Origin of the sequence: Achromobacter ruhlandii (assembly GCF_902859695.1) — a bacterium.
Lineage (GTDB): Bacteria > Pseudomonadota > Gammaproteobacteria > Burkholderiales > Burkholderiaceae_B > Achromobacter > Achromobacter ruhlandii.
The window spans coordinates 1-57,120 of sequence record NZ_CADIJL010000023.1; the positions used below are offsets into that span (position 1 = coordinate 1).

Below are 57,120 nucleotides of genomic sequence, written 5' to 3' on the forward strand. Positions count from 1 at the left end.
CGGCCGCCAAGAGCGGCGCGTCGCGCTGGCTCGGTCCCATCGCCGGCATCGCCGACGGCCTGGGCATCGCCGCGCTGCTCTCGAGCATGGGCCTGTCGGGCGCCTTCGCCGAATTCCTGTCGTCCGCGCTGCTGATCGCCGTGGTCGTGTTCGCCGTGATGTTCATCATCCGCCGCCTGCGCGGCGCGGCGCCGCGTCCGGCCACGCAGGGCGCCTTCGGCGGCGCCAACAACGCGCCTGGCCAACCGCAGCAGCAGCCCATGTGGCGTGAGGCGCTGAAGCCGGCCGCCCCGGCGGCGGCGCCGGTCGCAGCCGCCGCTGCCGCCCCGGCCGCCGTGCTGCCCAAGGCGGGTGACGACAACAACTGGTTCGTGCCCGGCGACTTCGATACGCCCAACTTCCTGAAGCAGGCCAAGGAACAGTTCGTGCGCATCCAGGCCGTGTGGGACAGCGGCAGCACCGACCGCCTGCGCGACTACCTGACCGATGACCTGATCACCGAGCTCAAGCCGCAGCTGGCAGAGCGTGGCGCCGCGCCCAACAAGACCGAAGTGGTGCTGTTGAACGCCGAGCTGCTGGGCATCGAAACCGTGTCCGACGGTCACCTGGCCAGCGTGCGCTTCTCGGGCATGCTGCGCGAAACCCCGGGCGCCGAAGCCTTCCGCTTCGAGGAAGTCTGGAACCTGTTCAAGCCCGCCAACGGCGGCTGGCTGCTGGCCGGCATCCAGCAGATTCCGGTGGAATACGCCAGCTGATCCGGCTGGCGCCATCTCCCTGATCTCGCGGCGGCCTCGCGGCCGTCCGTCCCAACCGGCCCTTCAGGGCCGGTTTTTCCATGCGCGGGCGCAAACCGCGCCCAGACTGCCCGGAACACACCCCCATCCAACCCGGTACACTCCCGATTTACCCATCAACTTCGTCAGCCCCGTTGCGCGGGGTCGCGGACTGTCATGTTGCCTTTTTCGTTTCTGCCCACTCCTGCACGGCTGGCCGTCGGCGCGCTCAACGCCCTGTTGAAGCGTGAGGACTGGGCGCGCGAACGCCTGGCCCGCCACGCCGGCAAGACCGTGCGCTTCGCGCTGGGCGGCTTCACCCTGGGCCTGACCATCGACAGCGAGGGGCTGGCGGCCCAGGCCGATGCCGCCGTGGTGCCCGACGTGACCCTGACGGTGGCGCCCGAGAAGCTGCCGCTGCCGCGCCTGGGCGCGGGCGGCGCGGCGCCCGATTTCGCCGAAGCCACGCACATTTCCGGCGACGCCGCGCTGGCGCAGGTGGTGGCGGACCTGTCCAGGCAGTTGCGCTGGGACCCGGAAGACAGCCTGGCCAGGATGGTGGGCGACATCCCCGCGCTGCGCATCGCCGGTGGGCTGCGCGCGGCTGCCGGCGGCGCGCGCCAGGCCGGCCAGCGCATGGCCGAGAACGTATCCGAGTATCTGGCCGAGGAAAGCGGCATGCTGCTGGGCCGCCCGGCGCTGGAGCAATGGCGCCTGGACCTGGCCGAGCTGAACGCCCGCGCCGATGCGCTGGCGCGTTCGGCCGCCACCCTGTCCACCCGGCTGGCCTCGGCCGCCGCCAAGCGGGGCGCCTGACCTATGTTTCCGTTGCTGCGCCTGTTCCGCATCATTCTGGTTTCGCTGCGCTATGGCCTGGACGAGCTGGTGCTGTCCAGCCTGAACCATCCGTTGGCCACCTGCCTGCTGCGCGTCATCCGCCTGGGCACCCGGCCGCGCAAGCCGCGCGGCCTGCGGCTGCGCCTGGCGCTGGAATCGCTGGGCCCGATCTTCGTGAAGTTCGGCCAGGTGCTGTCCACCCGCCGCGACCTGATTCCGGCCGACATCGCCAACGAGCTGGCGCTGCTGCAGGATCGCGTGCCGCCGTTCCCGTCGGCCCAGGCCGCTGCCTGCATCGAGGCCGCGCTGGGCGCGCCGCCCGAAAAGCTGTTCGCGCAGTTCCAGGTGGACCCGGTGGCGTCGGCCTCCATCGCCCAGGTGCACTTCGCGGTGCTGCACGACGGCCGCGAGGTGGCGGTCAAGGTGCTGCGCCCGGGCATGCTCAGCATCATCGAGAAGGACCTGTCGCTGCTCAAGATCGTGGCCCGCATCATCGAGCGCCTGGGCGCCGATGGCCGCCGGCTCAAGCCGCGCGAGGTGGTGGCCGAGTTCGACAAATACCTGCACGACGAACTCGACCTGGTGCGCGAGGCTTCCAACTGCAGCCAGCTGCGCCGCAACTTCGGTCCGGAATCGGGCCGCGGCGACATGCTGATGGTGCCCGAGGTGATCTGGGAGTACACCGCGTCCACCGTGTTCACCATGCAGCGCATGTATGGCGTGCCGGTGGGCCAGGTCGAGCGCATGCGCGCCGCCGGCATCGACATCCCGACCCTGGCGCGCACCGGCGTCGAGATCTTCTTCACCCAGGTGTTCACCGACGGCTTCTTCCACGCCGACATGCACCCGGGCAACATCTACGTGTCCGACCGGCCCGAGACGCTGGGCAGCTACATCGCCCTGGACTTCGGCATCGTCGGCTCGCTGTCGGAATTCGACAAGAACTACCTGGCGCAGAACTTCCTGGCCTTCTTCCATCGCGACTACCGCCGCGTGGCGCAATTGCATATCGAGTCCGGCTGGGTGCCGCCCGACACGCGCGAGGAAGAACTGGAGGGCGCGGTGCGCGCCGTCTGCGAACCCTATTTTGACCGGCCGTTGTCCGAGATTTCCCTGGGCCAGGTGCTGTTGCGCCTGTTCCAGACCTCGCGCCGGTTCAATGTGGAGATCCAGCCGCAGCTGGTGCTGCTGCAGAAGACGTTGCTGAACGTCGAAGGCCTGGGGCGGCAGCTCGACCCCAACCTGGATCTCTGGAAGACCGCCAAGCCCTATCTGGAACGCTGGATGCGCCAGCGTGTCGGAATCAAGGGCCTGCGGCAGAGCCTGGAAAAAGAAGCCGCGCAGTGGTCGCAGATGCTGCCGGCGCTTCCCAGGCTGGTCCACGACCACCTGAACCGCCCGAACCTCTCGCCGGCGCTGCTGGCCGAGATGGCGCAGCTGCGGCGGGCCCAGGAACAGAACAACCGGCTCGTCGCGGCGCTGGTTGGCGTGCTGGCCCTGGCCATCGGGGTGGCGTTGTGGGCATTGACCCGATAGGCGGCGCGATGGTGTAAGTGCGATCCCCTGTCATGTTTCATTCATGAAACGGTCATCATAGCTTCGCGGGAGACGGCGAAAAATAGCGCTGGGCAGACCTCTGTGCAGCGTCGCGCCGGCAAGCGCGTGCGCCATTCATCAATTTCTATAGCCCCACTAGCGGGACGAAAACAAGGGCAGAACATGCTTTATCCTGAACTCTTCAAGACCATGGAAGCGGTGCGCTGGAACATGGCGCACGATATTCCCTGGGGCGACTTCGATCGCAGCAAGCTCTCGGACGAGCAGGCGCATACGATCAAGATGAACGCCATCACCGAATGGGCCGCGCTGCCGGCCACCGAGATGTTCCTGCGCGACAATCGCGGCGACAGCGATTTCTGCGCGTTCATGTCGGTGTGGTTCTTCGAAGAACAGAAGCATTCCCTGGTGCTGATCGAATACCTGCGCCGCTTCCGTCCCGACCTGGTGCCTACCGAGGAAGAGCTGCACAACGTGCGCTTCGAATTCGACGTCGCGCCCGAGCTGGAAACGCTGATGCTGCATTTCTGCGGCGAAGTGCGCCTGAACCACTGGTATCGCCGCGCCGCCGAATGGCATACCGAGCCGGTCATCAAGGCCATCTACAAAACCGTGGCGCAGGACGAGGCCCGCCATGCCGGCGCCTACCTGCAGTACATGCGCCGCGCCCTGCACAACCGTGGCGAGGACACCAGCGTGCAGGCGCGCCTGGCGTTCTCCAAGATCGGCGTGCTGATGGCCTCGGCTGGCCGCACCCAGCAGGCGCTGCACCCGACCAACCTGCACGTCAACAAGGACCTGTTCCCCAACGACACGGTGCAGTCGCGCCTGCCCGAGCCGGGCTGGCTGGAGCATTGGCTGGACACCCAGATCCGCTTTGACGGCGTGTGGGAACAGAAGGTCGCCACCCGCATCCTGCACATCCTGTCCAAGCTGATGGACCGCAGCTTCGAGACGGTCAAGGACCTGAACCGCTACCGCAAGGAAATGACGGCGCTGATCGTGCCCAGGGAAAAGGAAATCGTGCTGGCCGGCGCCTGACGGGGCGCCACGGCGGCGCGCGCCGGCCCTGTCCGGGGGCGTCAGATGACCGATGACGGCGGCCACGGCCGCCGTCGTACAATCGCGGCATGCCAGCCGCCCGTTTCGAATCCAAAGTCCTGTCCCGCGACGACTGCGTCGCCGCCGTTGCCGCCGGCCGCCTGCCGCGGCCGCTGGTGTTCACCAATGGCGTCTTCGACATCCTGCATCGGGGCCACGCCACCTACCTGGACCAGGCCGCCCAACTGGGCGCCACGCTGATCGTGGCGGTCAACACCGATGAATCGGTGCGCCGCCTGGGCAAGGGCGCCGAGCGCCCGTTGAACCGCATGGAAGACCGCGCCGCGCTGCTGGCGGCGCTGGGCTTTGTCACCGTGGTCACCTCGTTCCACGAGGACACGCCCGAGGCGCTGATCGGCCAGCTCAAGCCGGACCTGATCGTCAAGGGCGGCGACTACGACATGGAAAAGCTGCCCGAGACCGCCCTGGTCAAGACCTGGGGCGGCCGCGCGGTGGCCATTCCGTTCGAGTTCGAGCGTTCCACCACGGCGCTGGTCAAGAAGATCCAGGGCGCCTGAGGCGCTGCCGCGCGCTTAGCGCGGTTCGCGCAGCAAGCGGTTGATGGCTTCCAGGTCGGACTCGGCCAGGATGCCGCTGGTGGCCTTCAGGCGCAGCCCCGACAGCACCGTGCTGTAGCGCGCCAGCGCCAGGTCGCGCTGGGTGGCGTAGAGCTGCTGCTGGGCGTTGAGCACGTCCAGGTTGATGCGCACGCCCACTTCATAGCCGGTGCGGTTGGCCTCGACCGCGGCGCGGCTGGACTTCTCGCCGGCTTCCAGCGCCTGGATGCGCGCCAGGCCGCTGGTGACGCCGGTGTAGTACTGGCGCGCGGCCTGCACCGCCTGGCGCCGCGCGGCCTCGAAATCGTGGCGGGCCTTTTGCTCCAGCTGCACCTTTTCCGTGACCTGCGAGGACACCCCGCCGCCCGAATACAAGGGAATCGACAGCACCACGCCGATGGTGCTGTCGATCGGCTTGCCGGGGGTGGCATTGCGCATCACCGCGTCGCTGGCGCTGCCGCTGGTGGCGCGCAGGTTCAGGGTGGGGTAGTGGCCGCTCTTGGCGATCTGGATCTCGCGGCCGGCGATGCGCGTCAGCAGCTGGGCGCGCAGCACCTCCAGACTGGAGGATTCGGCCTGGTTGCTCCAGTCGGCCACGCGGGCCGGCTGCGGCGCGGGCAACTGCACACCCGGCGGCAGTTCGGCCAGCGCGCCGGGGGCGGTGCCGATGATCCTGGCCAGTTCATCGCGGCGCACGTCCAGGTCGTTCTGCAGGCGCAGTTCCTGCGCCACCACCAGGTCGTAGCGCGCCTGCGCCTCGTAGGTGTCGGTGATGGTGGCGTTGCCCAGCTCGAAGTTGCGCTTGGCCGACTCCAGCTGGCCGGCCACGGCGGCCTTTTCGGCCTCGGTGGCGGTCAGGGCGTCCTGGGCATACAGCACGTTGAAATAGGCGTCGGCCACGCGCAGCAGCAGGTCCTGGTAGGCCTGCTGCAATTGCACCTCGACATCGGCGACGATGAGCTTGGACTGTTCGTGGTTCTGCCAGCGGCCCCAGTCGAACAGCGGCTGGGTCAGCGCCAGGTCCCAGACGCCCCGGCCGCCGCTGTAGGCCATGCTCAGGCCGCGGGTGCTGCGGGTTTCCTGGTAGGCGCCGCCAACCCCGGCCGAGACCTCGGGCAGCAGCAGGGCGCGCGCCTGCGGTTCCTTTTCCAGCCCGGCGCGGTAATTGGCGCGGGCCGCCGCATAGATGGGGTCATTGCCCAGGGCGGATTGCCACACCTGCAGCAGATTCTGCGCGCACGCGACAGACGGGCCGACACTTGCGGCGGAGGTAAAAACCAGTAAAGCCGTAAGCAGTCGGACGCGCATGATCTGTCAGGGGGAGGGGTGCTGCTCCAGGGAATCCAGGGCGGGAGCCCGTGTGGCCGGGCGGGCCGGCGTGGCGGGGCCGCACGGCCCCGCCTGGGAACTCAGAACTTGAACTGCGACACCGTGGCGCCGCGCAGGGGCTTGATGACCGTTTCGAACAGATTGACGGTCTCGAAGCTGGCGGCGGTGGTGCGGGTGATGCGACAGGCCGTCATGACGGGGGCCTGGCCGACGACGACGACCAGGCGGCCGCCCACGCGCAGCTGGTACTTGAGCGCGTCGGGCACGACCGGCACCGAACCCGTCACCAGGATCGCGTCGTATTCGGTGGAACCCCAGCCGTTGCGGCCGTCGCCGGTTTCGACCTTGACGTTGGTGACGTTGTTCATCTGCAGGTTCTGCTGCGCGAACGTGACCAGGCGGCTGTCGATCTCGACCGAGGTGACCTGCTGCGCCAGGTAGCCCAGCAGCGCGGCCTGATAGCCGGAGCCGGTGCCGATTTCCAGCACGCAGTCGGACTTGCTCAGTTGCAGTTCCTGGGCCAGGCGGGCTTCGACCTTGGGGGCGAGCATGGTCTGGCGGGTATTGACCGCGTTGATTTCCAGCGGCAGTTCCAGGTCGGAAAACGCCAGGGCGCGCAGGGCCGGCGGAACGAACTGTTCGCGGCGCACATCGAACAGTGCTTGCAGCACGTTGGCGTCCAGGACGTCCCACGGGCGGATCTGCTGTTCCACCATGTTGAAGCGGGCTTGTTCTACGTCGGGCAGGGTCGAAGCGTTCATGACGGTCAGGAAAAAAGCGGAGGAATCAGCCGACCATTGTACCGATTCGTAGCGTCCTGTGACGCCGGGGAGCGGCCCGCCTGGTTACACGCCCGGAAACGGGCCGGCGGTCGCGGCGCTTTCGGACGCAATCACGGCCAGCCGGGCGGACGGGAGGAGAGTGCGGGGAGTCGGGTTACATCGGCCCTGGCGGCCGGCCGGGGCGGGGGACCGGGTGCGAAGTCCGATACCGCCCCGCCGGTCTCACCACCAGGCGTGGAAGTGGTGCACCGGGCCATGGCCGGAGCCGACCGACAGGCGCTCGGCGTGGCGGATGGCTTCGGTCAGGTAGGCCTTGGCGCGGCGCGCCGCCTCGGGCACGTCCTCGACCTGGGGCAGCAGGGCGGCCAGGGCGGCCGACAGGGTGCAGCCGGTGCCGTGGGTGTTGGCGGTCTCGATGCGGTGACCCGGCAGCTCGATCATGCGGTCGCCGTCGTGCAGCAGGTCGATGGTGTCGTTGCCGGGCAGGTGGCCGCCCTTGACCATGACCCAGCGCTGGCCGGAATGCGCCAGCTTGTTGCGCAGGCGTTCGGCCACGCGCCGCATTTCCTTGACCGTCTCCACCGGGCGCTCTTCCAGCAGCACGCCGGCCTCGGGCAGGTTCGGGGTCAGCAGCGTGGCCTGCGGCAGCAGCGCTTCGCGCATGGCGCCGACGGCGTCGCGTTCCAGCAGCAGGTCGCCGCTCTTGGCGACCATGACCGGGTCCAGCACCACGTGCGCCGGGGTCCACTTGGCCAGCTTTTCGGCCACCACCTGGATCACCGGCTGCTGGCCCAGCATGCCGATCTTGACCGCGTCGATGCGCACGTCGGCGAACAGGGTGTCGATCTGCTGGCCGACGAAGGCCGGCGGCACCGGCGAGATGCCGCTGACGCCCTGGGTGTTCTGCGCGGTGAGCGCGGCGATGACGGCGCAGCCATAGGCGCCCAGGGCGCTCATGGCCTTGACGTCGGCCAGGATGCCGGCGCCGCCGGACGGGTCGACGCCGGCGATGGTCAGCGCGTTGGGGATCGGGCGGCCGTTGGCGGCCGGCTGGCGGCTGCTCATTTGGCGGCGCCGGGCGCGGCGGTGATCAGGCCCTCGGTGGGCGAGCTGGGCGCGCCGCTGTAGAGCTTTTTCGGCATGCGGCCGGCCAGGAAGGCCTCGCGGCCGGACTCGACGCCCTTTTTCATGGCGCTGGCCATCAGCACCGGGTCGCGCGCGGCGGCGATGGCGGTGTTCATCAGCACGGCGTCGCAGCCCAGTTCCATGGCGATGGCGGCGTCCGAGGCGGTGCCCACGCCGGCGTCCACCACCACCGGCACGCGCGCCTGGTCGATGATCAGGCGCAGGTTCCAGGGGTTCAGGATGCCCATGCCGGAGCCGATCAGCGAGGCCAGCGGCATCACGGCCACGGCGCCCATGTCTTCGAGCATGCGGCACTGGATGGGATCGTCGGTGCAATAGACCATGACCTGGAAGCCCTCATCCACCAGCGTCTTGGTGGCCTTGAGGGTTTCGGGCATGTTGGGGAACAGCGTGTGCGGATCGCCCAGCACTTCCAGCTTGACCAGGGCGTGGCCGTCCAGCAGCTCGCGCGCCAGGCGCAGCGTGCGCACGGCGTCGTCGGCCGAATAGCAGCCGGCGGTGTTGGGCAGCAGCGTGAACTTGGACATCGGCACGTAGTCGAGCAGATTGGGCTCGCCCGGGTTCTGGCCGATGTTGGTGCGGCGGATGGCGACCGTGACGATCTCGGTGCCGCTGGCATCCAGCGCCGCGCGGGTCTGTTCGAAATCCTTGTACTTGCCGGTGCCGACGAGCAGGCGCGACGAGTAGGCGCGGCCGGCGATGGTGAGAGTGTCTTGAGTGGTCATGGCGATGCTTCAAAGGGCGGGCGCGCGCAGCGGGACCCGCGGGGGCTGGCTGATCATCGGGCGGATCAATGGGTTGATCCCGGTTAGGCGAATCATAAAGCACGGCGCGGCGCGCCTGCGCGAAAGGCCACGTTGGCGCGTTCCAGAAATCGCGCTTGCCGCGCAGCGGTGGCCGGTGCGAATGACCGGGACGCGGGCAGGGGTATCGGGGGAGCGCGCCGCGCCGCATGGGGATGGCGATAGCGCGGCCGCGCGTGCGGCGATGTCCAGGGCCTGCGCGAGACGCTCCTGGATGCCCCTACGCCTCAGGGTTGGCGCAACCGGTCCAGGTCGGCGCACAACTGTTCGGCCGCATCGATCAGGCGCGGACCGGGGCGGTACAGCGCGTCGGCGTCGATGCCGTAGACGTGGCCCGCCAACGCCGCCGGCAGGCCCATGGCGCGCCAGGCGGCCAGGTTGCGGGTGGTGTCGGCGGGCGCGGAGACGCCGGCCAGCACCGCATCGGGCCGCGCCGCCAGCACGCTTTCCAGGCCGACCTGCGGCGCCACCACCGGCGCCTGGGCGAAGACGTTGACGCCGCCGCACAGGCGCAGCGCGTCGCTGACGATGCTGGCGTGGTTCAGCGTGTAGATGGGGTCCAGGCCCGCCTGCACGAAGACCCGCACCGGCGCGCGGCCGGCGTAGCGCGCGGCCAGCGCGTCCAGGCGCGCGCGCAGGGCCTGGGCGGCGGGGCCGGCCTGCGCCTCGGTGCCGAACAGCACACCCAGGCGTTCGACCGCGTCGGGAATGGCCGCGAGCGTCTGCGGGTCGCTGTAGTAGACCGCCACGCCGAGCTTGTCCATCACGCGCGCCAGCGGCGCGGCGGCGGAAGGCTGCCAGGCGATCACCAGGTCCGGACGGGTGGCGGCCACGCGCTCGGGATCGGGCTGGGTGCCGTCGCCGATGACCGGCAGGGCGCGGGCCGCGGGCGGATAGTCGCTGCCGCGGATCGTGGCGACCAGGTAGGCGCCGGCGCCGGCCGCGTAGACCAGCTCGGTGGCGTGCGGCGCCAGGGTCACCGCGCGCCGCGCCGGGGCGGCCAGGGTGACGTCGCGGCCGCGGTCGTCGCGCGCGTGGACCGCCGCCGGGGCTTCGACCGAGGTCGCGGCTGCAGTCTTGGGCGAGGTGTCGGCCGCCGCCGGCCCCGGGACGCACAGCAGCCCCAGGACGGCGAACGGAAGGGCGCGGACGAACGTCATGCGAGGGATCGATACGGTGGGCGTGGAGGAACGCCGACTATATCGGATCGCCGCTTAGTAGCGCACCGTGAGGGAGGCGTAGAAGTTGCGGCCGGGCGCGGGGTACAGGTTGTAGTTGGCAACCGGGCCCAGCATCTGGAACGAGGCATCGCCGCCACGGATGCCGTAGGTGGCGTACTTGCGGTCCAGCAGGTTGTTGATGCCGAACGCGCCTTCGATGTTGCGGGTGAACTTGTAGGCCACCTTGGTATTGAAGAGCACGTAGGCGTCCAGCTGCGTGTCGAACTGGTTGGCCTGGTCGTTGTCCATGCGCGACTTGCCCACGTACTGCGCCGTCACGTTCCACAGGAACGCGTCGGTGGGGCGCCAGGTCACGCCGGCGTTGGCCAGCCACTTGGGCGCCAGCGGCACGGTCTTGCCCGCCAGGTCGACGCCGCCGTAGGTGCCCGAGCGGAATTGCGCTTCCATCCAGGTCAGGTTGGCGTCCAGCGTCAGGCTGCTGGTCAGCTTGTGGTGGCCTTCCAGTTCGATGCCCTGGCGACGGGTCGGATCCAGGTTGGTGTTGGCGCCGGTGCCCGGACCCCACATGCCGTCGGCCAGCGGGTTGTACTGGATCTCGTTGGTCAGGTCATAGCGGAACCACGACAGGCGCGCGCTGGTGCTGTCCGAGGCCCAGGTCACGCCCAGTTCCTTGTCGGTGGACGTCTGCGGCGCCAGCGGCGATTGCACCGACAGGGCTTCGTCGGCATTGGGCAGGCGGAAGCTGCGGCCGACCTTGCCGTACAGGCCGAAGCCGGCGGGCAGGTCCTGGCGCACGCCGAGCTGCCAGGCGGTCAGGTGGTGGCCCTTGTCGGACTCCTCGCCCGAGCCGGAAATCACTTCCAGCTTGTCGGAGGCGTACTGGCGGCGCGCGCCCAGGGTGACGTAGGTGCTGTCGGTGGCGCGGATCTGGCCTTCGGCGAACAGGCCGTACTGATGCTGGCGCGACTGCCACTTGGAGGGGGCGAAGTCGTAGTAGGCGTTCTGGTCGGCGGAGGTCTTGGCTTCCTGCGCGTCGGCGCCGAACACCACGCTGTGGCCGCCGTTGATCGGCAGGCGGTAGCGCAGGCTGGCCAGGTTCTCTTCCAGCTTCTGCTGGCGCAGCGTGTCGCCGAAACCGTCGTACGACAGGCCGTTGAGCTTCTTCTCGCGGGTCGAGGCGTCGGCGTACAGCGTGCCCACGCCGAGCTGCTGCTCGACCTGCAGGCCGAAGGTGGTGGTGGTGGTCTTGACGAAGTCGACCTTGTTCTTGGCGCCGCGCGGGTCGCTTTCGAACTGGTTCTCGCCCGTGGTCGGGTTGATCAGGCGCGGGCCCGGCAGGTCCAGCTTCTGTGTGGTGGTGTTGCCATACAGGCGGATCGAGCCGTTGTCGTGGCGGAAAGTGATGCCGCCACCGCCGCCCTCGCGGCTCTCGCCGCTGTGCTCGCGGTAGCCGTCGCTGTGCAGCGACTGCATGTAGGCGTCCACGCCCACCTTCTGGTTGTTCAGCGCCACGGCGGCGTCGTACTGGCGCAGGCCGTAGCTGCCGAAAGTGGCGGTGGCGCGGGCCGTGACCGGCTCCTTGGCGAAGTCCTTGCGGGTGATGATGTTGATCACGCCGCCGGTGGTGCCGCCGCCGTATTGCACCGAGCCGCTGCCGCGCACGATTTCGACGCGTTCGACCTGGTCCAGCGGCACCACGCCCAGGCTGGGGGCGGACAGATCGTTGGTGTTCTGCTTGACGCCGTCGATCATGATCAGCGTGTTGCTGGCGCCGGTGATGCCGAAGCCGCGCAGGTCGACGATGGCGTTGTCGCTGGCGCTGGTGGTGTTGACCAGGTGGATGCCGGCCTGCGTCGACAGCAGGTCCTGCATGGTGCGGGCGCTGCTGGCGGCGATGTCTTCGGCGGTGATGACGGAGATCGACACTGGCAGGGTGCGGCCATCGCTGGGCACGCGCTGGGCGGTGACGGTGACGGTGTCGAGTTCGGGAGTGGCGGCTTGCTGGGCGGCCGAGAGGGCCGGGGCGGAACAGAGCAGGGCGCCAGCGTAGCGCCGGATGGAGCGGGATTTCATCTACAAGACCTCGATGCGACCCGCGACCCCGCAGGTCAATCACGATGGGGAGGAAACCCGGGGCCACGCCGCGATCCCTGGGGAGCGGGCGCCGGACGGGCGTCCTGGCGATCGAACAGGCCGGTATCGGGCTGCCATGGGCGCATCGCGCGCATGGGGACCGTTGCGGGGGCAGCACAGGCTGGATATCCGGGCCAGCCGGCCTTGTGGGCGGCGGGGCGGGCGTCTTCCTGTTTCCCGTTTACCTTTCGCGCGCGGACCGGCAAGTGTTGCGTTCTTGCCTGTCCCAGTGCGCCGAAAGCACCGGTTCGGGGCCGAAACTGTATCACCGGAGGGCGAAACAGGGCCTGTTTTGTTACGATCAGGGGTTGATTTTTCGGCCTTTATCGCTTTTTAGCGACATTTGCGCGGCCGCTTTCGTTGCCCAACCCTCCTTTCGGACCTGAACGTGTCGTATCCCCGCCTGCCTTACCCGCCCGAGAGCTTCACCCGCGGCGGCGATTTCGCCCGCCTGCTGGGCCAGCGCATCCTGATCCTGGACGGCGCCATGGGCACGATGATCCAGCGCTACAAGCTGGGCGAGGCCGATTTCCGCGGCGAGCGCTTCGCCGGCCATGGCAAGGACCTGAAGGGCGACAACGAACTGCTGTCGCTGGTGCGGCCGGACGTGATCTCGGAGATCCACCGCCAGTACCTGGAAGCCGGCGCCGACGTCATCGAGACCAACACCTTCGGCGCCACCTCGATCGCGCAGGGCGACTACGACCTGCCGGAACTGGCCTACGAGCTGAACCTGGTGTCCGCGCAACTGGCGCGCCAGGCCTGTGACCAGTACAGCACGCCGGACAAGCCGCGCTTCGTGGCCGGCGCGCTCGGCCCGCAGCCCAAGACGGCGTCGATCTCGCCCGACGTGAACGACCCGGGCGCGCGCAACGTCACCTTCGACGAGTTGCGCGTGGCCTACGTTGAACAGCTCAACGGCCTGCTCGATGGCGGCATCGACATCGTCCTGATCGAAACCATCTTCGACACGCTCAACGCCAAGGCCGCGATCTTCGCCACCGAGGAAGTGTTCGAGCAGCGCGGCATCCGCCTGCCGGTGATGATCTCGGGCACCGTCACCGACGCCTCCGGCCGCATCCTGTCGGGCCAGACCGTCGAGGCCTTCTGGAACTCGGTGCGCCATGCGCGGCCGGTCACCATCGGCCTGAACTGCGCGCTGGGCGCGGCGCTGATGCGCCCGTACGTGGCCGAGCTGTCCAAGATCTGCGACACCTACGTCTGTGTCTACCCCAACGCCGGCCTGCCCAACCCGATGGCCGAGACCGGCTTTGACGAGACGCCGGCCGACACTTCCGCGCTGCTGGAGGAATTCGCCCGCGCCGGGCTGGTGAACATGTCCGGCGGCTGCTGCGGCACCACGCCCGACCACATCCGCGCGATTGCCGACAAGGTCGCGGCGCTGACGCCGCGGGTGGTGCCGGAGATCCCGGTCAAGACCCGCCTGTCGGGCCTGGAGCCGCTGAACATCGACGAGGACACGCTGTTCGTGAACGTGGGCGAACGCACCAACGTCACCGGCAGCAAGATGTTCGCGCGCCTGATCCGCGAAGAGAAATACGACGAGGCGCTGGCGGTGGCCCGCCAGCAGGTCGAGAACGGCGCGCAGATCATCGACATCAACATGGACGAGGCCATGCTGGATTCGGTGGCGTGCATGCACCGCTTCCTGAACCTGATTGCCTCCGAACCCGACATCGCGCGCGTGCCGGTGATGATCGACAGCTCCAAGTGGGACGTGATCGAGACCGGCCTGAAGTGCGTGCAGGGCAAGCCGGTGGTCAACTCGATCTCCATGAAGGAAGGCCTGGAGCCGTTCCGCCACCACGCCCGCCTGTGCCGCCGCTACGGCGCGGCGGTGGTGGTGATGGCGTTCGACGAATTGGGCCAGGCCGACACGCTGGAGCGCCGCAAGGAAATCTGCGGCCGCGCCTACAAGATCCTGGTCGAGGAAGAGGGTTTCCCGCCGGAAGACATCATTTTCGATCCCAACGTGTTCGCGGTCGCCACCGGCATCGACGAGCACAACCACTACGCCGTCGACTTCATCGAGGGCACGCGCTGGATCCGCGAAAACCTGCCCCACGCCCGCATCTCGGGCGGGGTCTCGAACGTGAGCTTCTCGTTCCGCGGCAACGAGCCGATGCGCGAGGCCATCCACACCGTGTTCCTGTATTACGCGGTCAAGGAAGGCATGACGATGGGCATCGTCAACGCCGGCCAGTTGGGCGTCTACGCCGATCTGGATCCCCAGCTGCGCGACCTGGTCGAGGACGTGGTGCTGGACCGCGCCGAGCCGGTCGGCAAGACCGACCCGGCCGACGAACGCACGCCGACCGAGCGCCTGGTGCAGTTCGCCGACACGGTGAAGGGCTCGGGCGCGAAGAAGGAAGAAGACCTGGCCTGGCGCAATGCCGAGGTCGAGGCGCGCCTGTCGCACGCGCTGGTGCACGGCATTACCGCGTTCATCGTCGAGGACACCGAAGAGGTGCGCCAGAAAATCGCCGCGCGCGGCGGCCGGCCGATCGAGGTGATCGAAGGCCCGCTGATGGACGGCATGAACGTGGTGGGCGACCTGTTCGGCGCCGGCAAGATGTTCCTGCCGCAGGTGGTGAAGTCGGCGCGCGTGATGAAGCAGGCCGTGGCCCACCTGATCCCCTTCATCGAAGAGGAAAAGCGCCAGATCGCGGCGGCCGGCGGCGACGTGCGCGCCAAGGGCAAGATCGTCATCGCCACCGTCAAGGGCGACGTGCACGACATCGGCAAGAACATCGTCTCGGTGGTCCTGCAGTGCAACAACTTCGAAGTGGTGAACATGGGCGTGATGGTGCCCTGCGCCCAGATTCTGGAGAAGGCCAAGGAAGAGAATGCCGACATCGTCGGCCTGTCCGGCCTGATCACGCCCAGCCTGGAAGAGATGGCCTACGTCGCCTCGGAAATGCAGCGCGACGAGTATTTCCGCAGCCGCAAGGTGCCGCTGATGATCGGCGGCGCCACCACCAGCCGCGTGCACACGGCCGTGAAGATCGCGCCCAACTACGAAGGCCCGGTGATCTACGTGCCGGACGCCAGCCGTTCGGTGGGCGTGGCCACCAGCCTGATGTCCGACCAGGCGGACGCCTACCTGGCGGAGCTGGCCGAGGAATACGAGGACGTGCGCCGCCGCCACGCCAACCGCAAGGCCACGCCGATCCTGCCGCTGGCCGAGGCGCGCGCCTCGCGCCCGCGGATCGACTGGGACAGCTACACGCCGCCGCGCCCCAAGTTCATCGGCCGCCGCACCTTCAAGAGCTATGACCTGGCCGAGATTGCCAAGTACGTGGACTGGGGCCCGTTCTTCCAGACCTGGAGCCTGTTCGGGCCGTTCCCGGCGATCCTGGACGACAAGGTGGTGGGCGAGCAGGCGCGCAAGGTCTACGCCGACGGCCAGGCCATGATGAAACGCATCGTCGAGGGCCGCTGGCTGACCGCCAACGGCGTGGTCGGCTTCTATCCGGCCAACAGCGTCAACGACGAGGACATCGAGGTCTACAAGGACGAGAGCCGCAGCGAGGTGCTGTTCACCTATCGCAACCTGCGCCAGCAGGGCGCCAAGCGCGAGGGCGTCAGCAACAAGTCGCTGTCGGACTTCATCGCGCCCAAATCCAGCGGCAAGCTCGACTACATCGGCATGTTCGCGGTGACGGCCGGCATCGGCATCGAGAAGAAGGAAGCCGAGTTCGAGAAGGCGCTGGACGACTATTCCGGCATCATGCTCAAGTCGCTGGCCGACCGCCTGGCCGAAGCCTTCGCCGAATGCCTGCACGCCCGCGTGCGCCAGGACCTGTGGGGCTACGCGCCGGACGAGGCGCTGTCCAACGACGACATGATCGCCGAGAAGTACGTCGGCATCCGCCCGGCGCCGGGCTATCCGGCCTGCCCGGAGCACGTGGTCAAGACCGACATGTTCCGCGTGCTGGACGGCGCCGACATCGGCATGATGCTGACTGACAGCTACGCCATGTTCCCGGCCTCGAGCGTGTCGGGCTTCTACTTCAGCCATCCGCAGTCGCAGTACTTCAACGTCGGCATCATCGGCGAAGACCAGTTGCAGGACTACGCCGCGCGCAGCGGCCGCAGCATCGAGGATCTGAAGCGCACGCTGGCGCCGAACCTGGGCTGAGGCCGGTTTCGCCGCCGCGCCGGCCCCGTCCGGCATCTCAGTGCCACCCCAGCGCCGCCCCGGCTCGTCCGGCGCGGCGCTTTGTTTTATTCGGACGGTTTACCAAATGGATAGTGGTAAACCATGATGTGCCAAATTGGTAAACCACATAATATTTGGTCCAACCACTTTCAACCGACATGACACTACAACTGATCCCCAAGCCCGAGGAACCCGCCAGCAAGCCGGTGGCCGACCGCGCCTACCTGCGGCTGGCCGCGCAGATCCAGGCGCTGGTCGCGCAGGGCGAGTTCGCGGTGGGCAAGCGCCTGCCGGCCGAGCGCGCGCTGGCCGAGCGCTTCGACGTCAGCCGCACCTCGCTGCGCGAGGCCATCATCGCGCTGGAACTGCAGGGCGTGGTGGAAGTGCGCGGCGGCTCGGGCATCTACGTCTGTGAGCCCAAGCCGGGCGTGGCGCGCCTGCCGGCCGCGCAGGAGCCGGGCGCCGGTCCGTTCGAACTGCTGCGCGCGCGCTGCCTGGTGGAATCCGAGATCGCGGCGCTGGCGGCCACGACGCGCAACGATGCCGACCTGGACCGCATCTTCGAAGCGCTGACCACCATGCGCGAACAGATGATGCACAAGGAAGAGAACCAGGAGGCCGACCGCCGTTTCCACCTGTACATCGCGCAGTCCACCGGCAACAGCGTGCTGCTGGGCACGGTGACGGCGATGTGGGACCAGGCGCAAGGCCCCATCTGGGAAAAGATCGAACAGCATTTCCACACGCAGGAATTGCGCCAGGCCTCGCAGGAAGACCATCAGCGCATCTTCAGCGCGCTGGTGGCGCGCGATGCGGATGGCGCGCGGCAGGCAATGCGCAATCACCTCGAACGCGTGATCGGCGAGTTCGCGCAGGGGTGGCGTTGACGTAATACCGGCAGGCGGCCCCCGGCTGAGCGCGGAAGATACCGCGCCCCGGAACCGGGCGACACACATCAGGAGACAACAGGATGCAGCAAAGGAACAAGGGGAGCCGCGCCTGGCACAGGGCGGCGGCGATGTTGTCGGCGTGCGCGCTGACGGCCTATGCGCTGGCGGCGCCGGCGATGGCGCAGGAAGCGCCCGCGGCGGGCCAGAGCGCGCGCATCGATGCGATCCGCAAGGCGGGCGAGCTGCGCGTCGGCGTGCTGCAGAATGCGCCCTGGCTGCTGCAGGACGTGTCCGGCAAGGGCGGCGAGGGCTGGAGCGGCCCGGCCTGGCTGCTGGCCAAGGAATACGCCCGCCTGTTGGGCGTGAAGCTGACGCCGGTGCAGGTCTCGCACGAGACCAAGGTGCCGGTGCTGGCGGCCAACCAGGTCGACATGACCATCAGCCCGCTGGCCGAGACGCCGGAGCGCCTGAAAGTGGTCGACTTCGTGCTGTATTCGTCCACCAGCGTCTGCCTGTTCGGCCTGGCGTCCAATCCCAAAATGGCCGCGGCCAGGTCGGTCGATGACCTGAACCGGCCCGGCGTCACCATCGCCTACTTCACCGGCGGCGCCGAGGAAGCCTGGGTCAAGCAGCGCTTTCCCAACGCCACGCTGCGCGCCGTGGCCAACTCGGGCGCCACCGCGCCGATCGAGGAAATCATGGCCAAGCGCGCCGACGCGGCGCCGATCAACCGCGTGCCCTGGGTCGGCCTGAGCCGCAAGGTGCGCGGCCTGACCGCGCTGCCCGCCGAGGCCAACTGCCAGCAGAGCACCGAAAAGGCCTCGCCGGTGGGCCTGGCGATCGACAAGAACCAGCCCGAATACCTGGCCTGGCTGCGGCAGGTGGCCGCCGGCATGAAGACGCGCCTGGACGCCGACGAAATGCGCATCATCGAACAGACCCCGTAGGCCGCTCCGGCCTTTCCCCACCCCACTGGATTCACCGACCCCGCGCAAGGCGCGCGGCCCGGGCGACTGCCCGCGGCCTCGCGCGCCCGCATCCGGCGTCCGCCGCCGGGCTTGCCTCCAAGGAGACCGCAATGCAACCGTCCTTCCTCACCCGTTTCGCCGCCACCGCCCTGCTGCTGGCCGGCGCCGCCACCGCCCAGGCGCAGACGCCGCCCGCGCCCGGCGAGAGCCCGCGCATCGACGCCATCCGCAAGGCCGGCGTGCTGCGCGTGGGCGTGGTCAACAACCCGCCGTGGCTGGTGCAGAACACCACCGGCTCGGGCGAGCCCTGGATGGGCTCGTCGTGGCTGCTGGGCAAGGAATTCGCGCGCCTGCTGGACGTGAAGATCGTGCCGGTGCAGGTCAGCCACGAAACCAAGGTGCCGGCGCTGATCGCCAACCAGATGGACATCATGATCGGGCCGCTGAACCAGAACGCCGAGCGCGCCAAGATCATCGACTTCGTCACCTTCTCGAACACCAGCGTCTGCATGTTCGGCCTGGCGTCCAATCCCAAGTTCACCAGCGCCACCAAGGTCGAGGACTTCAACCAGCCCGGCATCACCATGGCCTACTTCTCGGGCGCCGGCGAAGAGCCGCTGGTGCTGGAGAACTTCCCCAAGGCCAAGCTGCGCGGCGTCACCAACTCGGGTTCGGTGGCGCCGATCGAGGAAGTGCTGGCGGGCCGCTCCGACGTGGCGCCGCTGAACCGCATGCTCTGGCCCAACATCAGCAGGAAGGTCAAGGGCCTGGCCGTGTTCCCCAAGGAAAACGACTGCCAGGACAGCAAGATCTTCGCGATCGACGCGGGCATGGGCGTGGCCAAGAACCAGCCGGTGTACCTGGAGTGGCTGCGCAAGGTGGAAGCGCGCATGCATCCCGAACTGGTGGCCGAAGAGCGCCGCATGACACAGAACCTGAAGTAAGGCGGACACACCATGCTCAATTGCGCGATTCATGGGGCCGAGGACTTGCGGCTGGTGGAACAGGCGCCCGAACCGCTGGGCCCGACGCAGGTGCGCGTCGGCGTCAAGGCGGTCGGCATCTGCGGTTCGGACCTGCATTACTACCGCCACGGGCGGGTCGGCGACTTCGTCATCCGCGAACCGCTGACGCCGGGCCACGAGGCCTCGGGCCAGGTGCTGGAGGTCGGTTCGGCGGTCACCGCCGTCAAACCCGGCGACCGCGTGGCGCTGGATCCGGCCCGCACCTGCGGCGTGTGCCGCTATTGCCGCCAGGGCGATGCCAACCACTGCGAGGCGGTGTTCTTCTTCGGCAGCGCCAGCCGCTATCCGCATATGCAGGGCGCGATGCGCGAGCAGGTGGTGGTGCAGGAAAAGCAATGCGTGCCGGTGCCGGACAGCCTTTCGTTCGAGCTGGCCGCCTTCGGCGAGCCGCTGGCGGTGGCGCTGCACGCGGTGCGCAGCGCCGGCACGCTGCTGGGCAAGACGGTGATGGTGGTGGGCGCCGGGCCGATCGGCGCGCTGGTGCTGATGGCGGCGCGCCTGGCCGGCGCCAGCCAAGTCATCGTGGTCGACATCGTCGACCAGACCCTGGCGACCTGCGCCAAGGTCGGCGCCACGCGCACCATCAACGCCGCCACCGAGCCGGCCGCGCTGGACGAGCTGGCGGCGGGCAAGGGCACGGTCGATGTGTGCTTCGAGGCTTCCGGCAACTACGCCGGGCTGGCCAACTGCATCCGCGCCACGCGGCCGCGCGGCACCATCGTCACGGTGGGCACGCTCAATGGCAGCAGCGAGCCGTGCCCGTTCAACCAGATCATGGTCAAGAGCCTGAACGTCATCGGCAGCTTCCGCTTCGTCGATGAATACGCCTGGGCGGTCGACTACCTGGGCCGCGGCCTGGTGGACGTGGCGCCGCTGCTGACGGCGGCGGTGCCGGCGCGCCAGGCGCACGAGGCCTTCGCGCTGGCGGCGGACCGGCGCCAGGCCATGAAAGTGATGGTGACGTTCTGAGCCCGGCCGCGCTCGCGACCGCACGGAGATTCCATGGACTTCGATTTTTCCCCCATCGTCGATAACTGGCGCTTCTTCGCCAGCGGCCTGGGCATCACGGTGGCGCTGAGCGCCGTCACGGCGGTGTCCAGCATCCTGCTGGGCCTGGTGATCGCGCTGCTGCGCCTGTACGGGCCGCGCTGGCTGCGGGTGCTGCTGGTGTTCTACATCGACAGCATGCGCGCCATTCCGGTGCTGGTGGTGCTGGTGTGGATCTACTTCGCCTTCCCGCTGCTGGCCGGGGTGACCTTCGCGCCGTTCTGGGCGGCGCTGGTGGCGTTGACGCTGCACATCGCGGCCTATTCGGCCGAGGTGATCCGCGCCGGCATCGAGTCGGTGCGCCCGGGACAGATGCGCGCCGGCCTGGCGCTCGGCATGTCGCGGGCCCAGGCGCTGCGCAAGATCATCCTGCCGCAGGCCACCATCCGCATGCTGCCGGCCTTCGGCTCGGTGCTGACGGTGGCGATCAAGGACACCGCCATCGCCACGGTGATCGCGGTGCCCGAGCTGATGCACAAGGCCGAGACCATCGCCGGGCAGAGCTACCGGCCGATCGAGGTGTTCACCGCGGTGATCGTGGCGTACTTCGTGATCCTGTTCCCGGTGACGCGCGGCGTGGACCGGCTGTACCAACGTTACGCACACCTGGGGCGCTCATGAATCTGGACTGGGGAATTATCTGGGATTCGCGCCAGGTGCTGCTGCAGGGCGCGGCCATGACCGTGATGCTGACGGTGGTGACGATGGCGCTGGCGGTGCCCGGCGGCATGGTGCTGGCGCTGATGCGGCTGTCGTCGAACCGCGTGGCCAATGGCATCGCGGTGTCGATCGTCGAGTTCTTCCGCAACCTGCCGCTGATCCTGGTGATCTATTGGGCGTTCTACGTGATGCCGATGGCGCTGGACGTGCAGTTCTCGGCGGTGACCACGGCGCTGGTGGCGCTGGTGCTGAACGTGTCGGCCTACAACTCCGAGACTTTCCGCGCCGGCATCAATTCGATCCGCAAGGGCCAGATGGAGGCGGCGCTGGCGATGGGCATGTCGCGCCGCCAGGCCATGTTCAAGGTGCTGGTGCCGCAGGCGGCGCGGCGCATCCTGCCGGTGCTGGCCAGCACCTGGATTTCGCTGTTCAAGGACACCTCGCTGGTGTCGGTGATCGCCGTCAGCGAGCTGGCCTATGCCTCGATGCAGGTGCGCGCGCAGAGCTTCCGCGTGCTGGAAATGCTGACCGCGATGGCGGTGATCTATTGGCTGATGGGCTATCCGCAGGCCAAGCTGGTCGACTGGATCCACCGCAAATACGGAGTCAAGGAGTGAACGAGATGATCCTGGAACAAGTGGCCGGCACGACCGGCGCGGCGGCGGCCGCCGCAACAACGCCTGCCGCAACAACGGCCGCCGCGCGCAAGGGCGCCGACCAGCCGCCGGTGCTGGTGTACGAGCACGTGCGCAAGGTCTTCGGCGATTTCGTGGCGTTGAACGACGTCTCGCTGCAGGTCAACAAGGGCGAGGTGATGTGCCTGATCGGCCCGTCCGGCTCGGGCAAGTCCACGCTCCTGCGCTGCACCAATGCATTGGAGAAGATCGACGGCGGCCGCGTGCTGCTGGATGGCGTGGCGGTGCCGGAGGCCGAATCGGAAGTGCGCAAGGTGCGCCAGCGCATGGGCATGGTGTTCCAGAGCTTCGAGCTGTTCCCGCACAAGTCGGCGCTGGACAACGTCGCCATGGGGCCGATCACCGTGCTCGGCATGGCGCCGGAGCTGGCGCGGGCCCGCGCCATGGCGCTGCTGGAGAAGGTCGGCCTGGCCAGCAAGGCCGGCAACTTTCCCGCCAACCTGTCCGGCGGCCAGCAGCAGCGCGTGGCCATCGCCCGCGCCCTGGCGATGGAGCCGGAAGTGATGTTGTTCGACGAGCCGACCTCGGCGCTCGACCCCGAGACCGTGGGCGAGGTGCTGAACGTCATGAAGAAGCTGGCGCAGGAAGGCATGACCATGATCGTGGTCACGCATGAAATGAGTTTCGCGCGGCGCGTGGCCAACTGGGTGGTGGTGTTCGAGAACGGCGCCATTCTGGAACAGGGCCCGCCCGCGCAGATTTTCGACAACCCGCAGGTCGCCCGTACCCGCGACTTCCTCAGCCACCTGGGCTGGGAAGGCTGAATACCCTCCCGTTTCACGGAATCCATGATGAAAATTACGAACGCACGCGTCATTGTTTGTTCGCCGGGCCGCAATTTCGTGACCCTGAAGATCGAGACCGACCAGGGCCTGACCGGCATCGGCGATGCCACCCTGAACGGACGCGAGCTGGCCGTGGCGGCCTACCTGACCGAACACGTGGTGCCTTGCCTGATCGGCCGCGACGCGCACCAGATCGAGGATATCTGGCAATACCTGTACAAGGGCGCCTACTGGCGCCGGGGCCCGGTCACCATGACCGCCATCGCCGCGGTCGACACCGCGCTGTGGGACCTGAAGGCCAAGGCCGCCGGCCTGCCGCTGTACCAGCTGCTGGGCGGCAAGAGCCGCACCGGGGTGATGGTCTACGGCCACGCCAACGGCAGCGACATCGAGCACACCGTCGACGAGGTGCTGCGCTATGCCGACATGGGCTACCGCGCGATCCGTGCGCAGAGCGGCGTGCCGGGGCTGGATAAGGTCTACGGCGTGGGCCGCGGCAACCTGTTCTACGAACCCGCCGACGCCGACCTGCCCAGCGAGCACGACTGGTCCACGGAGAAGTATCTGCGGCACACGCCCAAGCTGTTCGATCGCATCCGCGAAAAGCTCGGCTTCGAGCACCACCTGCTGCACGACGTGCACCACCGCCTGACGCCGATCGAGGCCGGGCGGCTGGGCAAGTCGCTGGAACCGTACAACCTGTTCTGGATGGAAGACGCCACGCCGGCCGAGAACCAGGAGGCCTTCCGCCTGATCCGCCAGCACACCACCACGCCGCTGGCGGTGGGCGAGATCTTCAATTCGATCTGGGACTGCAAGGACCTGGTGCAGCACCAGCTGATCGACTACATCCGGACCACCGTGGTGCACGCCGGCGGCATCACGCACCTGCGCCGCATCGCCGACCTGGCCTCGCTGTACCAGGTGCGCACCGGCTGCCATGGCGCCACCGACCTGTCGCCGGTGTGCATGGGCGCGGCGCTGCACTTCGACCTGTGGGTGCCGAACTTCGGCATCCAGGAATACATGCGCCACACCGAGGAGACGGACGCGGTGTTCCCCCACGCCTACACCTTCTCGCAGGGCATGCTGTATCCGGGCGACGTGCCGGGTCACGGCGTGGACATCGACGAGAAGCTGGCCGCCAAGTATCCGTACAAGCGCGCTTACCTGCCAGTGAACCGCTTGCAGCAGGACGGCACGTTATGGAACTGGTAGCCCCCGCGGCTGTCAGGCTGCATCCGGCGCGCCTGCCCGCGCTGGCGCCGGGCGTGGCGCGGCCGGCCTACGATAGGGGCGCGTTGCGCGCCGGCATCGTGCACCTGGGGCTGGGCGCGTTCGCGCGCGGCCACCTGGCGGCAGTGAATGAGGCGGCCATCCATGCCAGCGGCGACCCGCGCTGGGGCATCTGCGGCGTGTCGCTGCGCCAGGCCGACACCCGCGACGCGCTGGCGCCGCAGGACGGGCTGTACACGCTGGCGCTGCGCAGCGCCGACGCCGAGGGCCGGCCGCGACAGCAGCTGGCCGTGATCGGCTGCCTGCTGGAGACGCTGGTGGCGCCGGAGGATCCGCAGGCGGTGCTGGCGCGCATCGCCAGTCCGTACACGCGCATCGTCAGCCTGACCGTGACCGAGAAAGGCTATTGCCACGATCCGGCCAGCGGCGCGTTGAACCTGGCGCATCCCGACATCGTGCACGACCTGGGCCAGCCGCTGGCGCCGCGCAGCACCATCGGATTCCTGGTCTGGGGGCTGCAGCGCCGCCGCGCGGCGGGCCTGGGGCCGGTGACGCTGCTGTCGCTGGACAACCTGCCCGGCAACGGCCATCTGTTGCGCGGCCTGGTGCTGGCGTTCGCCGCGCAGGTTGACGCCCGCCTGGCCGAATGGATCGGCCAGGCCTGCACGTTTCCGTGCTCCATGGTGGACCGCATCGTGCCGCGCACCACCGATGAGGATCGCGCCGCCGTGGCGCAGGCGCTGGGCATGACGGATGCCTGGCCGGTGCAGGCCGAGCCGTTCCTGGAATGGGTGGTGGAAGATCGCTTTGCCGCCGGCCGGCCGGACTGGGCCGTGGGCGGCGCGCGCTTTGTCGCCGAGGCGGCGCCGTTCGAGACCCTCAAGCTGCGCATGGTGAACGGCGCGCATTCGGCGCTGGCCTACCTGTCGGTGATGGCGGGGTGGGGCACGGTGGACCAGGCCGTGGCGCAGCCGGCGCTGCGGCGCTATCTGGCGGACCTGATGCGCATGGAAATCGCGCCGACCCTGCCGGTGCTGCCGGGCCTGGACCTGGCGGCTTACCAGGAGCGGCTGTTGCAACGCTACGCCAATCCGGCGCTAAGGCACCAGACGCGGCAGATCGCCATGGACGGGTCGCAGAAGATGCCGCAGCGCCTGCTGGGCACGGTGCGGGCGCGGCTGGCGGCGGACCGGCCGATCGCCGGGCTGGCGCTGGCGCTGGCCGGCTGGCTGCATTTCCTGCGCGGGGTGGATCAGGCAGGACGGCGTTATCCCATCGATGACCCGTTGGCCGAGACGCTGGCGCAGCGGCTGGCGCAGGCCGAGCAGGCGGCGCGCGATGCTTCGCCCGGGCCGGCCGCCGCGCTGGCCTGGGCGCGCGAGATGACGGCCCTGACCGCCGTGTTCGGCGACCTGGGCCGCGACGAGCGTTTCGTGCGCGAGGTGGCGCAGGCGGCGCAGTCGTTGCGCACGCTGGGCGTGGCGGGCGCGCTGGAGGCGACCCTGGCCGCGATGCGCGCGGACGCCGGCTAGGGCGGCGTCCGCGTCAGGCAGCCGGCGGCGCCAGCCGGCCCAGCAATGGTTCGATTGCCATGCCAATGGCGAGGATCTGGCGGTCCTCGCCCGGCAGGCCATCCACCTCCAGTCCGATCGGCAGGCCGCCGTCCGACAGGCCGGCGGGCAGGCTCAGGCCGGGCAGGCCCGCGTTGCTGCCGGGATCGACGTTGCGCGCCAGCCGCAGGAACGACTCCAGGCTGCTGGCCTCGGGCGCGGCGAGCGGCGCCAACACCGGCACCGTGGGGAACAGCAGCCCGTGCAGCCCGTGCCGCGCGAACGCACGGCGGTAGACGTCGATGAGCGCGTTGCGATGTTCCGCGATGGCGCTGTCGTACAGCGGTTGCAGCGGCAGCAGCTCGCCCGATGGCGTGGGCAGCACGCCCGGCACGACCAGGTCGTCGAAGATGGCTTTCACGTCGGGGCTGGAAATCCGAGCCACCAGTTCCTCGAATGACACGCCCGCGTCGTGGCGTTGCAGATAGGCGATCAGATCGTGCTTCTGCTCGTACAGGCACAGCGGCATGCCGGTCGCGGCGTTGCTGGCTTCCAGGCCGGGCAGGTCCAGCGGGACCAGGGTCACGCCGGCCGCGCGCAGACGCTCCAGGGCGGCCTGCGCCGTGGCCTCTACCCGCGGGTCCAGGTCCTGCCAGAAATAGCCGGGCAGGCCCAGGCGCAGGTCGGCGGCGCGCAGCGCCGGCAGTGGCGTGTCATCGCCGGTCAGGACGGCATCCAGCAGCGCGATGTCGGCCATGCCGTTGGCGATGGGTCCGGGCGTATCGCGGGTATGCGAAATCGGCGTAATGCCCGAACCGTCATAGCGACCCACGGAAGGTCGGAAGCCGACGGCGCCATTGAGGGCGGCGGGCAGGCGCACGGAAGCGCCCGTGTCGGTGCCTAGCGCGGCCGGCACCAGGCGCGCGCCCACCGCCGCGCCGCTGCCCGAGGACGAACCGCCGGCGATGCGTTCGGCGTCATAAGCGTTGCGCGTGCCCGCGCCGCGCGGGCCGGGGTAGGCGGTGTTGTAGCCGGACACGCCGAAGGCCAGTTCATGCATGTGCGCCTTGCCGACGATGACGGCGCCCGCCTCGCGCAACCGGCGCACCACCGGCGCGTCTTCCTTGGGGATGAAGCCATGCAGGGCCGGGGTGCCGGCGGTGTTGGGCAGCCCCGCCACATGGATGTTGTCCTTGATCGCCAACGGCACGCCCTCCAGCGGCCGGGGCGCGCGGCCGGCGGCGCGCCCGGCGTCGGCGGCCCTTGCCTGGGCCAGCGCGCCCTCGGCGTCGACGGTGATGAAGGCATTGAGGTCCTGGCGGGACGCGATGCGGTCCAGACAGGCCCGGGTGAGGGCCTCGCTGGTGATCTGGCCGTCGCGGAACAGCGCCGCGGCCTCGGTCACGGTGGGGCAGCTCGAGGACGTCTGGTGGGCGGTCATGGCGGGGTTGTCTCCTTGGTTTTGGGGCGGTTGCGTCGGGTCGATACCGTTCTGTGCAGGGTTGACCGTAGCGCGGCCGGGCGCCGTTCGTCGATATGGCGGTCCGGCCCGTGGTCGCCCGCGGGCGGGGCGCGGTACCGCGGGGGCGGCCAGGCGCTAAGATAGGTGGAGCTTATACACGTACAAGTCCCTCTCTTATCCTGGTATGAACACTTCCCCCCAGGCCGGCGCCGCCGGCCACGAAGGCTCCCGCTTGCGCCGCCAGGCGCTGGGCGAATTCGTGCGCAGCGCCCGATCGCGCATCACGCCGCAGATGGCCGGCCTGCCCGAAGGCATGCGCCGGCGCACGCCGGGGCTGCGGCGCGAAGAGGTGGCGCAGCTGTGCGGCATCAGCGTCACCTGGTACACCTGGATCGAGCAGGGGCGCGAGGTATCGGTGTCGCCCTCGGTCTGGTCGCGCATCGCGGGCGTGCTGCAACTGGCGCGGGCCGAGCGGGCCTATCTGTTCGATCTGGCCGACTGCGCCGATCCGCAGCATGCGCGCGACGATGCGATGGGGGCGCCGGGTTCGCTGCGCGAGTGCGTGGACGCCATCACCGCGCCGGCCTACGTGCTGGACCGGGCCTGGAACGTGCTGGCCTGTAATGAACCGCTGCGGGAACTGTTCGACGACTGGCCGACCCGGGATCCGGAGCCCAACCTGCTGCGCTACATCTTCCTGGACCCGGCGGCGCGCGACCTGGTGGTGGACTGGGAGCAGCGCGCGCGGCGCGTGGTGGCCGAGTTTCGGGCGGATGCGGGGGCGCATCTGGATGAGCCGGCGGTATTGGCGCTGATCGATGCCCTGAACCGGCAGAGCGCGGTGTTCGCGCATTGGTGGAACCGGCACGCGGTGGTCGAGCGCGAGGGCGGCCTGCGTGAATTCGCGCATCCGCGGCGGGGGCGGATGGCGTTCCAGCAGATTACCTTCCGCCTGGCGACTCACCTGGACCTGAAGCTGGTGATGTTGCTGGGGGATGAGTGACGGGTGGGTTCTTGAGGCGCGAGTGACGGGGCAGGCGGGGGATGGCGGGGCTACGATTGCGGTCCGGAGCGTTCGCTCCGGACTGCCCCGTGCTCAACCTCGTTGCCGCCTACGGCGGCTGCCTTCGGTTTCCGCCGGGCGCATCTACACGCCCCGCCATCCCCCGCCTGCCCCGCCACTCGCTCGCGTCGTGACTTAACGGCGGCTGTTGGGGCGGGTCTTGTGCTTGGCATTTTTGCCTGCAATCGTGGGCGGGGCAGGAACCTTGCGGGGTCGCCAAAAGCGGCCGCGCGGGCGGCCTTCTTTGGCGTTTGGGTGTCTGGCGTCGGGGTGGTGACGCTGCGCGCGGGGGGCGGTCGGAGGGCGCTACTTGCTGTTGGCCAGCAGGTCGCCGGGGAGGCCGGCGTCGATCAGGCCCAGCAGGAGTTTCTTGACGGGGGCGGGCAGGGCGGTGTCGGGGAGTTCGGCCTGGGTGACCCAGCGTTCGGGTTGCGTGGGTTGGCGCAGCGAGGCGCTGCGCACGGGCACATACCAGGGGCGGATGTGCAGGCGGTAGTGGGTGAAGGTGTGGGCGAAGGCGGCGAGTTCGAAGCGCTGTTCGGGGTCCAGGCCGAGGGCGCGGGAGGCGGCCAGGGGGTCGCCGGCGGCGTCGAATTCGGGCAGGCTCCAGAGGCCGCCCCAGATACCGGGTTCGGGCCGTTGCTGCAGCAGGAACGCGCCCTGGTGCTGCAGCACCAGCATCGCGGTCTCGCGTTCCGGGATCGCCTTGCGCGCCTTGGGCGTGGGCAGTTCGGCCTGGCGGCCGTCGCGCTTGGCGACGCAGGTGTCGGCGACCGGGCAGCGTTCACAGGCGGGCTTGCCGCGCGTACAGAGGGTGGCGCCCAGGTCCATCAGGCCCTGCGTGTAGGCGGCCATGTCCAGGCCGGGCGCGGCCTCGACCTGGGCGTCGGCCAGGGCCCACAGGCGCTGTTCGACCTCGCGCCTGGCGGGGTCGCCGGCGATGCCGAAGTGACGGGTGAAGACGCGCTTGACGTTGCCATCCAGGATGGGCGAGCGCTCGCCGTAGGCGAAGGCGGCGATGGCGGCGGCGGTCGAGCGGCCGATGCCGGGCAGCGTGGCGATGGCTTCGGCGCTGGGCGGGAAGCGGCCGTTCCAGTCGCGCGCGATTTCCTGGGCGCAGCGGTGCAGGTTGCGGGCGCGGGCGTAGTAGCCCAGGCCGGCCCAGTAGGGCATCACCTCTTCCTGGGCGGCGGCGGCCAGCGCGGCCACGTCGGGGAAGCGCTGCAGGAAGCGTTCGTAGTAGGGGATCACCGTGGCCACCTGCGTCTGCTGCAGCATGATCTCGGAGAGCCAGATGCGGTAGGGATCCCGGGTGTTTTGCCAGGGGAGATCGTGGCGGCCGTGCTGGCGTTGCCAGGCGACGATGCGAGGGGCGAAGTCCATGCCCGCAATTATCGCATCGCCCTATTGCCGGGGGTGGGGCGAGCGGTTACAACCGTGGGACAGAGGCGCATCGAGCGCCCGGAATTCACCTCCCGCCGCTTGCCTGCATGCGCTTCAAGAGGGCGTGGTGCGTTGGCTGCCGCGGGCGTTCCACGACCCTCGGAGTAGACATGAATGCCCCCCTCACGCCCGCGCTGCGCGCGGCGCTCGAATCCGTCCAGCTGGACGACAAATACACCCTGGAAAGCGGCCGCGCCTGGATGAGCGGCATCCATGCCCTGGTGCGCCTGCCGATGATGCAGCGGCTGCGCGACCTGCGCGCGGGGCTGAACACGGCCGGGTTCGTGTCGGGCTACCGGGGCTCGCCGCTGGGCGGGGTCGACCAGAACATGTGGAAGGCGGCCAAGTACCTGAAGGCGCACCACGTCGAGTTCCAGCCGGGCATCAACGAGGACCTGGCGGCCACCGCGGTGTGGGGCACGCAGCAGGTCAACCTGTTCCCGGGCGCCAAGTACGACGGCGTGTTCGGCATGTGGTACGGCAAGGGGCCGGGCGTGGACCGCTGCGGCGACGTGTTCAAGCACGCCAACGCCGCCGGCACGTCGCCGCTCGGCGGCGTGCTGGTGGTGGCCGGCGACGACCATCCGGCCAAGTCGTCGACGCTGCCGCACCAGAGCGACCACATCCTCAAGGCCTGCATGATCCCGGCGCTGTTCCCCTCCAGCGTGCAGGAAGTGCTGGACTACGGCCTGCACGGCTGGGCCATGAGCCGCTATGCCGGCGTCTGGGTCGGCATGAAGTGCATCACCGACATCGTCGAGGTGTCGGCCTCGGTGGACGTGGATCCGTACCGTGTGCAGATCGTGCTGCCCGGGGATTTCCAGCTGCCGCCGGACGGCCTGAACATCCGCATCCCGGACACGCCGCTGCAACAGGAGGCGCGGCTGCTGGACTACAAGCTGTACGCGGCGCTGGCCTACGCCCGCGCCAACAACCTGAACCGCGAACTGTGGCAGGTGCCGGCGCGCGACGCGCGCTTTGGCATCATGACCTCGGGCAAGGCCTACCTGGACACGCGCCAGGCGCTGTCCGACCTGGGGTTGAGCGAGGCGGTATGCCAGCGCATCGGCCTGCGGCTGTTCAAGGTGGGCATGGTGTGGCCGCTGGAGTCCACCGGCATGGCGCGCTTCGCCGATGGCCTGGACGAGATCCTGGTGGTCGAGGAAAAGCGCCAGGTGCTGGAATACCAGTTGAAGGAAGAACTGTTCAGCTGGATCGGCAGCGGCAAGAAGATCCCGCGCGTGGTCGGCAAGTTCGACGACAAGGATGGCGGCGAGTGGGCGGTGCCGCAGGGCAACTGGCTGCTGCCGGCGCACTACGAGTTTTCGCCGGCGATGGTGGCCAAGGCCATCGCCGCGCGCCTGTTGCGCTTCGAATTGCCGGCCGACGTGCGCGCCGGCATCGAGGCGCGGCTGGCCTTTATCGCCGATCGTGAACAGGCGCTGGCGCGCCCGCGCGTGGTGGAAGACCGCAAGCCGTGGTTCTGTTCGGGCTGTCCGCACAATACCTCGACACGGGTGCCGGAAGGCTCGCGCGGCATGGCCGGCATCGGCTGCCATTACATGGTCACCTGGATGGGCCGCAACACGCAGGTGTACACGCAGATGGGCGGCGAGGGCGTGCCGTGGCTGGGGCAGGCGCCGTTCACCGAAGAGAAGCACGTGTTCGCCAACCTTGGGGACGGCACCTACTTCCATTCCGGCCTGCTGGCGATCCGCGCGGCGGTGGCGGCCAAGGCGCCGATCACCTACAAGATCCTGTTCAACGACGCGGTGGCCATGACCGGCGGGCAGCCGGTGGACGGCCCCATCAGTGTGCCGATGATCAGCCGCCAGGTGGCCGCCGAGGGCATCGACAAGATCGTGGTGGTGACCGACGAGCCGGAGAAATACCAGGGCATGGCCGGCATGGCGCCGGGCGTGCCGGTGAAACACCGCGACGAGCTGGACGCGGTGATGCGCGAGTTGCGCGAGCACTCCGGCGTGTCGGTGCTGATCTATGACCAGACCTGTGCCACCGAGAAGCGCCGCCGCCGCAAGCGCGGCGCCTATCCCGATCCGGCGCGGCGCGTGGTCATCAACGAGCGCGTGTGCGAAGGCTGCGGCGACTGTTCGCAGAAATCGCACTGCCTGTCGGTGGAACCGCTGGAGACCGAGTTCGGCCGCAAGCGCGCCATCAACCAGTCCAGCTGCAACAAGGACTTCTCCTGTCTGAAGGGCTTCTGCCCCAGCTTCGTCACGGTGGAAGGCGGCAAGCTGCGCAAGCCGCGCGCGCTGGCGCCGGAAGGCGCGGTCGACGACGACGTGCCGCAACCGGCGCTGCCCGCGCTGGCGCAGGCCTATGGCGTGTTCATCGCCGGCGTCGGCGGCACCGGCGTGGTCACCATCGGGCAACTGCTGGGCATGGCCGCGCACCTGGAAGGCAAGGGATGTTCGGTGCTGGACATGGCCGGCCTGGCGCAGAAGGGCGGCGCGGTGTATTCGCACGTGGTGCTGGCGCAGACGCCGGACCACTTGATGAACACGCGCGTGGCGATGGGCGAGGCCGACCTGATGCTGGCCGGCGACCTGGTGGTGGCCACCAGCGCGGACGCCATGGCGCGGCTGCGTCCAGGCCGCTCGCGCGCGCTGCTCAACAGCGACACCGCGCCCACCGCGGCATTCGTGACCAATCCCGACTGGACGCTGCCGGGCGCCAACCTGACGGCCGACCTGCAGGCCGCCTGCGGCAAGGACAACCTGCACATGGTGGACGCGTCGGCGCTGGCCGTGGGCCTGCTGGGCGACGCCATCTATTCCAACCCGCTGATGATGGGCTACGCCTACCAGAAGGGCTGGCTGCCGCTGTCGCGCGAGTCCTTGCTGCGCGCCATCGAACTGAACGGCCAGCAGGTGCCCAACAACCTGGCGGCGTTCGCCTGGGGCCGCCGCGCGGCGCATGACCTGGCCGGCGTGACGCGCCTGCTGGCAAGCGGCGGCGCGCCCGCGCATCCGGAGGGCATCATCGAGATCCGCCGGCCGCGCGTGGCCCAACCCGTGGCGGAACTGAAGAAGCCGGCCGGCGAGCTGGCGCGCCTGGTCGAAACGCGCCGCGCGTTCCTGACGCAGTACCAGGACGCGGCTTACGCCAAGCAGTACACCGACCTGGTGGACAAGGTGGCGCACGCCGAGCGCGAGGCCACCGCCACCCAGCGCCTGGCGCTGGCAGTGGCGCGCTACTACTTCAAGCTGCTGGCCTACAAGGACGAGTACGAGGTGGCGCGGCTGTACACGGACGGGGAGTTCCTCAAGCGCATTGGCGAGCAGTTCGAGGGCGATTGGAAGCTGCGCTTCCATCTGGCGCCGCCGCTGTTCGCGCGGCGCGGCGCGGACGGCCATCTGGTCAAGAAAGCCTACGGTCCCGGCATGCTGCGGGTGTTCCGCCTGCTGGCGCGCATGAAGCGCCTGCGCGGCACGCGCTTCGATCCGTTCGGCTACACCCGCGAGCGCCGCGCCGAGCGCGAGCTGGCGCGCGAGTATCGCGAGACGCTGAGCGCGATCCTGTCCAAGCTCAATCGCGGCAACCTGGATCGCGCGGTCGCCCTGGCCAGCGTGCCGGAGGAGATCCGCGGCTACGGCCACGTGAAGGAGGCGGCGATGGAGAAGGCCGCCGCGCGGCGCGAGGCGCTGCTCAAGGACTTCAGCGCCAGCGTGGTGTCGATCGGGGGCGCGCGGGCGGCGTGATCCGCCTGCGCGGCGATGGCCGGCGACGGGCATATGCCTGCCGCCGGCCCATGCGCCCTCGCGGCAGCCGCGCGCGACTGCGGCTGGCCAGCCCTACGCCGGATAGTGCGCGTCGTCCAGCAGCATGTCCTCGAAGAACGCGCCGTAGCGGCCCTGCGGGTCGCGCAAGTGGATCTCCAGGATCCAGCGCATCTCCGATGGGCTGATCGCCAGCTCGGCGAGCGAGCCGGTATGAATTGCCGCGTGCGGGAAGTCGGATACGCGGTGGCCGGGCAGGTCGAAGTTCAGCTCCCAACCCATGGCGCGCGCCTGGCGGTCGGCGTACGCGTAGAGCGCCTGTCCGCTCAGCCGCTCGCGCAGCCAGACGCCGCGCACGTCATGGAACAGCGCCTCGGCGTCGCGGGCGCAACGCGCCTGGCCGGGGTCGTCGCCCACCACGTAGCTCTTGCCGCCATCGCCTTCCCAGGCGTCCAGGCGCGGCGCGATGTCGAGAAAGAAGATGTCGTGTTCGCCCAGCACCGCGCCGGGCGTGGACGCCTGCCGCATGGCTTTCAGGGTGTTGGCGCCGAAGCGCACCCGCGTGGGATGCCAGCTCAGCGCCATGCCGGCATCGATCAGCGTCTGCTTGGCCAGGGCGACCGCGTCTTCCTCGATCATGCCGGGGCGGATGCGCGCGGCGATGTCCTCGATGGCCTGGCGTGTCTTGTTGCGGGCCAGCAGCATGCCGTCCAGGGAAAAGGCGGGACCGACGCGTTCGCTGGGGTCGGAAGAGGGCGTTTGCATGAGGGGGTTCCTTGCTTGGCAAGCCCGGAGGGCGATGCAAGCAGTCTGGGCGCGCGCCGGGTCATCGACCAGCGCCGCGCGGCACGGATTCCGGCCAGTCTGGCGCGTCCGGAGGCCATGGCCGTGGACGGCGGCGGGTTGCGGCCGCCGTGGCACGGTTTGCGGCCAGGCTTGACGGCAGGGATCCCTTGCGCCGCAGACCTTGGGCTAAGGTAGCGTCTGGCGGCATCGTTGCCGCCTTGGTGTCCGCGCCGTGTCGCGCGGGGCCCGAGCCTCCCGCCCTCCGATCCCATGAAATCCGTCGCCATTCTCGTGTTTCCCGGCGTGCAGTCGCTGGACGTCAGCGGTCCGCTGGACGTCTTTGCCGAGGCCAACCGCTTTTTGCTGCCTGCCCGGCAGTACCGAATGGAGTTGATCGGCCTGACGCGCGGCGTGGTCCCCTGTTCCAACGGCATGCTGCTGGCGCCGCAACGCTATTACGCCGATGTCGCCGACGCGCCCGACCTGCTGTTGGCCGCCGGCGGGCCCGGCCTGCCGGCGGCGCAGGAGTCGGACGAGGCACGGGCCTGGCTGCGCGCGGCCTGCGCGCGGGCCGAACGCTACGGCTCGATCTGCAACGGTGTCTTCCTGCTGGCGCGCGCCGGCCTGCCGGCGGGCGCCACCGTCACCACCCACTGGAACGACGCGCCGGCGCTGGCGGCGCGCTATCCGGACCTGCGCGTCGAGACCGATCGGCTGTACGCGCGGGATGGCCGGCTGCATACGTCTGCGGGGGTGACCGCCGGCATCGACCTGGCCCTGTACCTGGTGGCGCAGGACCATGGGCCGAAGGTGGCGCTGAACGTGGCCAAACGGCTGGTGGTGTTCATGCATCGCGCTGGTGGACAATCGCAGTTCAGTCCGTTCCTCACGCCCTTCGTCGAGGAGACCTCGGCGGTGGCGCAGGTACAGCAGTACGTGCTGGGGCATCTGGCCGAGGATCTTGGCGTGGACGCGCTGGCGGCGGTGGCCAACATGAGCCGCCGCAACTTCTCGCGGGTGTTCCTGCGCGATGCGGGCGTCACCCCGGCGGATTTCGTGGAAAGCGCCCGGGTGGATGCGGCCCGCGCGCGGCTGGAGCGCGCCTCGGCGCCGCTCAAGACCGTGGCCTTCGATTGCGGCTTCCGGGATGCGCGGCACCTGCGCGAGGTATTCCAGCGGCGGCTGGGCGTGTCGCCCAGCCAGTATCGCGCCAGTTTCGGCTGCTGACGCGCCGGGCGGATTCAACCGCCCGCGGTTTCCGGCTTGCGGCGGCGGGTGACGCCGGTGTCGAAGCGTTCCACGCCGGGGCGCGTGGCGGGGCGGTCGAAACGCTCGACGCCGGGGCGATCGAAACGCTCCACGCCCGGCCGGGCGGCGGGGCGGTCGAAGCGTTCCACGCCGGGCCGTGTGAAACGTTCGACGCGCGGCGGGCTCTGGGTCTTGGCCTGCACGCTTTCGGCGGCGGCCTGTTCGCGCTTGGCGATGATTTCTTCGGCGCGCTGGTGGTGCGGCGCCATCTTGCGCACCATCACGCGGCCGTCGCGCGGGAAATAGTTGATGCGGCGGGCGTGTACGTCGCCCAGGTCCTGGGCCTTGACCGGGATGCCTTCGGTGCGCAGGTAGTTCAGCACGAACTGGCCGTTGCGTTCGCCGATGTTCATCTGCTGCATGGCCGACAGCACCGCGCCGCCGCCGAACACCTTGGCCTCGAGGCGGTCGCGCACCGCGCCGGCCTTGAGCAGTTCGTTGATCAACACTTCCATGGCGAAGGCGCCATAGCGCATGGTGGCCGAGGCGGGCGACTGCATGTCGCCCTCGGGCAGCATGAAATGGTTCATGCCGCCGACCCCGTTGACCGGGTCGTGGATGCAGGCGGCCACGCACGAACCGAGCACGGTCGAGATCATGATGTCTTCGTCGGTGACGTAGTACTCGTTGGGGAGTACTTTCACCGCCTGGGACTGGAACGCGCTATCGAAATAGTGGCGCGTCGCGCGGGCTTCAAGACGGGCGACCATGGGGCGGAATCAAGGGCAAGGACAACGGTTGGAACACGAAGGCGGCGCTCGGTAGGACGGGAAACGTTTCAAAATATGTAAAAACATGTCGCTTTATTCTTACACATTTGTCCTGAAATGGGGTGAAAACCTGTGTAACCGCAACTTTGTTATGTCCCTGAAAAATATGGTGGTTTGCACGCGGCGCGAGCCTTTCCGCGCCTGTCCTGACGCGTCCCAGGGGCCCCGAAGCGGAGCGCCTCATGCGGGTGCCACGATCCCGGCGCCGGGCCGGATGGGGCCACGACGGGGCAGGTGCAGCCATCGTACCCAGGGCGGGACGCGGCCGTTCCCCGGATCACGGGGACGAACGGGGGCTATACGTGGCTTTAGGCGGATCGGTCTTCAGGGAAATCGGACGAAGACCGATGCCTTTCAGAAGCGCGTGCTGCGCGTAACGGACCAGCGCGCCGACAGCGCGCCCAGGGCGGCCGAGGCGACGATGGCAGCCAGCAGCACGGGGGCGCCGGGCAAATGCAAGGCGAATTCAGCCCCATAACTGCGGGCCAGGCCGAGCAGGGCGTTGTTCAGCGGCGACAGTGCCACCGCCGCCACGCCGATGGCCAGCAGCGAGGCCAGGGCGCCGGACAGCGCGCCCAGGTACAGGAAGGGCCGCCGCACGAACGACTCGGTGGCGCCCACCAGCCGCGCCACGGCGATCTCTTCGCGCTGTGACAACGCCTGCATGCGCACCGTGTTGAACACCGTGGCCAGCACCACCACCGCCACGCAGGCGGCCAGGAAGCCCAGGCCGATGCGGGCGAAGCGCAGGATGGCCTCGAGGCGCTGGACCCAGGCGCTGTCCAGCTGCACCAGATCCACCTGGTCCCATTGCTTCCAGGCGCGCGCCAGCTTGTCGGCGCGGCCGGCCAGATCTTCGCCGTCGGCCAGCGTCACCACCACCGCGTCGGGCAGGGGATTGCCGGGCAGCACGGCCAGCGCCTGCTGCCAGGCGGGATTGGCGCGCAGGTCGGCCAGGGCGTCGTCGCGGCCGACCACGCGCACCGCGCGCACGTCGCTGGCGTACTCGCCCTGGATGCGCTTGGCGATGTCGGCGGCGGCGCCGGCCGGCGCGTCGACCCGCAGGAAGACGGTGACCTCGGGGGTGACGGACATCTGCCGCGCCACCGGCTGCACCGACACCAGGATGGCGCTGCCCAGCAGCGGCAGGGCCAGCGCCAGCGCCATCACCAGCAGGTTGGCGAGCGAGGAGAACGGCTGCTTGAGCAGCCGGCGCAGGGTGACCATGAGGGCATAGCGATGCTGCCGCAGCCAGGCGTTCATGCCGGTTCTCCGGCGATGCCGTGGCCGGCATCGGCCGGCGGCGTGGCCGGGCCGTGCGAATCGGCGAACTTGCCCGGGTCGATGCGCAGGGTGCGGGTGGCGTAGCGCGCCATGAGTTCCTGGTCGTGCGAGGCGATCAGCGTGGTGACGCCGACGCGGTTGAAGTCGCGGAACACATTCATGATGCGTTGGGCGTTGTCGTGGTCGAGGTTGGCGGTGGGTTCGTCGGCGATCAGGATGGCGGGCCGGTTGACGATGGCGCGCGCGATCGCCAGGCGCTGCTGCTCGCCGCCCGACAGTTCGATGGGGTTGAGGTCTTCCTTGCCCGACAGGCCGACCTTGTCCAGCGCGGCGCGGGCGCGCGCGGCGGCCGAGTCGCGCGGGTGGCCGGTGACCGCCAGCGGCAGCATCACGTTTTCAAAGGCGCTGCGATCGAACAGCAGGTGGGTGTCCTGCAGGATCACGCCGACAGCGCGGCGCAGGTAAGGCCGGGCGCGGGCGGGCAGCTTGTCGAGCCGCTGGCCGTTGACCTGGATCGAGCCGCGGCTGGCGGGCTCGAGCCCGCCGATCAGCTTGAGCAGGGTGGACTTGCCGGCGCCGGACGGGCCGGACACGAAAACGAACTCTCCCGCGCTGACGCGGAAGTTGATGTCGGCCAGGATATTGCGGCCGCGGCCATACGATTTGAAGACGTGCTGGAATTCGATCATGGCGGCTGTCGGATGAAGCCGCAATAGTAACTCGGGGACAGTAAGCTGGCCTAAAACGGCGTGGCGCGCACGCGGGAAAAAGTGTCCCGATGTGACGGCATCGGGCCGGAAAAGGTGACCAGTTGGACACGTTCTTCGCGGACTTAAGATCGTCCCCGTTTTTGGTGCCAAACCCCGTTTGATTTCATCCAGTGTCCCTATATTTCAAGGGAATTCCCGGATGCGGAGGCCGCTTTGCGGACGCTACCATCCGCCCCATGCGTAAAGCCCAACCCGGCCTTGCGTTCGGCTTCGCAACACCCCTACGGAGATCAAGATGAAAGTACTGAAACTCGCTGCCATTGGCACCGCCCTGTTCGCTGCGTCCGCGGCTGCCAATGCGGGTGCGACCTTCGATAACGTCAAGAAAAAAGGGTTTGTCCAATGCGGCGTTTCGACCGGCATTCCGGGATTCTCGATCGCGGACAGCAAGGGTGAATACAAGGGCCTGGACGTTGATCTGTGCCGCGCCGTCGCCGCCACCATGTTCGGCGACGCCAGCAAGTTCAAGGTCACGCCGCTGAACACGCAGCAGCGTTTCACCGCCCTGCAATCGGGCGAAGTGGACGTGCTGACCCGCAACACCACCGTCACGCTGACGCGCGACACCACCCTGGGCCTGATCGGCGTGGGCGTGAACTACTACGACAGCCAGGGCGTCATGGTCTCGAAGGACCTGAACGTCAAGAGCGCCAAGGAACTGAACGGCGCCACCATCTGCGTGCAGCCGGGCACCACCACCGAGCTGAATCTGGCCGACTGGTTCCGTGGCCAGAAGATCGAATTCAAGCCCGTCGTGATCGACAAGTACGACGAAATCATCCGCGCCTTCTCGGCCGGCCGTTGCGATGCCTTCACGACCGACAAGTCGCAGCTGGCCTCGACCCGCACCACGCTGGAGAATCCGGACAAGTACATCATCCTGCCGGAAGACTTCTCCAAGGAGCCGCTGGGCCCCATGGTGCGCCAGGGCGACGAGCAATGGTTCAACGTGATCCGCTGGTCGCTGAACGCGATGCTGGAAGCCGAGGAATACGGCATCACGTCCAAGAACGTCGATGAAATGACCAAGAGCACCAATCCCAACATCCAGCGCATCCTGGGCGTGACCCCGGGCATGGGCAAGAACCTGGGCGTGGACGACAAGTGGGCGTATAACATCATCAAGCAGGTCGGCAACTACGGCGAAAGCTTCGAAGCCACGCTCGGCAAGAGCAGCGCGATGAAGCTGGAGCGCGGCCTGAACGCCAGCTACAAGCAAGGCGGCTTGATGTACGGCTGGCCGGTGCGCTAACACACGGCTGCCCGGCATGGCGTCCGCGTGGCGCCATGCCTAGCCCGCCTTCGAGCGGGCGGCAGGAGTGGGCGGCGCGGTCTTTCGGGCCAGCCGCCCGGTGTCCGACTTCTGTAGATTCATTCATGACGACTCCCAACAAAAACGCCCCGATTTCGGCACCCCCCCGGCGTCTGAACTGGAACGATCCCGGCGTGCGCGCCGTGGTCTATCAAGTGATCGCACTGGCCGCCGTCGCCCTGGCGGTGTGGTTCCTGGTTTCAAACACGCTTCACAACCTGTCCGTGCGCAACATCGCCACGGGCTTCGGTTTCCTGCAACGCGAGGCCGGCTTCGCCATCGGCGAAACGCCCATCGCCTATACCCCCGCCGACACGTATGGCCGCGCCATCTGGGTGGGCCTGCTCAACACGCTGCGCGTGGCCGTGCTCGGCATCGTGCTGGCGACCATCCTCGGCACGCTGATCGGCGTCGGCCGGCTGTCCAAGAACTGGCTCGTGGCCAAGATCACCTCGGTCTACGTCGAAGTGATGCGCAACGTGCCGCTGCTGCTGCAGCTGTTCTTCTGGTATGCGCTGATCACCGAGAACATGCCGGGTCCGCGCCAGGCGCATAACCCGCTGCCGGGCGTGTTCATCTCCAACCGGGGCCTGAAGGTGCCGGCACTGGAGGGCAACTCGCTCGACTGGATGCTGGCCGGCCTGGGCCTGGCCATCGTCGCCATCCTGTTCCTGGGCCACTGGGGCAAGAAGCGCCAGGAAGCCACCGGCCACGTGTTCCCGCTGGGCCGCGCCGCCATCGGCCTGCTGATCGGCTTGCCGATCGTCGGCTGGCTGGTCAGCGGCGCTTCGCTGACGCTGGACATGCCGGAACTGAAGGGCTTCAACTTCAGCGGCGGCCTGACGCTGTCGCCGGAGTTCGCCGCGCTGCTGGCGGGCCTGGTGATCTACACCTCGGCCTTCATCGCCGAAGTGGTGCGCTCGGGCATCCAGGCGGTCAACAACGGCCAATGGGAAGCGGCCGGGGCCTTGGGCCTGCGCCGCAAGCAGGTGCTGCGCCTGGTGGTGCTGCCGCAAGCGCTGCGCGTGATCATCCCGCCGATGACCAGCCAGTTCCTCAACCTCACCAAGAACAGCTCGCTGGCCGTGGCCATCGGCTATCCGGACATCGTGTCGGTGGTCAACACCACGCTGAACCAGACCGGGCAGGCCATCGAGGGCATTCTCATCATCATGGGCGCGTACCTCACGGTCAGCCTGTCGATCTCGATCTTCATGAACTGGTACAACAAGCGCATCGCGCTGGTGGAGCGTTGATATGAGCAGCACTACGCATATCCCCAGTGAAGGGCTGCCGCCGCCCAAGACCCATGTCGGCGCGTGGGCGTGGCTGCGCTCGCGCCTGTTTTCCTCGCCGCTGAACATCCTGATCACGGTGCTGCTGGCGTGGTTCCTGTTGATGTCGGTGCCGGCGCTGGTCGAGTGGGCCTTCATCAAGGCCAACTTCACCGCCGCCAATGCGCAGGAATGCCGCGCCTCGGTGGGCGGGGCCTGCTGGGCCTTCATCATCGAGAAGCACCGGCTGATCCTGTTCGGCACCTATCCGTACGACGAGCAATGGCGGCCGCTGATCGCGACCATCATCCTGGTCGCGGTGATCGTGTGCAGCGGCATCCGTCGTTTCTGGAACTGGAAGCTCGCCATCATCTGGACCGTCGGCCTGACCGCCGTGGCGATCCTGATGTGGGGCGGCGTGCTGGGCCTGACCTACGTCGAGAACGCGCGCTGGGGCGGCCTGCCGCTGACGCTGATCCTGTCGACGTTCGGCATCGCCTTCGCCTTCCCGATCGGCGTGCTGCTGGCCCTGGGCCGGCGCTCGAAGATGCCGGCCATCAAGGCGCTGTGCGTCGTGTACATCGAGCTGATCCGCGGCGTGCCGCTGATCAGCCTGCTGTTCATGTCGTCGGTGATGCTGCCGCTGTTCCTGCCCGAAGGCTTCTCCATCGACAAGCTGCTGCGCGCGCAGATCGCGATCATCATGTTCGCGGCCGCGTACATCGCCGAAACGGTGCGCGGCGGGTTGCAGGCGATCCCCAAGGGCCAGTACGAAGGCGCCGACTCGCTCGGCCTGAACTACTGGCAGCAGATGCGCAAGATCATCCTGCCGCAGGCGCTCAAGATCGTGATCCCGCCGCTGGTCAGCATTTTCATCGCGCTGTTCAAGGACACGTCGCTGGTGGTGATCATCGGCATCTTCGACCTGACGCTGGCGGCCAAGGCGGCCCTGTCCGACGCGGCATGGCGCGGATTCGGGGTGGAGGCGTATCTGTTCATCTCGCTGATCTACTTCGTCTTCTGCTTCTCCATGTCCAAATACAGCCAGGCGCTGGAAAAACGCCTGGCCACCGGTCACGCACGATAGAACCTTGCCGCGGGCCCGCCACGGGCGGGCCCGCAACGCGATATTTACGGGAGTACAGGCATGTCTGATGCCATCATTCGACTGCAGGACGTGAACAAGTGGTACGGCCAGTTCCACGTGCTGCGCAACATCAACCTGGACGTGGCGCCGGGTGAGCGCATCGTGGTGTGCGGGCCGTCCGGCTCGGGCAAGTCCACCATGATCCGCTGCATCAACCGGCTCGAAGAGCACCAGAAAGGCCACATCATCGTGGACGGCACGGAGCTCACCAACGACCTCAAGCACATCGAGACCATCCGCAAGGACGTCGGCATGGTGTTCCAGCACTTCAACCTGTTCCCGCACCTGACGGTGCTGGAGAACCTGACGCTGGGCCCGATGTGGGTCTTGAAGAAGCCGCGCGCCGAAGCCGAGGCCACGGCCATGAAATACCTGGAACGCGTGCGCATCCCGGACCAGGCCAAGAAATTCCCCGGCCAGCTCTCGGGCGGCCAGCAGCAGCGCGTGGCCATCGCCCGTTCGCTGTGCATGAGCCCCAAGATCATGCTGTTCGATGAGCCGACCTCGGCGCTGGACCCGGAAATGGTCAAGGAAGTGCTGGACGTGATGGTCAACCTGGCCCAGGAAAGCGGCATGACGATGCTGTGCGTGACCCACGAAATGGGCTTCGCGCGCAAGGTCGCCAACCGCGTCATCTTCATGGACCGCGGCGAGATCATCGAGCAGAACAGCCCGGACGAGTTCTTCGACCACCCGCAGAACGAGCGCACCAAGCTGTTCCTGAGCCAGATCCTGCATTGAGGCCGGGCGCCGCCGCGCGCCGCGACCCCAACCGGAGCCGCCTTCCCTGGAAGGCGGCTTTTTTTTAGGCGTCGGCCGTTGGCGAGGCGGCGCGAAAGGGAAAGCGCCGAGCACGCCGGGGTGGCCGGCGCACGTTGTTTCCAGTCGGCCGGGGCGCGCCGTTCACGGGAAAAGCGCTCGGTTCTCCCGGTAGCCCTTTGTTACGCCGTTCACCCCGCTGCGGTATGCTACCGACCGCCATCGATGCAATGAGAGGAGCAAACCAGATGAAACAGACCCCCCGCGGCGCGATGCGCCGCGTCCTGCTGGGCGGCGCCGCGGCCCTGGCCGCCACGCTGACCCTGGGCGCGCCCGCGCTGGCGCAGAACACCGATTTTCCCACCAAGCCGCTGCGCTTCGTGGTGCCTTACCCGCCCGGCGGCCCGCTCGACACCATGGCCCGCATGCTGGCCGAGAAGGTGCGCGGCTCGCTCGGCCAACCCGTCGTGGTGGAAAACCGCTCGGGCGCCGGCGGCAACATCGGCGCCGACCTGGTGGCCAAGGCCCCGGCCGACGGCTACACCCTGGTGATGGGCGCCGTCGCGACCCACGCCATCAACCCCTGGCTGTTCGCCAACCTGCCCTATGACCCGGTGAAGGACTTCGCCCCGGTCACCATCGTGGCGTCGGTGCCGAACGTGCTGGTGATGAACGTCGAGTTCGCCGCCAAGAACAAGATCGAGAAGCTGTCTGACCTGATCGAGTACGCCAAGAAGAATCCGGGCAAGCTGAACTACGGTTCCGGCGGCAACGGCAGCGCCGGCCACCTGTCGGGCGAGCTGCTCAAGGCGCGCGCCGGCATCAACGTCGAGCACATTCCCTACCAGGGCGCGGCCCCGGCGCAGCTGGCGCTGCTGTCGGGCCAATCGGACTTCATGTTCGACAACCTGGCGGCCTCGGCTCCGCTGATCAAGGACGGCAAGGTCAAGGCGCTGGCCGTGACCACGGCCAAGCGCTCGTCGCTGCTGGCCGACGTGCCGACGGTGGAAGAGTCGGGCATCAAGGGCTTCGACCTGGGCACCTGGTTCGGCGTGTTCACGACCGGCGGCACGCCGGCGCCGGTGGTGGCCAAGCTGAACAAGGCCTACGCGGAAGCGATGCAGCAGCCCGACGTCAAGCAGCGCCTGCTGACGATGGGTTCGGAAGCGCCGCCCATGACGCCCGAAGCCTTCGCCGAGTTCGTCAAGAACGAGAAGGCCAAGTACCAGGAGATCGTGAAGATCTCCGGCGCCAGCCTGAACTGAGGCCGGCGCGCCTGGCGCGTTCCGTCGGGAACGCGCCTGTCCGCATGACGCCCGCCGCGAGCGGGCGATGCATCCGCCGGGGGCCGCGATCGCGGCCCTCGCGCTTTGTTCCTGTCTTGTGGTTATCCGCGCGGGGCGGCCAGCAGGCCGTCCACCAGCCGCGCCAACAGCTTGCGGTCGGTTTCCAGGTCGGTGCAGCCGTACTGGTCGGCCTCGCGGTTCACCCAGGCGTCATGCGCGCGCCACTGGTCGCCCACGGCGTCCAGCCGCAGGGCGTAGATCCAGATGCCGGTCCAGCTGCGATGAAAACGCAGCACGCCATCATCCAGGTAGATGAACCACTTGTCTTCCATCTCCGCGGGGATGCGCCCCTGGCGCAGCCGCGCGTATTGCTCGGCCGTGTAGACGGCGTCGAACGGCAGCCTGGCGCGCTTCTTCGGCGCGGGCAGGTGTTTCCAGGATGCGGCTTGGGCGTCGGGCATGGCAACCGGTTTGATCTATGCTGGCGGGATGCGCGCACGCTCGGAAGTCCGCGGGCGCGACCCCTCGCATACTAAGGCCAGAATCATGCATTTGTCCCCCGCCATTCCCATCCTGCGCATCTTTTCGGTCGAGAAGGCGCGCGAGTTCTACCTGGATTTCCTCGGCTTCGAGTGGGACTGGGAACATCGCTTCGAACCGGGCCTGCCGCTGTACGCGCAGGTGCATCGCGGCGAGCTGGTGCTGCACCTGAGCGAGCACTACGGCGATGCCACGCCGGGCGCGGCCATCTTCGTGCGTACCACCGGCGTTGACGATTACCAGGCCGAGCTGATCGGCAAGCAATACGGCTACGCCCGCCCGGGCGTCGAGGATGCGCCCTGGGGCCGGCTGCTGAAGGTCACCGACCCGTTCGGCAACCGCCTGACGTTCTGCGAATCGCAAGACTGAGTCCGCGAGCCGCGCTACCCGGGCGCGCGGCTCACATGCCCAGGTAGCGCCGCGCCCGCTCCAGCGTTCCTGGCGGATCCGCGGCGTCAGGTCCTCGGCGGCTACATCTTGCAGTCGGCCGCGTGCACATCGGTGTGGTCGCGGGCGATGACCTTCAGGTTCCTGTAGACCAGCTTGCCGTCCGCGCCGGCCTCGATGTGCAGCAGATACCAGTCCTGCACCGGATGCTGGTTGGGGCCGAACTTGAACTTGCCGCGCACGCTGGGGAAGTCGGCGCGCCGCAGCGCGTCGCGGAACGCGTCGGCCTTGCCGGTGATGTCGCCGTCCACGGCCTTCAGGCCCGAGGCGATCAGGTTGGCGGTGTCGTAGGCCTGCGCCGCATAGGCGGTGGGCGCGCGGTTGTAGGCCTTGGTGAAGGCCTCGACGAAGTGCCTGTTCTGCGGGTTGTCCAGGTCCGCGCTCCACAGCGAACTCAGGTAGAAGCCCTTGCCGGCGGTGCCGGTGGCGGCCAGCATGCGTTCGTCCATCGAGTAGATGGGCGTGATCATCTTGATCTTGTCGGCCAGGCCGGAGTTGGCGTATTGCTTGGTCAGGTTGATGCCGGCGCCGCCCGGGTGGAACTGGAAGATGGCGTCCGGGTTGAGCGAGCGGATGCGCGCCAGCTCGACCGAGAAGTCGGCCTGTTCGAGCTTGGTGTAGATCTCCTCGGCGATCTCGCCCTTGTAGGTGCGCTTGAAGCCGGCGACGGCGTCGCGCCCGGCCTGGTAGTTCGGCGCCATGACGACGACGCGCTTGGCGCCCAGCTCGTTGGCGGCGATGCCGGCGGTGTCGGCGTACGAGTCGTTCTGGAAGGCGACGGCGAAGTAGTTGGGGTTGCAGGCCTTGCCGGCGTAGTTGGAGGGACCGGCGTTCAGGCTGACGTAAAAGCCGCCGGCGTTGAGCACCGTCGGCCCGACCGCCGCCATGACGTTGGAGAAGTTCACGCCGGTGAACAGGCGCACGCCGCCCTGCACCATCTTGTCGGCGATCTGCTTGGCGTTGGCCGGCTTGAGCGCGTCGTCCTCCACGCGCACGTTGACCGGCACGCCGCCGAGCTTGCCGCCGCCTTCCTTGACCGCCAGCATGAAGGCGTCGCGCTCGTCCTCGCCGATGTAGCCGGCCGGCGTGGACAGCGTGCCGATGAAGCCGATGTCCACGGGTTTCTGCTGGGCCTGGATGCCGCCGGCGGCCAGTGCCAGCAGCAGCGCGGCGCCGCCGCGGGTGATGCGTGTCGTCATGGTTGTCTCCTCCTGTGCCTGCTTTTTTTTATGGCTGGATGGGTCCCGCGAGACAGTTCTCCACCTTCCAGCCGTAGAGCCACTGCAACGCGTCGTAGAACTGCGACTGGCCGCGGCCGGTCCACAGCATGTTGCGCACGGTGCGTTCGACACCGCGCGCGTGATAGAGCCTGCCCATCTCGCGGGTCGACCAGACCACGCGCGCGCTGCGCGGAATGCGCACCGATTCGTACAGCCGGAAGGCGGCCTCCAGATCGTGGTCGCAACGCTTGACGGCCTCGCCCAAGGTCACCGCGTCTTCCAGCGCCATGCAGGCGCCCTGGGCCATGTATTGGGTCATGGGGTGGGCGGCGTCGCCCAGGATCGTCATTCGGCCCTGGCCCCACTGTTCGACCGGCTCGCGGTCGGCGGTGGCCCAGCGCTTCCACGACGTGGGGCGGTCCAGCATCTGGTGCGGGCGCGGGTGAATGCCCTGGAAATACGACAGCACTTCCTCCTTGCTGCCTTCGCGTACGCCCCATTGTTCCTGCTCGCGACTGTGGAAGGTCACCACCAGGTTGTACTGCTGGCCGCCGCGCAGCGGGTAGTGCACCAGGTGGCAGTGCGGGCCGGCCCACAGCACCGGCGCGTTGATGCGCAGTTCCTCGGGCATGTTGTCGCGCTCGACCACGGCGCGGTAGACCACGTGGCCGGTCACGCGCGGCGGATCGCCGATCAGGTGTTCGCGGATCACGGACTTGACGCCGTCGGCGCCCACCACCGCGTCGGCCTGGTAGCGGTTGCCTTCGGTATCCGTGACTTCCACGCGCTTGCCGTCCTGCGCGACGCTGGCGATCTGCGTCGAGGTGCGAAAGCGGATCAGCGGGTTCTGCTGCACCGCTTCCAGGATGGAAAGGTGGATGTCGGCGCGGTGGATCACGGCGTAGGGGCCGCCGAAGCGTTCGCGGAAGGCCTCGCCGGTGTCGATGCGCACCACTTCGCGCGCGTCGACCGCGTCCATCATGATGATGTGGTCGGTGAACACCGCGCGCTGGCGCGCCGTGGCGCCCACGCCCAGCGCGTCGAGCGCGGCGAAGGCGTTGGGGCCGAGCTGGATGCCGGCGCCGATCTCGCCGATGTGCGCGGCCTGTTCCAGCAACTGCACGGCGATGCCCTGGCGTGTCAGCGCCAGCGCCGCGGCCAGGCCGCCGATGCCGCCGCCCACGACGATGACGGATTGGGGCGGGTTCTTTGCGGGGGTTGCATTCATTGCCAGGTTCCTTGCGTGTTCATTCTTGGCGGCCGAGGAAGGCGCCTTGCCGTTGCAGCTGCGCCTGCAGCGCCGTCACCGGCACGTCGGCGGGCGCGTGGCCGCCGCGCAGCGCCATGGCGGCCGCGGTGCCGGCGGCCTCGCCCATGACAAAGCAGCTGCCGCTGACGCGGGCGGCCGACTGGCCTTCGTGCGTCATCGAGGCGCAGCGGCCGGCCACCAGCACGTTGCCGGCCACGCCGGGGCCGCGGCGCGGCACCATCATGCGGAACGGCAGCTGGTTGTAGCCGCGCGATTCGGGAATCGGCGGCCACAGCCATTGCACGTCGCCGGCGGTGTGCATTTCCAGCGGCCAGCCGTTCACGCCGATGCTGTCCTCGAAGTCGGCGCAGCCCAGCACGTCCTCCTTGGTCAGCATGGCCTCGCCGACGATGCGGCGGGTTTCGCGGATGCCGAGCTGCGGCGCGATGTCGAGCACATAGGCGTTCTCGAAGCCCGGCACCTTGGCGCGCAGGAACTTCAGGTATTCGGTGATCTGGCGGCGGCCTTCCAGCTCGCCGGCCGAGAGCGAGGCGGCGTCGGTGCCGTCGGCCGCGCTGCCATCGGCGTTGGCCAGCTGGGTCACGTTGACGCGCCACTCGTAGTCATGCTTTTGCGGCCGCACGATGGCGCCGCGTCGCGGGAAGGTGAATTCCCCGCTGGCGGCGGCCTGGTCCATCAACTGCGGGATGGTCTTCCACGCCTCCTGGGCGCGGGCGCCGTCGACGTTGCCGACCTTGAACATCAGCGTGGGGTAGAGCAGGTGGCCGTGCGCGTCGCCCTTTTCGAACGGCAGGCCGCCCCATTGCGCGATGTCGGCGTCGCCGGAGCAGTCGATGAAGACTTTGCCGCGCACCGCGCAGCGGCCGGACTTGGTCTCCAGGAACAGCGCGTCGACATTGCCGGCGGCGTCGCGCGCCAGGCCGGTGGCCAATGCGTGGAACAGGATCTGTGCGCCGCTGTTCTGCACGATGCCGTCGGCCGCGCACTTGAAGGCCGAGATGTCATAGGCCTGGGCGTGGATCTTGCCCAGGATCAGGTGCGGGTCGTTCAGGCCGTCCAGCGCGCGCATGCGGTCCAGCAGCTCGTCCGTCATGCCGTGCACCACCTGGCGGATGGCGCCGCGCACGTTGGCGTGCAGGCCGCAAAAGTTGGAGACGCCCGCCGCCGTGCCCATGCCGCCGAGAAAGCCATAGCGTTCCACCAGCAGCACGCTGGCGCCGTTGCGGGCGGCGCTGGCGGCCGCCAGGATGCCGGCGGGGCCGCCGCCCAGCACGACGACGTCGTATTCGCCGTAGAGCGGCACCTGGCGGGCGGGTTCGGTGAGGGTCATGCTTGTCTCCTTGCTGTCCTGCTTGACTGTCTGGTGTTGCGAAATGCGAAATGCCGGGCGGCGAGGCCGCCCGTTCACAGGCCTGCTTATTGGCCCTTGATGCCGAGCTTGGTGATGAGCGGTTCCCAGCGCTTGAGCTCATCGTCCATGTAGGCGCGGAACTCGGCCGGTGTGCTGCCCACCGGATCCATGAACTGCGCCTGCAGGCGCTTGACCACCTCGGGGTCGCGGATCGCCTGGATCAGCGCGTCCGACAGCTTCTTCTGGATGTCGGCGGGCACCTTGGACGAAATCACGAAACCGATCCAGGCCGAGCCCTCGATGCCGGGCACGCCGACTTCGGCCAGCGTGGGGATCTCGGGCAGCAGGGTGGAACGCTTGGACGAGGTCACGGCCAGCGCCTTCAGGCGGCCGTCCTTGACCATGCTCATGACCGCGATCGGCGGCAGCGCGGCGAACTGCGTGTCGCCCGACAGCAGCGAAGTCAGCGCGGCCGGCGACGACGGATACGGCACGTGCGTGGCGCGCGCGCCGATCCGCTGCAGCAACAGTTCCACCGCCAGGTGCGAGACGGTGCCGGCGCCCGGCGAGGGGAAGTTGTACTTGTCCGGGTTCTTCTTGAGCGCTTCCAGCAATTGGCCGACGTTGTCGATGCCGGAGTTGGCCGGCACCACCAGCACGTTGGGTTGGTGCACCGCCAGCGTCAGCGGCGCCAGGTCGGTGGCGGGCGCGTAGGGCAGCTTGTCGAACAGCAGCGTGTTGTTCACCAGCGGGCCGGTGATCGAGACGCCGAAGGTGTAGCCGTCGGGCTTGGCGTTGGCGATGGCGAAGGTGCCGATGTTGCCGCTGGCGCCCGGTTTGTTCTCCACCACCACGGTCTGGCCGAGGATGGCGCCGGCTTTCTCGCCGACGATGCGCGCCACCTGGTCGGGGCTGGAGCCCGGACCGAACGGCACCAGCGCCTTGAGCGGCTGCGACGGCCAGGCGTCGGCGGCCTGCGCCGCGCCCAGCGGCGCCAGGGCCACCAGTCCCAGCGCCAGCGCGCGCGCCGTCAAAGCGCGCGCCCGCGCCAGGGTTGAGGGCTTATGCATGCTTGTCTCCCGCGATCTTCATATTGTTGAAATAGGTCTGCTCATTGGCGATGAAGGCCGCCACCATGGCGCGGTAGGCTGCGTCCACCACCTGGTCCAGGTTCTCGAAGCCCTGGTTGTGGCGCTCGGCCAGGCGCCGCACTTTTTCGAACACCTCGGCCTGGCGCGCCGGCGCGCTGACCTGGAAGGCGTCGCGCTTGAAGCGCGCGGCGTCCTTGACGTACATGGCGCGCTCGGCCATCAGGCGCACGATTTCGTCGTCCAGGCGGTCGATGTTGGCGCGCACCTCGGCCAGGTTGGCGCACAGCGGGCGGTAGTCCGGGTCGGTGTACTCACGCAGCGGCGCGCCCTGGGTGTCGGGCTCCTGGCCCGGGGAAACTTGCGAGGTCACTTGATGTAGTCCGGTTGGTTGGCGGGCGCGGCCTGCTGGAAGGCGGGTTGCGCGAGGCAATGTTCGTAGACGCCCACAAGGCGCGGGTAGGCCGACAGGTCGCAGCCCATGCGCTGGGCGTTGGCGACCTGCGGCACGACGCAGCAGTCCGCCAGCGTCGGCGCGTCGCCGAAGCAATAGGCGCCGCCGCCATGGCGCGCCAGCAGCGTCTCGACCGCGGTCAGGCCTTCGCGGATCCAGTGGTGATACCAGGCATTCTTCTGCGCGTCGGTGGCGCCCAGCTCTTCCTGCAGGTAGCGCAGGATGCGCATGTTGTTGACCGGATGGATGTCGCAGGCGATGGCGTTGGAAAGCTCCAGCACGCGGGCGCGTTCGCGCGGCGCGGCCGGGATCAGGCGCGGCTCGGGGTGGGTGGCGTCCAGGTAGTCGATGATGGCGAGCGATTGCGACAGCTGGAAATCGCCGTCGGTCAGCAGCGGCACGCCGGCCGACGGATTCCGCGCGACGTAATCGGCGGCGCGCTGTTCCTGCTTGCGCAGGTTCACCGGCACGACGTCGAACGGCAGGCCCTTGAGCGCCAGCGCGATGCGCACGCGGTACGAGGTGGAGCTGTTGAAGAAGCTGTGCAGTTGCATGGGCGGGCTTCCTCAGGCGATCCGCACGCTCAGCGTGCCCAGGCCGTCGACGCCGCCGACCATCGTGTCGCCGCGCACCACCGGGCCCACGCCTTCCGGCGTGCCGGTATAGATCAGGTCGCCCGCTTCGAGGCGGAAGTACCGGGACAGATAGGCGATGGTTTCGGCAACGGACCAGATCAGCTTGCCGATGTCGCTGCGTTGCTTGTCGGCGCCGTTGACCTGCAGCCAGATGCCGGCCCGGTCGATGTCGCGGGCCTGTGCGGCGGGCACCAGTGGACCGATCGGCGCGCTCTGGTCGAAGGCCTTGCCCAGTTCCCAGGGGCGGCCGGCCTCGCGCATCTTCATCTGCAGGTCGCGGCGCGTCATGTCCAGGCCGACGGCGTAGCCCCACACGTGTTCCAGCGCGGATTCGACCGCGATGTTGGCGCCGCCCTTGCCGATGGCCGCGACCAGCTCGATCTCGTAGTGCAGGTTGGCGGTCTCGGGCGGGTAGGGCAGCGACAGCGTGCTGCCCTCGGCCACGGGCACCACGGCGTCGGCCGGCTTGCAGAAGAAGAAGGGCGGTTCGCGGTCGGGATCGAAGCCCATTTCGCGGGCGTGGGCGGCGTAGTTGCGGCCGACGCAATAGACGCGGCGCACCGGGAAGCTGTCCTGGCTGCCGGCGACGGGCACGGCAACGGGGGCGGCGGGATCAAACACAAAAGACATGGGTCACCTTTCTGGAATGCGGCGCCGGGGCCCGCGCGGGCCCTGGCCGGAATGGAAATGATGGGAGGGAGCCGCCTTCAGGCGGTGCGTTCTTCGCGCCACAGGCCCAGCGCGTCCTGCACCGGGCGGTCGGAATAGCTGAACAGGGTGGCGTCTTCCAGCGCCGCCAGCTGCACCGGCTGCCACGACGGCGCCACGAACACGTCGCGCGGGCCGAAATGGAATTCGGCGTCGCCGATGCGAGCAATGCCGCGGCCTTCCACCACGCTGTAGACGGTGGAGTCGGTGCTGCGATAGGGCTTGCCCTGGAAGCCGGCCGGCAGCAGCTGCATGAAGGTGGCCATGGTGGGCATGGGGTAGCCGCCCGTGGCCGGGTTCAGGTAGCGCAGCTTGACGCCGTCCCAGGGGTCGAGTTCGCCGTGGCGGTAGAGCGCGTCCAGCGCCTCGCGGCTGCGCTCGTAGGGATAGTTGAAGATCGGCGAGGTGCCGCTGGTGGCGCGATGCCGCACCGGCGCCATGTTGTGGCCGTAGCGCGCCATGCTGTCGCCTTCCGGGCGCGTGACCGGCTGGGTGGCGGACGGATAGTTCTCGGCGAAGCCGGCGTCCAGGAAGCGCAGCAGCGGGATGTCCAGGCCATCCAGCCAGACCACCGGTTCGCCGCCGTCGACGGTCTCGGCGTTGCCGTGGTCGTGCCAGGTCCAGGACGGCGTGATGATGAAGTCGCCCGGATGCATGGTGGTGCGCTCGCCGTTGACGGCGGTGTAGGCGCCGCGGCCCTCGACGATGAAGCGCAGGGCGGACTGGGTGTGGCGGTGGCTGGGCGCGATCTCGCCCGGCAGGATCAGTTGCAGGCCGGCGTACAGGCTCTGCGTGATGCTGGCCTGGCCGGGCAGGCCCGGGTTCTCCAGGATCAGCACGCGCCGCACGGCTTCCTCGGCGCTGATGAGCGAGCCGGAGGCCAGCACGTCGTCGCGCACCTCGTCGTATTTCCAGATGGCGGGCACGCAGCGCGGCGCGGGTTGGCGCGGCACCAGGTTGTGCAGCGACTCCCACAGGGGGGCCATGTGCTTCTGGGCGATGCGGGCGTAATAGGCGGCGCGATCCGCGCCGGGAGGGTGACCGTCGGGCATGTTTGTCTCCTGGGGCCGGCGTCGGGGCCGGCTTCTGTGGGCCCGTCGCGGCGGGCGCGGCGGGGCCTGATATGGAGACGATTATGCGGAACGAGCTATGTGTTTTGAAATGAAATTATCTTATTATCCATACCAATAACAATATGGATAAGAGACAAAAGAGGGCTCCATGGACTGGACTCACCGGTTGCGCCTGCGCAATCTGAAAATGCTGCTCAGCCTGGCCCAGACCCGCAACATCAGCCACTCGGCCGCCATGCTCAACACGACCCAGCCGGGCTTGTCGAAATGGCTGAAGGATCTGGAAGACGACATCGGCCTGCCGCTGTTCGAGCGCCATGCGCGCGGCCTGCGGCCGACGCCGCACGGCGACGTGCTGATCGCGCACGCGCAGCGGGTCGAGGCGCAGCTGGACCGCGCCAGCGCCGACATGGCCGCCTTGCGCGAAGGGGGCGGCGGGCGGGTGGTGATCGGCGCGTCCGGCGCCTCGGCGTCGGATACCGTGCCGCTGGCGGTGATGAAGCTGCTCGAACGCATGCCGCAGGCCCGCGTGAAACTGGTGGAAGGCACCACCGACCGCCTGCTGGCGCAACTGGCGCAGGGCGACCTGGACATCGTGGTGGGCCGCTCGGCGCCCGAGCATCACGATCCGGCCATCCGCTTCGAGGCCCTGTACCTGGAGCCGATCCACCTGGTGGCGCGGCCGCGCCATCCGCTGTTCGCGCGGGAGCAGCCGGGCTGGCCGGAGTTGCTGTCATACCGCTGGATCCTGTGGCCCAAGGGCACGCCGATCCGCAACGCGGTCGACGCCGCGCTGGCCGCGGCCGGCCAGGCGCCGCCGGCCGACCATATCGAATCCAATTCGGTCACCATCAACCTCACGCTGATCAACAACAGCGACATGATCGGCGTGGCTTCGCACCGCGCCGCGCTGCGCTTCACGCAGATGAAGGCGATGCGCATCATTCCGATGCGGCTGTCGGGCTTCGGCTCGGTGGCCATGTACTGGCGCGAGGATGCGTTCCGGCCGACCGCCGTGCAGGAGGCGATGGCCGCGCTGCGCAACACGGTCGCCGAACACGCCCCGGGCGTGACGAGGCTGTGATGGCGCCGTCCGGCCCCGGCCTGAATGCGCTGATCGCGCAATGCCGCCGCCTGGAGGCGGCGCTGCGCGACGAGTCGGGCGCGCCGGACGCGTCCGCGGCCATGCACCGTTTCGTCGCCGAGATGGATGCGCGCGCCGCGCCGCCGGGGCTGTGGTCGCCGCTGGCGCTGGCGGTGCTGACCATGGTCGGCGGCATCGGTGTCGGCATCGGCCTGCTGAGCCTGTTGCTGCGCCCGGCCGGCCCGGCGCTGGCGGCCTTCGCGCTGGTGCTGGCCTGCGCCGTCACGGCCCTGGCGCTGGCGATCGGCGTGGTGGCCTTCATGGGCGGCTACAGCCTGGGGCTGGTGCTGCTCAAGCGCACCGCGCTGGCGTTGGCCACTGCCGGCGTGCTGGGCCTGATCGCCTGGTCGCAGGGCGACATGCGCGCGGTCGGCCCGGTGGTCGCGCTGCTGGGCGGCGCCGGCGCGTGGCTGCTGATGAACAGCAATGCGTTCTATGTGTTTGCCGGCTATCGCGTGGCGTTGCGAGTGATGCAGGCGCAGGCGCGGCGGCCGTAAGCGGCCGGCTGCGTGCGCGTGATGGGCGGCGGGGGAGCGCCGATGCCTCGCGGCGATCCGCGCGCACGCAGCCGGCGCGTGTCAGCGGCGCGCCGGGCGGCCTCCGTTCACTTCGCGGTGTTGGACCAGCCCTTGGACAGTTCCACCGCCTGGCGCCAGCGCCGCATGCGGGCCTCGCGCACCGAGTCCGGCCAGGACGGTTCGAAGGTGCGTTCGGCCTGCCACTTGGAGGCGAATTCGTCCTGATCCGACCAGAAGCCGACCGCCAGGCCGGCAAGGCCGGCCGCGCCCAGCGCGGTCGATTCGGGCACCCGCGGGCGCACCACTGGCACGCCCAGCAGGTCGGCCTGCATCTGCATCAGCAGGTCGTTGCGGGCGGCGCCGCCGTCCACCCGCAGCTCGGTCAGCGCGATACCGCTGTCGCCGTTCATGCAGGTCAGCAGTTCGGCGCTCTGCAGGGCGATGGATTCGAGCGTGGCGCGGGCGATGTGGGCGCGGGTGGTGCCGCGCGTCAGGCCCACCAGGGTGCCGCGGGCGTAGGGGTCCCAGTGCGGCGCGCCCAGGCCGGCGAAGGCCGGCACCATGAAGACGTCATCGGTGTCGGCCACGCTGGCGGCCAGCGATTCGATTTCCTCGGAACGCTGGATGATGCCCAGGCCGTCGCGCAGCCATTGCACCGCGGCGCCGGCGACGAACACGCCGCCTTCCAGCATGTAGGCCGGACGCCAGCCTGGCTGGCCTTGCGCCGGCAGGCCCCAGCCGACGGTCGACAGCAGGTGGTTGTGCGACTGCACCGGCTTGTCGCCCACGTTCATCAGCATGAAGCAGCCGGTGCCGTAGGTGTTCTTGGCCATGCCCGGCTTGAAGCAGGCCTGGCCGAAGGTGGCGGCCTGCTGGTCGCCGGCCACGCCGGCGATGGGAATCGAGCCGCCCAGCCATTCGGGCAGGGACTCGCCCACCACCGCGCTGCTGGGCGCGATGGAGGGCAGCACGCTGCGCGGAATGTTGAGCAACGCCAGGATCTCGTCGTTCCAGTCCTGCGTGTGCAGGTCGAACAGCATGGTGCGCGAGGCGTTGCTGGGGTCGGTGCTGTGCACCGCGCCGCCGGTCAGCTGCCAGATCAGCCAGGTGTCGACGGTGCCGAAGGCCAGTTCGCCGCGCTCGGCCTTCTGGCGCGCGCCGGGCACGTGATCCAGCAGCCAGGCCAGCTTGGTGCCCGAGAAATAGGCGTCCAGCACCAGCCCGGTGCGCGATTGCAGGAAGTCGGCGTGGCCGTCCTGGCGCAACTGGTCGCACATCGGCGCGGTGCGGCGGTCCTGCCAGACGATGGCGCGGGCCAGGGGGCGGCCGCTGGCGCGGTCCCAGATCAGGGTGGTTTCGCGCTGGTTGGTGATGCCGATGGCGGCCACGTCGGCGGCGCTGGCGGCGGCGTTGCGCAGGGCCTCGCGCGCCACGTCCAGCTGGCTGTGCCAGATCTCGCCGGGGTCATGTTCGACCCAGCCCGGCCGCGGATAGTGCTGGCGGAATTCACGTTGGCCGATGCCGCGCACCACGCCATCGCGATCGAACACGATGGCGCGGGAGCTGGTGGTGCCCTGGTCCAGGGCTAGGACAAATTCATTCGTCGTCACTGTTCTTGGCGCCGTTCAGGTGTGCCCCGGCCAGCGGGTCGAGGCGTCTAAAGGAAAAGACCGAAGCCGCGCACAGCAGGCCGATGACGATGAAGCCGACGATCACGTCGCCCACCACCAGGCTTTCCGCCCCGCGCAGGGTCATGCTGATGTTCAGGGTCACCGCGGCCACGCCCACGCCCAGGCTGATGCCGAGCTGCTGCGCCATGGCGGCGAAACTGCTGGCGCGGCTCATCTTGGCCGGGGGAATGTCGGCATAGGTTAGCGTATTTACGCCGGTGAACTGCAGCGAGCGGAAGAAGCCGCCGACCAGCAGGATGGCGATCATCAGCCAGACCGGGGTGGTGGGGGTGAACGTGGCGCAGACCACGATGAAGGCGCCGGTCAGCACCGCGTTCACGGTCAGCACCCGGCGAAAGCCGAAATGCCTGACGATGGGCGTGGCGACGAATTTCATCAGCAGCGCGCCGGCGGCGCTGGCGAAGGTGATCAGGCCGGCCGAGAACGGCGACAGGCCGAAGCCCACCTGCAGCAGCATGGCCAGCAGGAAGGGCGTGGCGCCGACCGCGAAGCGGCACAGGTTGCCGCCCAGCGTCGAGATGGCGAAGGTCGGGATGCGCATCAGCGCCAGATCGATGATGGGGTGTTCGGTGCGGCGCGCATGCCAGCCGTAGAGCAGGCCGCAGACGATGCCCACCGCGATCAGGCCCAGCAGCATCGGCAGCGGCATGACGTCGCGGCCGATGGCCTCGAAGCCGCTGACCAGCGTGGCCAGGCACACCGCGCTGAGCAGGAAGCCCAGCCAGTCCAGGCGCGGCGCCGATTCTTCCTTGATCTCGGCCACGTAGCGCAGCACCAGCGCGATGCCGAGCACGCCAATGGGGATATTGATCAGGAAGATCCAGTGCCACGACATGTACGTGACCATGAAACCGCCCAGTGGCGGCCCGATCACCGGCCCCAGCAGCGCCGGGATCGACAGGAACGACATGGCTTTCAACAGATCCTGCTTGGGCACCGTGCGCAGCAGGATGATGCGGCCCACCGGCACCATCATGGCCCCGGCCATGCCCTGCACCACCCGGGCGATGACCAGCTGCGGCAGGTCCTGCGACAGGGCGCAGGCCACGGAACTGAGGGTGAACAGGCCGATGGCGGCGATGAACACGCGGCGCGCGCCGTAGCGGTCGGCGGCCCAGCCGCTGACCGGCACGAACACGGCCACCGACAGCAGGTAGGAGGTGATGGCCACGTTCAACCGCACCGGGGTCGATCCCAGTGCCCGCGCCATGGCCGGCAGGGCGGTGGCGACCACCGTGGCGTCCAGCATCTGCATGAACAGCGCACAGCCGACGATGAAGGGAATCATGCGCGCCGCGCGCACCGCGTCCGGGGTCGAGGGAGGAGCGGGATTGGCTGC

Annotated in this window: 49 protein-coding genes (1 of these 49 only partly in view); 26 read left to right on the forward strand and 23 right to left on the reverse strand. The window is 68.7% G+C overall.

Features of this window, described 5'->3' with window-relative positions; translation table 11 throughout:
- From HV742_RS22685 to HV742_RS22705, 5 genes are all read left to right on the forward strand, one after another.
- On the forward strand, window positions 1-755 hold a 755-nt coding region (locus HV742_RS22685; protein ID WP_254601223.1), incomplete at its 5' end, for a Tim44 domain-containing protein.
- 195 nt (window positions 756-950) lie between these two features.
- Window positions 951-1,589 (forward strand): ubiquinone biosynthesis accessory factor UbiJ, encoded by a 639-nt coding sequence (locus HV742_RS22690; protein WP_175146421.1) that lies wholly within the window; start codon window positions 951-953, stop codon window positions 1,587-1,589.
- A 3-nt stretch (window positions 1,590-1,592) separates the two neighbouring features.
- Window positions 1,593-3,146 carry a ubiquinone biosynthesis regulatory protein kinase UbiB gene (ubiB, locus tag HV742_RS22695; RefSeq protein WP_054418997.1) on the forward strand — a complete coding sequence of 518 codons (1,554 nt, stop codon included), beginning with the start codon at window positions 1,593-1,595 and terminating at the stop codon, window positions 3,144-3,146.
- 183 nt (window positions 3,147-3,329) lie between these two features.
- Window positions 3,330-4,208, forward strand: a complete 879-nt coding sequence (locus HV742_RS22700; RefSeq protein WP_175146422.1) for a ferritin family protein — start codon at window positions 3,330-3,332, stop codon at window positions 4,206-4,208.
- A gap of 89 nt (window positions 4,209-4,297) precedes the next feature.
- Window positions 4,298-4,786, forward strand: coding sequence for an adenylyltransferase/cytidyltransferase family protein (locus HV742_RS22705; RefSeq protein ID WP_054418999.1), 489 nt, complete (start codon window positions 4,298-4,300; stop codon window positions 4,784-4,786).
- 15 nt (window positions 4,787-4,801) lie between these two features.
- Here the strand turns inward: HV742_RS22705 and HV742_RS22710 are convergent, their stop codons facing one another.
- The 6 genes from HV742_RS22710 to HV742_RS22735 all read right to left on the reverse strand — a co-directional run bounded on the left by HV742_RS22710 (window position 4,802) and on the right by HV742_RS22735 (window position 12,139).
- The gene (locus tag HV742_RS22710; RefSeq protein ID WP_049070950.1) at window positions 4,802-6,133 is read right to left on the reverse strand and encodes a TolC family outer membrane protein; all 1,332 of its coding nucleotides are present in this window, start codon (window positions 6,131-6,133) and stop codon (window positions 4,802-4,804) included.
- 101 nt (window positions 6,134-6,234) lie between these two features.
- Window positions 6,235-6,915 carry a protein-L-isoaspartate O-methyltransferase family protein gene (locus HV742_RS22715; RefSeq protein WP_006386870.1) on the reverse strand — a complete coding sequence of 227 codons (681 nt, stop codon included), beginning with the start codon at window positions 6,913-6,915 and terminating at the stop codon, window positions 6,235-6,237.
- 243 nt (window positions 6,916-7,158) lie between these two features.
- On the reverse strand, window positions 7,159-8,001 hold the full coding sequence (gene thiD / locus HV742_RS22720; RefSeq protein WP_020925371.1) for a bifunctional hydroxymethylpyrimidine kinase/phosphomethylpyrimidine kinase: 843 nt from the start codon (window positions 7,999-8,001) through the stop codon (window positions 7,159-7,161).
- Window positions 7,998-8,807, reverse strand: a complete 810-nt coding sequence (locus tag HV742_RS22725) for a thiazole synthase (protein WP_006386872.1) — start codon at window positions 8,805-8,807, stop codon at window positions 7,998-8,000. The genes thiD and HV742_RS22725 overlap by 4 nt, the downstream gene beginning before the upstream one ends.
- Before the next feature lie 305 nt (window positions 8,808-9,112).
- A complete protein-coding gene (locus HV742_RS22730; protein WP_175146423.1) occupies window positions 9,113-10,045 on the reverse strand; it encodes a cobalamin-binding protein in 933 nt (310 codons plus the stop codon).
- A 54-nt stretch (window positions 10,046-10,099) separates the two neighbouring features.
- Window positions 10,100-12,139, reverse strand: coding sequence for a TonB-dependent receptor (locus tag HV742_RS22735; protein ID WP_063580547.1), 2,040 nt, complete (start codon window positions 12,137-12,139; stop codon window positions 10,100-10,102).
- Between the two features lie 448 nt (window positions 12,140-12,587).
- Between HV742_RS22735 and metH the strand changes: the two genes are divergently transcribed.
- From metH to HV742_RS22785, 10 genes are all read left to right on the forward strand, one after another.
- On the forward strand, window positions 12,588-16,361 hold the full coding sequence (gene metH / locus HV742_RS22740; RefSeq protein ID WP_175146424.1) for a methionine synthase: 3,774 nt from the start codon (window positions 12,588-12,590) through the stop codon (window positions 16,359-16,361).
- Window positions 16,362-16,540: 179 nt separating this feature from the next.
- Window positions 16,541-17,269: a FadR/GntR family transcriptional regulator gene (locus tag HV742_RS22745; protein WP_006386875.1), complete on the forward strand. Its 729-nt coding sequence runs from the start codon at window positions 16,541-16,543 to the stop codon at window positions 17,267-17,269.
- 83 nt (window positions 17,270-17,352) lie between these two features.
- A complete protein-coding gene (locus HV742_RS22750; protein WP_175146425.1) occupies window positions 17,353-18,219 on the forward strand; it encodes a substrate-binding periplasmic protein in 867 nt (288 codons plus the stop codon).
- Between the two features lie 131 nt (window positions 18,220-18,350).
- A complete protein-coding gene (locus tag HV742_RS22755) occupies window positions 18,351-19,184 on the forward strand; it encodes a substrate-binding periplasmic protein (RefSeq protein ID WP_024067608.1) in 834 nt (277 codons plus the stop codon).
- 12 nt (window positions 19,185-19,196) lie between these two features.
- Window positions 19,197-20,234 (forward strand): L-idonate 5-dehydrogenase, encoded by a 1,038-nt coding sequence (locus tag HV742_RS22760; RefSeq protein ID WP_175146426.1) that lies wholly within the window; start codon window positions 19,197-19,199, stop codon window positions 20,232-20,234.
- A 33-nt stretch (window positions 20,235-20,267) separates the two neighbouring features.
- Entirely contained in the window at window positions 20,268-20,933 is a 666-nt protein-coding gene (locus HV742_RS22765; RefSeq protein ID WP_006392647.1) for an amino acid ABC transporter permease, read from the forward strand.
- Window positions 20,930-21,589 carry an amino acid ABC transporter permease gene (locus HV742_RS22770; RefSeq protein ID WP_059269195.1) on the forward strand — a complete coding sequence of 220 codons (660 nt, stop codon included), beginning with the start codon at window positions 20,930-20,932 and terminating at the stop codon, window positions 21,587-21,589. The genes HV742_RS22765 and HV742_RS22770 overlap by 4 nt, the downstream gene beginning before the upstream one ends.
- A gap of 110 nt (window positions 21,590-21,699) precedes the next feature.
- A complete protein-coding gene (locus tag HV742_RS22775) occupies window positions 21,700-22,431 on the forward strand; it encodes an amino acid ABC transporter ATP-binding protein (protein ID WP_059272893.1) in 732 nt (243 codons plus the stop codon).
- Window positions 22,432-22,458: 27 nt separating this feature from the next.
- Complete coding sequence (gene manD, locus HV742_RS22780) at window positions 22,459-23,670, forward strand: D-mannonate dehydratase ManD (protein ID WP_049070960.1); 1,212 nt, start codon at window positions 22,459-22,461, stop codon at window positions 23,668-23,670.
- On the forward strand, window positions 23,658-25,220 hold the full coding sequence (locus HV742_RS22785; RefSeq protein ID WP_175146427.1) for a mannitol dehydrogenase family protein: 1,563 nt from the start codon (window positions 23,658-23,660) through the stop codon (window positions 25,218-25,220). Before manD ends, HV742_RS22785 begins: the two co-directional genes overlap by 13 nt.
- A 13-nt stretch (window positions 25,221-25,233) precedes the next feature.
- Here the strand turns inward: HV742_RS22785 and iaaH are convergent, their stop codons facing one another.
- A complete protein-coding gene (gene iaaH, locus HV742_RS22790) occupies window positions 25,234-26,679 on the reverse strand; it encodes an indoleacetamide hydrolase (RefSeq protein WP_175146428.1) in 1,446 nt (481 codons plus the stop codon).
- 205 nt (window positions 26,680-26,884) lie between these two features.
- On the opposite strand from iaaH, the gene HV742_RS22795 reads away from it, so the two are divergent.
- Window positions 26,885-27,703: a helix-turn-helix transcriptional regulator gene (locus HV742_RS22795; RefSeq protein WP_175146429.1), complete on the forward strand. Its 819-nt coding sequence runs from the start codon at window positions 26,885-26,887 to the stop codon at window positions 27,701-27,703.
- Between the two features lie 366 nt (window positions 27,704-28,069).
- Here the strand turns inward: HV742_RS22795 and mutY are convergent, their stop codons facing one another.
- A complete protein-coding gene (gene mutY, locus HV742_RS22800) occupies window positions 28,070-29,155 on the reverse strand; it encodes an A/G-specific adenine glycosylase (protein WP_100509300.1) in 1,086 nt (361 codons plus the stop codon).
- 161 nt (window positions 29,156-29,316) lie between these two features.
- Between mutY and HV742_RS22805 the strand changes: the two genes are divergently transcribed.
- On the forward strand, window positions 29,317-32,928 hold the full coding sequence (locus HV742_RS22805; RefSeq protein ID WP_175146430.1) for an indolepyruvate ferredoxin oxidoreductase family protein: 3,612 nt from the start codon (window positions 29,317-29,319) through the stop codon (window positions 32,926-32,928).
- A 93-nt stretch (window positions 32,929-33,021) separates the two neighbouring features.
- Here the strand turns inward: HV742_RS22805 and HV742_RS22810 are convergent, their stop codons facing one another.
- On the reverse strand, window positions 33,022-33,711 hold the full coding sequence (locus HV742_RS22810; RefSeq protein ID WP_175146431.1) for a M24 family metallopeptidase: 690 nt from the start codon (window positions 33,709-33,711) through the stop codon (window positions 33,022-33,024).
- A 291-nt stretch (window positions 33,712-34,002) separates the two neighbouring features.
- Between HV742_RS22810 and HV742_RS22815 the strand changes: the two genes are divergently transcribed.
- The gene (locus HV742_RS22815) at window positions 34,003-34,959 is read left to right on the forward strand and encodes a GlxA family transcriptional regulator (RefSeq protein ID WP_175146432.1); all 957 of its coding nucleotides are present in this window, start codon (window positions 34,003-34,005) and stop codon (window positions 34,957-34,959) included.
- A 14-nt stretch (window positions 34,960-34,973) separates the two neighbouring features.
- Here HV742_RS22815 and cheD read toward each other — a convergent pair whose 3' ends face one another.
- From cheD to HV742_RS22830, 3 genes are all read right to left on the reverse strand, one after another.
- The gene (gene cheD / locus HV742_RS22820) at window positions 34,974-35,750 is read right to left on the reverse strand and encodes a chemoreceptor glutamine deamidase CheD (RefSeq protein ID WP_100503929.1); all 777 of its coding nucleotides are present in this window, start codon (window positions 35,748-35,750) and stop codon (window positions 34,974-34,976) included.
- Between the two features lie 414 nt (window positions 35,751-36,164).
- Window positions 36,165-37,073 (reverse strand): cell division protein FtsX, encoded by a 909-nt coding sequence (locus tag HV742_RS22825; RefSeq protein WP_049070971.1) that lies wholly within the window; start codon window positions 37,071-37,073, stop codon window positions 36,165-36,167.
- Window positions 37,070-37,783 (reverse strand): cell division ATP-binding protein FtsE, encoded by a 714-nt coding sequence (locus HV742_RS22830; RefSeq protein WP_175146433.1) that lies wholly within the window; start codon window positions 37,781-37,783, stop codon window positions 37,070-37,072. The genes HV742_RS22825 and HV742_RS22830 overlap by 4 nt, the downstream gene beginning before the upstream one ends.
- A 316-nt stretch (window positions 37,784-38,099) precedes the next feature.
- Between HV742_RS22830 and HV742_RS22835 the strand changes: the two genes are divergently transcribed.
- From HV742_RS22835 to HV742_RS22855, 5 genes are all read left to right on the forward strand, one after another.
- Window positions 38,100-39,116 (forward strand): amino acid ABC transporter substrate-binding protein, encoded by a 1,017-nt coding sequence (locus HV742_RS22835; protein ID WP_006386905.1) that lies wholly within the window; start codon window positions 38,100-38,102, stop codon window positions 39,114-39,116.
- Window positions 39,117-39,241: 125 nt separating this feature from the next.
- A complete protein-coding gene (locus HV742_RS22840; protein WP_054483562.1) occupies window positions 39,242-40,432 on the forward strand; it encodes an amino acid ABC transporter permease in 1,191 nt (396 codons plus the stop codon).
- Window position 40,433: 1 nt separating this feature from the next.
- On the forward strand, window positions 40,434-41,537 hold the full coding sequence (locus tag HV742_RS22845; RefSeq protein ID WP_059269209.1) for an amino acid ABC transporter permease: 1,104 nt from the start codon (window positions 40,434-40,436) through the stop codon (window positions 41,535-41,537).
- 60 nt (window positions 41,538-41,597) lie between these two features.
- Entirely contained in the window at window positions 41,598-42,338 is a 741-nt protein-coding gene (locus HV742_RS22850) for an amino acid ABC transporter ATP-binding protein (protein ID WP_049070976.1), read from the forward strand.
- A gap of 266 nt (window positions 42,339-42,604) precedes the next feature.
- Window positions 42,605-43,621, forward strand: coding sequence for a Bug family tripartite tricarboxylate transporter substrate binding protein (locus HV742_RS22855; protein WP_059269210.1), 1,017 nt, complete (start codon window positions 42,605-42,607; stop codon window positions 43,619-43,621).
- Between the two features lie 122 nt (window positions 43,622-43,743).
- Here HV742_RS22855 and HV742_RS22860 read toward each other — a convergent pair whose 3' ends face one another.
- Window positions 43,744-44,103: a hypothetical protein gene (locus tag HV742_RS22860; RefSeq protein ID WP_175146434.1), complete on the reverse strand. Its 360-nt coding sequence runs from the start codon at window positions 44,101-44,103 to the stop codon at window positions 43,744-43,746.
- Window positions 44,104-44,188: 85 nt separating this feature from the next.
- Here HV742_RS22860 and HV742_RS22865 point away from each other — a divergent pair, with 85 nt between their 5' ends.
- Window positions 44,189-44,551, forward strand: a complete 363-nt coding sequence (locus tag HV742_RS22865; RefSeq protein ID WP_049070980.1) for a glyoxalase superfamily protein — start codon at window positions 44,189-44,191, stop codon at window positions 44,549-44,551.
- Window positions 44,552-44,652: 101 nt separating this feature from the next.
- On the opposite strand, the gene HV742_RS22870 is transcribed toward HV742_RS22865, so the two are convergent.
- The 8 genes from HV742_RS22870 to gtdA all read right to left on the reverse strand — a co-directional run bounded on the left by HV742_RS22870 (window position 44,653) and on the right by gtdA (window position 52,407).
- Entirely contained in the window at window positions 44,653-45,828 is a 1,176-nt protein-coding gene (locus tag HV742_RS22870) for an ABC transporter substrate-binding protein (RefSeq protein ID WP_175146435.1), read from the reverse strand.
- 28 nt (window positions 45,829-45,856) lie between these two features.
- A complete protein-coding gene (locus HV742_RS22875; RefSeq protein ID WP_175146436.1) occupies window positions 45,857-47,077 on the reverse strand; it encodes a 3-hydroxybenzoate 6-monooxygenase in 1,221 nt (406 codons plus the stop codon).
- 19 nt (window positions 47,078-47,096) lie between these two features.
- On the reverse strand, window positions 47,097-48,449 hold the full coding sequence (locus HV742_RS22880) for an FAD-dependent oxidoreductase (protein ID WP_175146437.1): 1,353 nt from the start codon (window positions 48,447-48,449) through the stop codon (window positions 47,097-47,099).
- A gap of 86 nt (window positions 48,450-48,535) precedes the next feature.
- On the reverse strand, window positions 48,536-49,540 hold the full coding sequence (locus HV742_RS22885; RefSeq protein ID WP_054419149.1) for a Bug family tripartite tricarboxylate transporter substrate binding protein: 1,005 nt from the start codon (window positions 49,538-49,540) through the stop codon (window positions 48,536-48,538).
- Entirely contained in the window at window positions 49,533-49,931 is a 399-nt protein-coding gene (locus tag HV742_RS22890) for a chorismate mutase (RefSeq protein ID WP_175146438.1), read from the reverse strand. Before HV742_RS22890 ends, HV742_RS22885 begins: the two co-directional genes overlap by 8 nt.
- The gene (gene maiA / locus HV742_RS22895) at window positions 49,928-50,566 is read right to left on the reverse strand and encodes a maleylacetoacetate isomerase (protein WP_068951362.1); all 639 of its coding nucleotides are present in this window, start codon (window positions 50,564-50,566) and stop codon (window positions 49,928-49,930) included. The genes HV742_RS22890 and maiA overlap by 4 nt, the downstream gene beginning before the upstream one ends.
- A gap of 12 nt (window positions 50,567-50,578) precedes the next feature.
- Complete coding sequence (locus HV742_RS22900) at window positions 50,579-51,277, reverse strand: fumarylacetoacetate hydrolase family protein (protein ID WP_100505435.1); 699 nt, start codon at window positions 51,275-51,277, stop codon at window positions 50,579-50,581.
- Between the two features lie 77 nt (window positions 51,278-51,354).
- Window positions 51,355-52,407: a gentisate 1,2-dioxygenase gene (gtdA, locus tag HV742_RS22905; RefSeq protein WP_054419152.1), complete on the reverse strand. Its 1,053-nt coding sequence runs from the start codon at window positions 52,405-52,407 to the stop codon at window positions 51,355-51,357.
- Between the two features lie 169 nt (window positions 52,408-52,576).
- Here gtdA and HV742_RS22910 point away from each other — a divergent pair, with 169 nt between their 5' ends.
- Window positions 52,577-53,512 (forward strand): LysR family transcriptional regulator, encoded by a 936-nt coding sequence (locus HV742_RS22910; protein WP_049070997.1) that lies wholly within the window; start codon window positions 52,577-52,579, stop codon window positions 53,510-53,512.
- Window positions 53,512-54,069: a hypothetical protein gene (locus HV742_RS22915; protein ID WP_175146439.1), complete on the forward strand. Its 558-nt coding sequence runs from the start codon at window positions 53,512-53,514 to the stop codon at window positions 54,067-54,069. Before HV742_RS22910 ends, HV742_RS22915 begins: the two co-directional genes overlap by 1 nt.
- A gap of 107 nt (window positions 54,070-54,176) precedes the next feature.
- Here the strand turns inward: HV742_RS22915 and glpK are convergent, their stop codons facing one another.
- A complete protein-coding gene (glpK, locus tag HV742_RS22920) occupies window positions 54,177-55,700 on the reverse strand; it encodes a glycerol kinase GlpK (RefSeq protein WP_049071000.1) in 1,524 nt (507 codons plus the stop codon).
- Window positions 55,687-57,120, reverse strand: the 3' portion of a protein-coding gene (locus HV742_RS22925; RefSeq protein ID WP_049071001.1) for a DHA2 family efflux MFS transporter permease subunit. It continues 21 nt past the right edge of the window; only the last 1,434 of its 1,455 coding nucleotides appear in the window; its start codon lies beyond the right edge, outside the window — the gene reads right to left on this strand; its stop codon occupies window positions 55,687-55,689. Before HV742_RS22925 ends, glpK begins: the two co-directional genes overlap by 14 nt.

Coding starts and splice junctions, on each gene's coding strand:
- HV742_RS22690 (WP_175146421.1), top strand. CDS start 951: ATGTTGCCTTTTTCGTTTCTGCCCACTCCTGCACGGCTGGCCGTCGGC.
- ubiB (WP_054418997.1), top strand. CDS start 1,593: ATGTTTCCGTTGCTGCGCCTGTTCCGCATCATTCTGGTTTCGCTGCGC.
- HV742_RS22700 (WP_175146422.1), top strand. CDS start 3,330: ATGCTTTATCCTGAACTCTTCAAGACCATGGAAGCGGTGCGCTGGAAC.
- HV742_RS22705 (WP_054418999.1), top strand. CDS start 4,298: ATGCCAGCCGCCCGTTTCGAATCCAAAGTCCTGTCCCGCGACGACTGC.
- HV742_RS22710 (WP_049070950.1), bottom strand. CDS start 6,133: ATGCGCGTCCGACTGCTTACGGCTTTACTGGTTTTTACCTCCGCCGCA.
- HV742_RS22715 (WP_006386870.1), bottom strand. CDS start 6,915: ATGAACGCTTCGACCCTGCCCGACGTAGAACAAGCCCGCTTCAACATG.
- thiD (WP_020925371.1), bottom strand. CDS start 8,001: ATGAGCAGCCGCCAGCCGGCCGCCAACGGCCGCCCGATCCCCAACGCG.
- HV742_RS22725 (WP_006386872.1), bottom strand. CDS start 8,807: ATGACCACTCAAGACACTCTCACCATCGCCGGCCGCGCCTACTCGTCG.
- HV742_RS22730 (WP_175146423.1), bottom strand. CDS start 10,045: ATGACGTTCGTCCGCGCCCTTCCGTTCGCCGTCCTGGGGCTGCTGTGC.
- HV742_RS22735 (WP_063580547.1), bottom strand. CDS start 12,139: ATGAAATCCCGCTCCATCCGGCGCTACGCTGGCGCCCTGCTCTGTTCC.
- HV742_RS22745 (WP_006386875.1), top strand. CDS start 16,541: ATGACACTACAACTGATCCCCAAGCCCGAGGAACCCGCCAGCAAGCCG.
- HV742_RS22750 (WP_175146425.1), top strand. CDS start 17,353: ATGCAGCAAAGGAACAAGGGGAGCCGCGCCTGGCACAGGGCGGCGGCG.
- HV742_RS22755 (WP_024067608.1), top strand. CDS start 18,351: ATGCAACCGTCCTTCCTCACCCGTTTCGCCGCCACCGCCCTGCTGCTG.
- HV742_RS22760 (WP_175146426.1), top strand. CDS start 19,197: ATGCTCAATTGCGCGATTCATGGGGCCGAGGACTTGCGGCTGGTGGAA.
- HV742_RS22765 (WP_006392647.1), top strand. CDS start 20,268: ATGGACTTCGATTTTTCCCCCATCGTCGATAACTGGCGCTTCTTCGCC.
- HV742_RS22770 (WP_059269195.1), top strand. CDS start 20,930: ATGAATCTGGACTGGGGAATTATCTGGGATTCGCGCCAGGTGCTGCTG.
- manD (WP_049070960.1), top strand. CDS start 22,459: ATGAAAATTACGAACGCACGCGTCATTGTTTGTTCGCCGGGCCGCAAT.
- HV742_RS22785 (WP_175146427.1), top strand. CDS start 23,658: ATGGAACTGGTAGCCCCCGCGGCTGTCAGGCTGCATCCGGCGCGCCTG.
- iaaH (WP_175146428.1), bottom strand. CDS start 26,679: ATGACCGCCCACCAGACGTCCTCGAGCTGCCCCACCGTGACCGAGGCC.
- HV742_RS22795 (WP_175146429.1), top strand. CDS start 26,885: ATGAACACTTCCCCCCAGGCCGGCGCCGCCGGCCACGAAGGCTCCCGC.
- HV742_RS22805 (WP_175146430.1), top strand. CDS start 29,317: ATGAATGCCCCCCTCACGCCCGCGCTGCGCGCGGCGCTCGAATCCGTC.
- HV742_RS22810 (WP_175146431.1), bottom strand. CDS start 33,711: ATGCAAACGCCCTCTTCCGACCCCAGCGAACGCGTCGGTCCCGCCTTT.
- HV742_RS22815 (WP_175146432.1), top strand. CDS start 34,003: ATGAAATCCGTCGCCATTCTCGTGTTTCCCGGCGTGCAGTCGCTGGAC.
- cheD (WP_100503929.1), bottom strand. CDS start 35,750: ATGGTCGCCCGTCTTGAAGCCCGCGCGACGCGCCACTATTTCGATAGC.
- HV742_RS22825 (WP_049070971.1), bottom strand. CDS start 37,073: ATGAACGCCTGGCTGCGGCAGCATCGCTATGCCCTCATGGTCACCCTG.
- HV742_RS22830 (WP_175146433.1), bottom strand. CDS start 37,783: ATGATCGAATTCCAGCACGTCTTCAAATCGTATGGCCGCGGCCGCAAT.
- HV742_RS22835 (WP_006386905.1), top strand. CDS start 38,100: ATGAAAGTACTGAAACTCGCTGCCATTGGCACCGCCCTGTTCGCTGCG.
- HV742_RS22840 (WP_054483562.1), top strand. CDS start 39,242: ATGACGACTCCCAACAAAAACGCCCCGATTTCGGCACCCCCCCGGCGT.
- HV742_RS22845 (WP_059269209.1), top strand. CDS start 40,434: ATGAGCAGCACTACGCATATCCCCAGTGAAGGGCTGCCGCCGCCCAAG.
- HV742_RS22850 (WP_049070976.1), top strand. CDS start 41,598: ATGTCTGATGCCATCATTCGACTGCAGGACGTGAACAAGTGGTACGGC.
- HV742_RS22855 (WP_059269210.1), top strand. CDS start 42,605: ATGAAACAGACCCCCCGCGGCGCGATGCGCCGCGTCCTGCTGGGCGGC.
- HV742_RS22860 (WP_175146434.1), bottom strand. CDS start 44,103: ATGCCCGACGCCCAAGCCGCATCCTGGAAACACCTGCCCGCGCCGAAG.
- HV742_RS22865 (WP_049070980.1), top strand. CDS start 44,189: ATGCATTTGTCCCCCGCCATTCCCATCCTGCGCATCTTTTCGGTCGAG.
- HV742_RS22870 (WP_175146435.1), bottom strand. CDS start 45,828: ATGACGACACGCATCACCCGCGGCGGCGCCGCGCTGCTGCTGGCACTG.
- HV742_RS22875 (WP_175146436.1), bottom strand. CDS start 47,077: ATGAATGCAACCCCCGCAAAGAACCCGCCCCAATCCGTCATCGTCGTG.
- HV742_RS22880 (WP_175146437.1), bottom strand. CDS start 48,449: ATGACCCTCACCGAACCCGCCCGCCAGGTGCCGCTCTACGGCGAATAC.
- HV742_RS22885 (WP_054419149.1), bottom strand. CDS start 49,540: ATGCATAAGCCCTCAACCCTGGCGCGGGCGCGCGCTTTGACGGCGCGC.
- maiA (WP_068951362.1), bottom strand. CDS start 50,566: ATGCAACTGCACAGCTTCTTCAACAGCTCCACCTCGTACCGCGTGCGC.
- HV742_RS22900 (WP_100505435.1), bottom strand. CDS start 51,277: ATGTCTTTTGTGTTTGATCCCGCCGCCCCCGTTGCCGTGCCCGTCGCC.
- gtdA (WP_054419152.1), bottom strand. CDS start 52,407: ATGCCCGACGGTCACCCTCCCGGCGCGGATCGCGCCGCCTATTACGCC.
- HV742_RS22910 (WP_049070997.1), top strand. CDS start 52,577: ATGGACTGGACTCACCGGTTGCGCCTGCGCAATCTGAAAATGCTGCTC.
- HV742_RS22915 (WP_175146439.1), top strand. CDS start 53,512: ATGGCGCCGTCCGGCCCCGGCCTGAATGCGCTGATCGCGCAATGCCGC.